54 protein-coding genes and 1 pseudogene are annotated in these 56,358 nt (G+C 61.4%); 20 read left to right on the top strand and 35 right to left on the bottom strand.

Annotated features, from left to right (window positions below; all coding sequences use genetic code 11):
* Window positions 1–209 precede the first annotated feature (209 nt).
* From ACIPL0_RS15775 to ACIPL0_RS15760, 4 genes are all read left to right on the top strand, one after another.
* Entirely contained in the window at window positions 210–1,421 is a 1,212-nt protein-coding gene (locus ACIPL0_RS15775; RefSeq protein ID WP_400598463.1) for a nitrate/nitrite transporter, read from the top strand.
* Between the two features lie 18 nt (window positions 1,422–1,439).
* The gene (locus ACIPL0_RS15770; protein WP_400598461.1) at window positions 1,440–3,134 is read left to right on the top strand and encodes a protein kinase; all 1,695 of its coding nucleotides are present in this window, start codon (window positions 1,440–1,442) and stop codon (window positions 3,132–3,134) included.
* 163 nt (window positions 3,135–3,297) lie between these two features.
* Window positions 3,298–4,224 (top strand): extracellular solute-binding protein, encoded by a 927-nt coding sequence (locus ACIPL0_RS15765; protein ID WP_400598459.1) that lies wholly within the window; start codon window positions 3,298–3,300, stop codon window positions 4,222–4,224.
* Between the two features lie 8 nt (window positions 4,225–4,232).
* On the top strand, window positions 4,233–4,994 hold the full coding sequence (locus ACIPL0_RS15760; RefSeq protein WP_400598457.1) for a molybdate ABC transporter permease subunit: 762 nt from the start codon (window positions 4,233–4,235) through the stop codon (window positions 4,992–4,994).
* 94 nt (window positions 4,995–5,088) lie between these two features.
* Here ACIPL0_RS15760 and ACIPL0_RS15755 read toward each other — a convergent pair whose 3' ends face one another.
* The 8 genes from ACIPL0_RS15755 to ppsA all read right to left on the bottom strand — a co-directional run bounded on the left by ACIPL0_RS15755 (window position 5,089) and on the right by ppsA (window position 13,309).
* Window positions 5,089–6,123 carry an OmpA family protein gene (locus ACIPL0_RS15755; RefSeq protein WP_400598456.1) on the bottom strand — a complete coding sequence of 345 codons (1,035 nt, stop codon included), beginning with the start codon at window positions 6,121–6,123 and terminating at the stop codon, window positions 5,089–5,091.
* Between the two features lie 106 nt (window positions 6,124–6,229).
* Window positions 6,230–6,820 carry an RNA polymerase sigma factor SigX gene (gene sigX, locus ACIPL0_RS15750; RefSeq protein ID WP_400598454.1) on the bottom strand — a complete coding sequence of 197 codons (591 nt, stop codon included), beginning with the start codon at window positions 6,818–6,820 and terminating at the stop codon, window positions 6,230–6,232.
* 86 nt (window positions 6,821–6,906) lie between these two features.
* Window positions 6,907–7,731: a mechanosensitive ion channel domain-containing protein gene (locus ACIPL0_RS15745; RefSeq protein ID WP_400598452.1), complete on the bottom strand. Its 825-nt coding sequence runs from the start codon at window positions 7,729–7,731 to the stop codon at window positions 6,907–6,909.
* A 2-nt stretch (window positions 7,732–7,733) separates the two neighbouring features.
* Window positions 7,734–7,982, bottom strand: a complete 249-nt coding sequence (locus ACIPL0_RS15740) for a CrfX protein (RefSeq protein ID WP_400598450.1) — start codon at window positions 7,980–7,982, stop codon at window positions 7,734–7,736.
* A 77-nt stretch (window positions 7,983–8,059) separates the two neighbouring features.
* Complete coding sequence (locus tag ACIPL0_RS15735) at window positions 8,060–9,055, bottom strand: zinc transporter ZntB (protein WP_400598449.1); 996 nt, start codon at window positions 9,053–9,055, stop codon at window positions 8,060–8,062.
* Window positions 9,056–9,077: 22 nt separating this feature from the next.
* On the bottom strand, window positions 9,078–9,566 hold the full coding sequence (rraA, locus tag ACIPL0_RS15730; RefSeq protein WP_400598447.1) for a ribonuclease E activity regulator RraA: 489 nt from the start codon (window positions 9,564–9,566) through the stop codon (window positions 9,078–9,080).
* Between the two features lie 215 nt (window positions 9,567–9,781).
* Window positions 9,782–10,774, bottom strand: coding sequence for an alpha/beta fold hydrolase (locus ACIPL0_RS15725; RefSeq protein ID WP_400598445.1), 993 nt, complete (start codon window positions 10,772–10,774; stop codon window positions 9,782–9,784).
* Between the two features lie 159 nt (window positions 10,775–10,933).
* Window positions 10,934–13,309, bottom strand: coding sequence for a phosphoenolpyruvate synthase (gene ppsA, locus ACIPL0_RS15720; protein WP_400598444.1), 2,376 nt, complete (start codon window positions 13,307–13,309; stop codon window positions 10,934–10,936).
* Between ppsA and ACIPL0_RS15715 the strand changes: the two genes are divergently transcribed.
* Complete coding sequence (locus ACIPL0_RS15715; protein ID WP_400598442.1) at window positions 13,256–13,450, top strand: hypothetical protein; 195 nt, start codon at window positions 13,256–13,258, stop codon at window positions 13,448–13,450. The genes ppsA and ACIPL0_RS15715 overlap by 54 nt on opposite strands.
* 39 nt (window positions 13,451–13,489) lie before the next feature.
* Window positions 13,490–14,308 (top strand): pyruvate, water dikinase regulatory protein, encoded by an 819-nt coding sequence (locus ACIPL0_RS15710; RefSeq protein ID WP_400598440.1) that lies wholly within the window; start codon window positions 13,490–13,492, stop codon window positions 14,306–14,308.
* Window positions 14,309–14,493: 185 nt separating this feature from the next.
* Here ACIPL0_RS15710 and prpF read toward each other — a convergent pair whose 3' ends face one another.
* The 5 genes from prpF to ACIPL0_RS15685 all read right to left on the bottom strand — a co-directional run bounded on the left by prpF (window position 14,494) and on the right by ACIPL0_RS15685 (window position 21,533).
* Window positions 14,494–15,684 carry a 2-methylaconitate cis-trans isomerase PrpF gene (gene prpF / locus ACIPL0_RS15705; protein WP_400598438.1) on the bottom strand — a complete coding sequence of 397 codons (1,191 nt, stop codon included), beginning with the start codon at window positions 15,682–15,684 and terminating at the stop codon, window positions 14,494–14,496.
* A gap of 138 nt (window positions 15,685–15,822) precedes the next feature.
* A complete protein-coding gene (acnD, locus tag ACIPL0_RS15700; protein ID WP_400598436.1) occupies window positions 15,823–18,417 on the bottom strand; it encodes a Fe/S-dependent 2-methylisocitrate dehydratase AcnD in 2,595 nt (864 codons plus the stop codon).
* Window positions 18,418–18,620: 203 nt separating this feature from the next.
* Window positions 18,621–19,748: a 2-methylcitrate synthase gene (gene prpC / locus ACIPL0_RS15695; protein WP_400598434.1), complete on the bottom strand. Its 1,128-nt coding sequence runs from the start codon at window positions 19,746–19,748 to the stop codon at window positions 18,621–18,623.
* A gap of 190 nt (window positions 19,749–19,938) precedes the next feature.
* Window positions 19,939–20,829, bottom strand: a complete 891-nt coding sequence (gene prpB / locus ACIPL0_RS15690; protein WP_400598433.1) for a methylisocitrate lyase — start codon at window positions 20,827–20,829, stop codon at window positions 19,939–19,941.
* Window positions 20,826–21,533 (bottom strand): GntR family transcriptional regulator, encoded by a 708-nt coding sequence (locus tag ACIPL0_RS15685; protein WP_400598431.1) that lies wholly within the window; start codon window positions 21,531–21,533, stop codon window positions 20,826–20,828. Before ACIPL0_RS15685 ends, prpB begins: the two co-directional genes overlap by 4 nt.
* A 298-nt stretch (window positions 21,534–21,831) precedes the next feature.
* Between ACIPL0_RS15685 and ACIPL0_RS15680 the strand changes: the two genes are divergently transcribed.
* From ACIPL0_RS15680 to pabB, 4 genes are all read left to right on the top strand, one after another.
* On the top strand, window positions 21,832–22,380 hold the full coding sequence (locus ACIPL0_RS15680; RefSeq protein ID WP_400598430.1) for an ATP-dependent zinc protease: 549 nt from the start codon (window positions 21,832–21,834) through the stop codon (window positions 22,378–22,380).
* A gap of 4 nt (window positions 22,381–22,384) precedes the next feature.
* Entirely contained in the window at window positions 22,385–23,935 is a 1,551-nt protein-coding gene (locus ACIPL0_RS15675; protein WP_400598428.1) for an inactive transglutaminase family protein, read from the top strand.
* A complete protein-coding gene (locus ACIPL0_RS15670; RefSeq protein WP_400598483.1) occupies window positions 23,935–24,903 on the top strand; it encodes an alpha-L-glutamate ligase-like protein in 969 nt (322 codons plus the stop codon). The genes ACIPL0_RS15675 and ACIPL0_RS15670 overlap by 1 nt, the downstream gene beginning before the upstream one ends.
* A 288-nt stretch (window positions 24,904–25,191) precedes the next feature.
* Window positions 25,192–26,535, top strand: coding sequence for an aminodeoxychorismate synthase component I (gene pabB, locus ACIPL0_RS15665; protein ID WP_400598482.1), 1,344 nt, complete (start codon window positions 25,192–25,194; stop codon window positions 26,533–26,535).
* Window positions 26,536–26,692: 157 nt separating this feature from the next.
* On the opposite strand, the pseudogene thrH reads toward pabB, so the two are convergent.
* A pseudogene (thrH, locus tag ACIPL0_RS15660) lies at window positions 26,693–27,313 on the bottom strand (bifunctional phosphoserine phosphatase/homoserine phosphotransferase ThrH).
* Between the two features lie 170 nt (window positions 27,314–27,483).
* Between thrH and ACIPL0_RS15655 the strand changes: the two are divergent.
* Window positions 27,484–28,218: a phosphoadenylyl-sulfate reductase gene (locus ACIPL0_RS15655; protein ID WP_400731550.1), complete on the top strand. Its 735-nt coding sequence runs from the start codon at window positions 27,484–27,486 to the stop codon at window positions 28,216–28,218.
* Between the two features lie 114 nt (window positions 28,219–28,332).
* Here ACIPL0_RS15655 and cysB read toward each other — a convergent pair whose 3' ends face one another.
* The 5 genes from cysB to ACIPL0_RS15630 form a co-directional block, all read right to left on the bottom strand.
* Window positions 28,333–29,307 carry an HTH-type transcriptional regulator CysB gene (gene cysB / locus ACIPL0_RS15650; protein ID WP_062382408.1) on the bottom strand — a complete coding sequence of 325 codons (975 nt, stop codon included), beginning with the start codon at window positions 29,305–29,307 and terminating at the stop codon, window positions 28,333–28,335.
* Between the two features lie 151 nt (window positions 29,308–29,458).
* Window positions 29,459–29,953, bottom strand: coding sequence for a universal stress protein (locus ACIPL0_RS15645; protein ID WP_400598424.1), 495 nt, complete (start codon window positions 29,951–29,953; stop codon window positions 29,459–29,461).
* 96 nt (window positions 29,954–30,049) lie between these two features.
* Entirely contained in the window at window positions 30,050–30,970 is a 921-nt protein-coding gene (locus ACIPL0_RS15640) for a 5'-nucleotidase (RefSeq protein ID WP_400598422.1), read from the bottom strand.
* 143 nt (window positions 30,971–31,113) lie between these two features.
* Window positions 31,114–32,070, bottom strand: coding sequence for a putative 2-dehydropantoate 2-reductase (locus ACIPL0_RS15635; protein ID WP_400598421.1), 957 nt, complete (start codon window positions 32,068–32,070; stop codon window positions 31,114–31,116).
* 11 nt (window positions 32,071–32,081) lie between these two features.
* A complete protein-coding gene (locus tag ACIPL0_RS15630; protein ID WP_400598420.1) occupies window positions 32,082–32,417 on the bottom strand; it encodes a thioredoxin in 336 nt (111 codons plus the stop codon).
* 255 nt (window positions 32,418–32,672) lie between these two features.
* Here ACIPL0_RS15630 and ACIPL0_RS15625 point away from each other — a divergent pair, with 255 nt between their 5' ends.
* Window positions 32,673–33,746, top strand: a complete 1,074-nt coding sequence (locus ACIPL0_RS15625; RefSeq protein ID WP_400598418.1) for a 3-deoxy-7-phosphoheptulonate synthase — start codon at window positions 32,673–32,675, stop codon at window positions 33,744–33,746.
* A gap of 79 nt (window positions 33,747–33,825) precedes the next feature.
* Here ACIPL0_RS15625 and ACIPL0_RS15620 read toward each other — a convergent pair whose 3' ends face one another.
* The gene (locus ACIPL0_RS15620; RefSeq protein WP_400598415.1) at window positions 33,826–34,107 is read right to left on the bottom strand and encodes a GNAT family N-acetyltransferase; all 282 of its coding nucleotides are present in this window, start codon (window positions 34,105–34,107) and stop codon (window positions 33,826–33,828) included.
* Between the two features lie 670 nt (window positions 34,108–34,777).
* Here ACIPL0_RS15620 and oprI point away from each other — a divergent pair.
* On the top strand, window positions 34,778–35,029 hold the full coding sequence (gene oprI / locus ACIPL0_RS15615; protein WP_025113130.1) for an outer membrane lipoprotei OprI: 252 nt from the start codon (window positions 34,778–34,780) through the stop codon (window positions 35,027–35,029).
* A 151-nt stretch (window positions 35,030–35,180) separates the two neighbouring features.
* Here the strand turns inward: oprI and ACIPL0_RS15610 are convergent, their stop codons facing one another.
* The 3 genes from ACIPL0_RS15610 to ACIPL0_RS15600 form a co-directional block, all read right to left on the bottom strand.
* Window positions 35,181–36,152 (bottom strand): L,D-transpeptidase family protein, encoded by a 972-nt coding sequence (locus ACIPL0_RS15610; RefSeq protein ID WP_400598413.1) that lies wholly within the window; start codon window positions 36,150–36,152, stop codon window positions 35,181–35,183.
* 84 nt (window positions 36,153–36,236) lie between these two features.
* Entirely contained in the window at window positions 36,237–36,533 is a 297-nt protein-coding gene (locus ACIPL0_RS15605; RefSeq protein ID WP_400598412.1) for a hypothetical protein, read from the bottom strand.
* Between the two features lie 85 nt (window positions 36,534–36,618).
* Window positions 36,619–37,224, bottom strand: coding sequence for an arylesterase (locus ACIPL0_RS15600; RefSeq protein WP_400598410.1), 606 nt, complete (start codon window positions 37,222–37,224; stop codon window positions 36,619–36,621).
* A 10-nt stretch (window positions 37,225–37,234) separates the two neighbouring features.
* Here ACIPL0_RS15600 and ACIPL0_RS15595 point away from each other — a divergent pair, with 10 nt between their 5' ends.
* From ACIPL0_RS15595 to greB, 3 genes are all read left to right on the top strand, one after another.
* Window positions 37,235–37,918, top strand: coding sequence for an ABC transporter ATP-binding protein (locus tag ACIPL0_RS15595; RefSeq protein WP_400598408.1), 684 nt, complete (start codon window positions 37,235–37,237; stop codon window positions 37,916–37,918).
* Window positions 37,918–40,431, top strand: coding sequence for an ABC transporter permease (locus ACIPL0_RS15590; protein ID WP_400598406.1), 2,514 nt, complete (start codon window positions 37,918–37,920; stop codon window positions 40,429–40,431). The genes ACIPL0_RS15595 and ACIPL0_RS15590 overlap by 1 nt, the downstream gene beginning before the upstream one ends.
* Window positions 40,432–40,516: 85 nt before the next feature.
* On the top strand, window positions 40,517–41,005 hold the full coding sequence (gene greB, locus ACIPL0_RS15585; protein WP_400598404.1) for a transcription elongation factor GreB: 489 nt from the start codon (window positions 40,517–40,519) through the stop codon (window positions 41,003–41,005).
* A gap of 87 nt (window positions 41,006–41,092) precedes the next feature.
* Here greB and ACIPL0_RS15580 read toward each other — a convergent pair whose 3' ends face one another.
* The 10 genes from ACIPL0_RS15580 to ACIPL0_RS15535 all read right to left on the bottom strand — a co-directional run bounded on the left by ACIPL0_RS15580 (window position 41,093) and on the right by ACIPL0_RS15535 (window position 50,131).
* Window positions 41,093–41,869 (bottom strand): transporter substrate-binding domain-containing protein, encoded by a 777-nt coding sequence (locus ACIPL0_RS15580; protein ID WP_400598402.1) that lies wholly within the window; start codon window positions 41,867–41,869, stop codon window positions 41,093–41,095.
* A 31-nt stretch (window positions 41,870–41,900) separates the two neighbouring features.
* Window positions 41,901–43,076, bottom strand: coding sequence for a M20 aminoacylase family protein (locus tag ACIPL0_RS15575; protein WP_400598400.1), 1,176 nt, complete (start codon window positions 43,074–43,076; stop codon window positions 41,901–41,903).
* Between the two features lie 69 nt (window positions 43,077–43,145).
* Complete coding sequence (locus ACIPL0_RS15570; protein ID WP_400598398.1) at window positions 43,146–43,913, bottom strand: ABC transporter ATP-binding protein; 768 nt, start codon at window positions 43,911–43,913, stop codon at window positions 43,146–43,148.
* A gap of 11 nt (window positions 43,914–43,924) precedes the next feature.
* Window positions 43,925–44,638 carry an ABC transporter permease gene (locus ACIPL0_RS15565; protein ID WP_400598480.1) on the bottom strand — a complete coding sequence of 238 codons (714 nt, stop codon included), beginning with the start codon at window positions 44,636–44,638 and terminating at the stop codon, window positions 43,925–43,927.
* 2 nt (window positions 44,639–44,640) lie between these two features.
* Window positions 44,641–45,330 (bottom strand): ABC transporter permease, encoded by a 690-nt coding sequence (locus ACIPL0_RS15560; RefSeq protein ID WP_400598396.1) that lies wholly within the window; start codon window positions 45,328–45,330, stop codon window positions 44,641–44,643.
* 92 nt (window positions 45,331–45,422) lie between these two features.
* Window positions 45,423–46,193 carry an ABC transporter substrate-binding protein gene (locus ACIPL0_RS15555; RefSeq protein WP_400598394.1) on the bottom strand — a complete coding sequence of 257 codons (771 nt, stop codon included), beginning with the start codon at window positions 46,191–46,193 and terminating at the stop codon, window positions 45,423–45,425.
* Between the two features lie 88 nt (window positions 46,194–46,281).
* Complete coding sequence (hutH, locus tag ACIPL0_RS15550) at window positions 46,282–47,850, bottom strand: histidine ammonia-lyase (protein ID WP_400598392.1); 1,569 nt, start codon at window positions 47,848–47,850, stop codon at window positions 46,282–46,284.
* Window positions 47,851–47,920: 70 nt separating this feature from the next.
* On the bottom strand, window positions 47,921–48,736 hold the full coding sequence (locus tag ACIPL0_RS15545) for a phytanoyl-CoA dioxygenase family protein (protein ID WP_400598478.1): 816 nt from the start codon (window positions 48,734–48,736) through the stop codon (window positions 47,921–47,923).
* A 122-nt stretch (window positions 48,737–48,858) separates the two neighbouring features.
* Window positions 48,859–49,707, bottom strand: a complete 849-nt coding sequence (gene fghA / locus ACIPL0_RS15540; RefSeq protein WP_400598390.1) for an S-formylglutathione hydrolase — start codon at window positions 49,705–49,707, stop codon at window positions 48,859–48,861.
* A gap of 40 nt (window positions 49,708–49,747) precedes the next feature.
* A complete protein-coding gene (locus ACIPL0_RS15535; protein ID WP_400598388.1) occupies window positions 49,748–50,131 on the bottom strand; it encodes a VOC family protein in 384 nt (127 codons plus the stop codon).
* A gap of 225 nt (window positions 50,132–50,356) precedes the next feature.
* Here ACIPL0_RS15535 and ACIPL0_RS15530 point away from each other — a divergent pair, with 225 nt between their 5' ends.
* Window positions 50,357–51,253 (top strand): LysR substrate-binding domain-containing protein, encoded by an 897-nt coding sequence (locus tag ACIPL0_RS15530; RefSeq protein WP_400598386.1) that lies wholly within the window; start codon window positions 50,357–50,359, stop codon window positions 51,251–51,253.
* A gap of 30 nt (window positions 51,254–51,283) precedes the next feature.
* Here ACIPL0_RS15530 and ACIPL0_RS15525 read toward each other — a convergent pair whose 3' ends face one another.
* The gene (locus ACIPL0_RS15525; RefSeq protein ID WP_400598384.1) at window positions 51,284–52,378 is read right to left on the bottom strand and encodes an alkene reductase; all 1,095 of its coding nucleotides are present in this window, start codon (window positions 52,376–52,378) and stop codon (window positions 51,284–51,286) included.
* A 393-nt stretch (window positions 52,379–52,771) separates the two neighbouring features.
* On the opposite strand from ACIPL0_RS15525, the gene yghU reads away from it, so the two are divergent.
* Window positions 52,772–53,641, top strand: coding sequence for a glutathione-dependent disulfide-bond oxidoreductase (gene yghU, locus ACIPL0_RS15520; RefSeq protein ID WP_400598382.1), 870 nt, complete (start codon window positions 52,772–52,774; stop codon window positions 53,639–53,641).
* 35 nt (window positions 53,642–53,676) lie between these two features.
* Complete coding sequence (gene gstA, locus ACIPL0_RS15515) at window positions 53,677–54,288, top strand: glutathione transferase GstA (protein ID WP_400598380.1); 612 nt, start codon at window positions 53,677–53,679, stop codon at window positions 54,286–54,288.
* Between the two features lie 62 nt (window positions 54,289–54,350).
* Here the strand turns inward: gstA and ACIPL0_RS15510 are convergent, their stop codons facing one another.
* The gene (locus tag ACIPL0_RS15510; RefSeq protein WP_400598379.1) at window positions 54,351–55,262 is read right to left on the bottom strand and encodes a LysR family transcriptional regulator; all 912 of its coding nucleotides are present in this window, start codon (window positions 55,260–55,262) and stop codon (window positions 54,351–54,353) included.
* Between the two features lie 184 nt (window positions 55,263–55,446).
* On the opposite strand from ACIPL0_RS15510, the gene ACIPL0_RS15505 reads away from it, so the two are divergent.
* The gene (locus tag ACIPL0_RS15505; RefSeq protein ID WP_400598378.1) at window positions 55,447–56,319 is read left to right on the top strand and encodes a LysR family transcriptional regulator; all 873 of its coding nucleotides are present in this window, start codon (window positions 55,447–55,449) and stop codon (window positions 56,317–56,319) included.
* Window positions 56,320–56,358: the final 39 nt, after the last annotated feature.

Genomic DNA, 56,358 nt, shown 5'->3' with positions numbered 1-56,358 from the left:
TAGCCAACGGCGGTTGCCTCCACACACGACAAAGACGTCGCACACCCCTTCGCCAACGCGGAACGGGTTGCGACGTTTTTTGCGTTTTGGCCCCCAGAAAACGGGCCGGGTGGAGCGCCGCCATGGTGCTTCACCTGCAAGACCTGACCCGTGACGGTGCAAGCAAGCAACAACGCACCGACAATGATTTCCTGCAGATGAGGTGTGAGATGAATACAAGTTTCTGGAAAGCCGGCCACAAACCCACGCTGTTTGCAGCATTCCTCTATTTCGACCTGAGCTTCATGGTCTGGTACCTGCTGGGCCCGCTCGCCGTGCAGATCGCCGCCGACCTGCACCTGACCACCCAGCAGCGCGGCCTGATGGTCGCCACACCGATTCTGGCCGGCGCGTTCCTGCGCTTCCTGATGGGCATGCTGGCCGACCAACTGTCGCCAAAGACCGCCGGCATCATCGGCCAGGTCATTGTCATCGTTGCACTGTTCTGCGCCTGGCAACTGGGCATCCACAGCTATGAGCAAGCCCTGCTGCTGGGTGTGTTCCTCGGCATGGCCGGCGCGTCGTTCGCCGTCGCTTTGCCGCTGGCCTCGCAATGGTATCCACCACAGCACCAGGGCAAGGCCATGGGCATCGCCGGGGCCGGCAACTCGGGCACCGTATTCGCCGCGCTGATCGCACCGGTGCTGGCCGCCAGTTTTGGCTGGAGCAACGTGTTCGGTTTTGCCGTAGCGCCGCTGGTACTGACCCTGATCGCCTTCTCGCTGATGGCGCGCAACGCTCCGGAACGGCCAAAAGCCAAATCCATGGCCGACTATTTCAAGGCCTTGGGCGACCGTGACAGCTGGTGGTTCATGTTCTTCTACAGCGTCACCTTCGGCGGCTTCATCGGCCTGGCCAGCGCCCTGCCCGGCTATTTCAACGACCAATACGGCCTGAGCCCGGTGACCGCCGGCTACTACACCGCCGCCTGCGTGTTCGGTGGCAGCCTGATGCGCCCACTGGGCGGCGCGCTGGCCGACCGTTTCGGCGGTATTCGCACGCTGTCGGGGATGTACGCCGTGGCCGCCATCTGCATCGCGGCCGTGGGTTTCAACCTGCCCAGCTCGTGGGCGGCACTGGCGCTGTTCGTCGCCGCGATGCTCGGTCTGGGTGCCGGTAACGGCGCGGTGTTCCAGTTGGTGCCGCAGCGTTTCCGCAAGGAAATCGGCGTGATGACCGGCCTGATCGGCATGGCCGGCGGCGTTGGCGGCTTCCTGTTGGCAGCCGGCCTGGGCGCGATCAAGCAGAACACTGGTGACTACCAATTGGGCCTGTGGCTGTTCGCCCTGCTGGGCGTGCTGGCCTGGTTCGGCCTGATGAACGTCAAACGTCGCTGGAGAACCACCTGGGGTTCCGCCGCCGTCACCGCTGCGCGCGTCTGATTGCTGCAAGTCCTGCCCATGAATCAGCCTTTGACGTTGCCAGCCCCACCGGCCACCGGCCTGCAGTTGCGTTGCGCGGAATACAGCGCCAGCGGCCCGCGCGCCGAGAATCAGGATGCTCTGCGCATGGTCACCCCGGCGCCGGCCCTGGCGGCCAGCAAAGGCTATCTCTTCGCGCTGGCCGACGGCGTCAGCCAGTGCATCGATGGCGGTCTGGCCTCGCGCTCAACCTTGCAGGCGCTGGCGCTGGACTACTACTCGACGCCAGAAACCTGGGGAGTGGCGCAGGCGCTGGACCGTCTGTTGCTGGCGCAGAACCGCTGGCTGCAAGCCAATGGCCTGCTCACCACCCTGAGCGCGCTGGTCCTGCGCGGGCGACGCTTTACCCTCGCCCACGTCGGCGACTGCCGGGCCTATCGCTGGTTCGACGGCGAACTGCAACGAATCAGCGAGGATCATGTCTGGGAACAGCCGGACATGCAGCATGTGCTCAAGCGAGCACTGGGGCTGGATCAGTATGTGGTCATGGATTATCTGGACGGCGAGCTGCGCGAGGGCGAACGCCTGTTGCTGGTCAGCGATGGCGTCTGGTCGGTGCTGGACGACAGCCGCATCCGTTCGATTCTCAACGAACAGCATGATCTGGACGCTGCGGTGCGCACGCTGGTGCAATCGGCGCATCTGGCCGATGGTCAGGACAATGCCAGCGCGCTGCTGATCGAGATCGAGCAACTGGGCAGCGACACCCTGGGCGACACCCTGTTTCAGTTGCAGCAGTGGCCGCTGCCACCCGCGCTGAAGGTCGGTCAGCGCTTCGAGGGCTGGCAGGTCGAGGCGCGACTGGGCGATTCCCGGCAGTCCCTGCTGTACCGCGTTCGCGATGCCCAGCAGCACCGCTGGTTGCTGAAAACCCTGCCGCAAAGCCGTTCGGATGAACAAGGTGCAGGCCAGGCCTTGTTGCTGGAGGAGTGGTTTCTGCGCCGGGTCGCCGGGCGCTTCTTCCCCGAGCTGCATCCGCTCGGCGACCGGCAGCACCTGTATTACGTGATGCGCGAATACCCCGGACGCACCCTGGCGCAGGTTTTCGAGCAACAGGGCCCGCAGGAACTGGCGCAGTGGCTCAAACTTGCCCGGAGCCTGATCGGCGCCATCGGTTTGCTGCATCGGCGCAACATCGTTCACCGCGACATCAAACCGGAAAACCTGCTGATCGACGATGACGACGAGCTGCGCGTGCTGGATTTCGGCCTGGCGTTCTGCCCAGGTCTGTCAGCCAGCCTGCCCGGCGACGTACCGGGCACCCCGAGTTTCATTGCGCCTGAAGCATTCGCGGGTGCAGAGCCTGCGCCCGCGCTGGATCTGTATGCGGCCAGCGTCACCCTGTATTACTTGCTGACCGGTCACTACCCGTATGGCGAAATCGAAGCGTTTCAGCATCGCCGCTTCACCACGCCAGTGCCGGTCAGCCGCTATCGGCCGGATGTACCTGAGTGGCTGGAACGGCATCTCGATCAAGCCCTGCAAGCTGCACCGGAAAAGCGCTTTGAAACCGCCGAGCAATGGCTGTTGCAGCTTGAACGGGGTGAATTGGCGACGCTGGACACCCGCCCTCGGCCGTTGCTGGAGCGCGAGCCGCTGAAGGTCTGGCGCGGCCTTGCCCTGCTGTCGCTGCTGCTGAATCTGCTGCTGTTGATCTGGCTGATGAGGCACTGAACCGCAGAGCATCTTGTCGCGGCAATAGCGCGTAACGGACAACCTTGCGCGACCAGCTCCCAACAGGCCATCCAGGCGCCATAAACGCCAGATTTCCCGACGATCACTCGGCTACCATCGCGCGCTGTATAGCTTTTCACATATCGCGATAAGGGGTATTGCCGTGATCAGACACAAATTGGCTGTGGCCATGGGTAGCCTGCTGTTGGCCGCTTCGACATCAAGCTTTGCGGCGGATGATTTCCGCGTGGCTTACGCCGGTTCCATGGGCGTTGTCATGGACAAGTTCATCGGCCCGGCATTCGCCGACCGCCAGCATGTCAATTATCAGGGCCAGGGCGAAGGCGCTTATGGCCTCGCACGCCTGCTGGCATCGGGCAAAGCCACTGCGGACGTGTTCGTTTCGGTGACGCCCGGCCCGATCGAGATTCTGCAGAAAGCCGGTCTGGTGGATGACGCCGTCCCGGTGGCCAGCACCCGCATGGTGATTGCCTACAACCCGAAAAGCCCGTTTGCCGCCGCCCTCGCCGCCAGCAACAAGGACGGCGCCGGTACGCCGTGGTGGCAGGTGCTCAAACAGCCTGGACTGAAATTCGGGCGCACTGATGCCCGCGTCGATCCCCAGGGTCAGAACATCATTTTCAGTCTGATGCTCGCCGAGAAGTACTATCGTCAGCCCGGCCTGAGTCAGGCAGTGCTCGGCGACACACAGAATCCGCAGCAGGTTTACGGCGAAGGTGGCCTGCTTAGCCGCCTGCAAGCCGGCCAGCTTGACGCCGCATCGGGTTATGAGAGCGCGACGCTGTCGGCAAAACTGCCCTACGTCGCGCTGCCCGACGAGATCAACCTGAGCAATCCGGCCTTCGCCAAAAGCTGGTACGACACCGTCAGCCTCGACCTGACCGGCAGCAACGGCCAGCCACAGCACCTGACCCCGCAGCCACTGGTGTTCTACGCCGCCGTGCTGAAAAACGCCGCCAATGGCGCGCGCGGCCAGGCTTTTGTCGACTTCCTGCGCTCGTCCGACGGCCAGGCGCTGTTCAGTCAGAACGGCTACGGCCAGCCCAAGGGTGAAACCCTGCATCGATGAGCAGGCACATGCCGATGTCGCGTGGCGTCGTCTGGTTCGGCCTGCCTGCGGGCCTGTTGTTGGCACTGCCCTTTCTCACCCTGATCGGGCAGACCGCATGGGGCGAGCTTCATCTGGCCTATGGGGACTGGCAGGCCGTCGGCACGTCGCTGGGTTTGACCTGCATCTCGATGCTGCTGATGGTGCTGCTCGGCACGCCGCTGGCCTTCTGGCTGGCGCGTAGCCGCTCGAAATGGCGAAGTGTGGTGCAGGGACTGGTGTTGATGGCGTTGCTGACGCCACCACTGGCGATGGGGATTTTGCTGGTGTCGGCGTTCGGCCCGTACAGCACGCTGGGCACGTTTTTGGGGCATCTGGGTGTGGTGCTGTCCAACAATGCCATGGCGTTCGTGCTGGCTCAGTTGTATGGCGGTCTGGCGTATTTCGTCCTCACGGCCACAGCTGCTTTCGCCGCCGTACCGCGCCATCTGGAAGAAGCCGCGCGCAGTCTCGGTTGCTCACCCTGGCAGGGTTTTCATCGTGTCACGTTGCCCGTTGCACAGCGGTCTCTGGCGACAGGACTGGCAATCGCCTGGGGCCGGGTGATCGGCGAATTCGGCATTGTCATGGTGTTCGCCTACTTCCCTCAGGGCATTCCCGTGAAACTGTTCGTCAATCTGCAGAATGACGGTGTAGACGCCGTGTACGCTTTGATGTGGTTGCTGTTACTGGTGACGCTGCCGTTCCCGATAGCGTGTCTGACACGGTATAATGGCCAGGCGAAATATTAAATCGCTATCAATTAAACAATGATCGAACCTTTATCGTTGGCGCAGAAAAAGAAAAACCCGGCCGGAGCCGGGTTTTTCGTAGAGCGTGGGCTAATTACTTGGCCTGGGCTTCTACTTGAGCTTCTACGCGACGGTTAACAGCGCGGCCAGCTTCGGTGGCGTTGTCAGCAACCGGACGGGTTTCGCCGTAGCCAACCGAGTTCACGCGGTTAGCACCAACACCGTACTGGTTGACCAGAACCTGTTTAACGGCGTTAGCACGACGCTCGGACAGTTTCTGGTTGTAAGCGTCAGGACCGACGGAGTCAGTGTGACCTTCAACAGTGGTGGTGGTTTGTGGGTACTGCTTCATGAAGTCAGCCAGGTTCTTGATGTCACCGTAGCTGTTTGGCTTGACGACCGACTTGTCGAAGTCGAACTTGACGTCCAGCTCAACACGTACGACTTCAGCAACAGCTGGGCAGCCGTTGGCGTCGACGGTAACGTTCGCTGGGGTGTCAGGGCACTTGTCGACGTTGTCGCAAACGCCGTCGTTGTCGCTGTCGGAGCAGACTTCTGCAACAGGAGCAGGAGCCGCTTCAACTTTCTTGGAGCCGCCACCGAAGTTCACACCGATACCAACGCTTGGTGCCCACTCGGTGTCACCCTGGTCGATGTTGTACTGAGCTTCAACGCCAGCACGGGCGTAGAAGTTGTCGGTGAAGTACAGTTTTGCACCGCCGCCGATGTTGGCGAAGGTGGAGCGGTCACGACCACCACGGCCGTTCTGGCCGATGCTCTGGTCGGAGAAACCAGCCGAAACGTACGGACGCAGCATGTCGCCCGGGTTGTTGAAGTGGTACAGAGCGTCCAGAGCAGTGTTCGCGCCCTTGATGTTCCGGCCATCGTCGCTACGGACGTTGTGCACTTCGTCATAACCCAGACGCAATTCAACGTCGTCGGTCAGGAAGTAGCCAACAGAACCGCCGAACAGGTTGCCGTTATTTTTGAAATTACGAGCGCTGTCGAACTGTTCTTTCTTGGCGAAGCCTTCGATTTCGACTGCGCCTTGGCCTTGTGCCAGCGCGCCGAACGAAGTTGCGGCAACAATAGTACCAATGGCCAAGCCCAAGGTGTTTTTCAGTTTCATCCGTTAAATCCCCATCTGGTGATTGTGAAGCGGTCCCGATTTCCCGGGACAACTCATCGGCAAGTCTATCAGAACTTGCCTGCCCGTTAGAGATATTTGCCCCGAGTTAAGTTTCGGTAACGCCTGCAAATTTCTCGCGTAGTTTATCAAGTGCCCTTTTGTATCGCATTTTCGTGGCACTCAGGCCCATGTGCATTATGTCTGCGATCTCTTGAAATTCCAGCTCTGCGACAAATCGAAGCACCAGGATTTCACGGTCAATCGGGTTCACATGCACGAGCCAGCGATCGAGTCCGCCCTTCTCTTCGGTCTTCGGCGCCTTCTCTTCCGACGCCTCCTCGAGGGGGTCCAGACTCAGCGCATCCATCAATCGACGTTTGCGCCGCTCCTTCCTGTACTGCGTGATGCACTCGTTGTAGGTGATGCTGTAGAGCCAGGTCTTGAACTTCGATTTGCCCTCGAAATTCTTCAATCCATACAACACCTTAAGCATCACCTCCTGACAGACATCATCCGCATCGCGATCGTTCCCTAAATAGCGCGCGCAGACGTTAAAAAGTGTCCGCTGGTAGCGCCGCATCAGCTCCTCGTACGCCCGGGTCACGTGAAACAGCTCGGCGTGCGAGCGCGCAACCAGCTCCTCATCAGTGAGCTCGCGGGGGTCGTAACGCAGTGAGTGCGATTGGGCTTTATTCAAAACAGGTCGTGCCGACAGTCGAGTAAATGGCCGCCGCCCGGGGTGTCCCGGATTTTGCGGCGGCATACATTAGCAGATTTGCCGGTTCAGCGGCTGCTTACGCGTTGTTCGAGGAGGACGCGGTTGGACAGCGACACCAACTCTCCCTCATCGGTCAGCAGCGTGGTCTTCACCGTGCCAATCTCTTCGATCAGGCCTTCGACCTCTCCAATACGCACTTGTTGCCCTACCTGATACAGCTCCCGCACATAAATTCCGGCCAGGATCTGCCCTGCGATTTCGCGGCTTCCCAGGCCCATGGCCAGCGCAACGGCCAGACCAACGGTAATCAATCCAATCACGATGACATGGTTCAGCAGGTCGGTTTTCACCTCGAGCTGGCTGATTGCCACCGAAATACTGATGATAATGACCAGCCACTGGGCAATCCGCCCAAGGCCCGCCGAGTAATCCAGGCCTACGCCTTCAGCCGCGCCACGCACGATGCCGTTGACCAGTTGCGCCAGCAGCACACCTACCAGCAGCACCAGCGCTGCGCCGAACACCTTCGGCAGGTACAGCGCCAGCATGTCCAGCGTCGCCGAGACCCGCTCAAGGCCGAGGGATTCTGCCGCCGAAACCAGGAAAATCAACAGCACAAACCAATACACGATCTTTCCGATCAGCGTCGAAATCGGCACTTGAATGCCTGCACGACCGATCAGTTTTGTCAGTCCGGTGCCGCCCATCAGGCGATCCAGACCCAGTTTTGCCAGCAATTTGGACAGCAGGGTGTCGAGCAGCTTGGCGACGACAAAACCCAACAGAACAACCACCAGAGCGCCGAACAGGTTCGGGATGAAGTTCGCGACTTTGGTCCACAACGCAGTCATTGCGGTGACCAGACTCTGTGTCCAGAGATCCAATTCCATATTCAATCAGCCTTGTCTGAAATACCGCCAGGTGTCGTCTTGCGACGGGAAACCGGTGAAACGTGAGCCGAGCCGTTGTTCACGGCGATCATCATTGCCTGCATGCAACGCCCGAGCAGGCTGAACAGGTCCCCTGCTCCGACCTGACGGTTGGCGGTCTTCAACACGCGCCCCAAAACCGCATTGTCATCCCGGCTGGAGGACGACGAATTGAGCATGTCGCGCAGTGATTCTTCGAACGGGTCGTGCATAGGCACCTCACGTGATGTCACTGACAGACGCAGGGCGTTTTCTACAAGTCACAAAACGCATGGGCCTTTTTTTCCCGTTACATCCAGCGCAGGCGCTTGAACAACCAGATTTGCCCCACCGCGACGACCACCATCAGGCCACATGCCAGCATGAATCCGTGGGTATTGTCCGACCCCGGAATTCCGCCAACGTTGATCCCCAGCAAGCCGGTGATGAAACTCATCGGCAGAAAAATGCCGGTGATGATACCGAAGCGGTACATCGTCCGGTTCATCCGCTCGTTAAGGCGCCTGTCTTCGGCCTCAAGCACCAGCCCCACGCGCTCGCGAGTCAATTCCAGCTCTTCGAGGTAACGGGTCAGACTGTTGTTCAACTCGTTCCAGTAGTCGGCATCGTCTTCAACGAACCAGGGCATTTTGCTGCGGGTCAGCTGCGCGTAGATTTCCCGCTGCGGCGCCAGAAAACGCCGCAACCCGGCCGCCCTTCGACGGATGTGCACCATGTTGCCGTGCTCGGGCATATACCGTTCGTCGGCATCTATACGCTCTTCCATGTCGTCGACCAGTTCGGTCAGCTCGCTGACCACTGCCTGCACCTTGTCGGTGAGCAACTGAGCGAGATACAAAAGCAGCTCCGAGGCGGTTTTCGGCCCTTTGCCATCGCCGAACAGCTCGATCAGCTCATCCGTGGCGCGCAGCGAGCGCAGACGCAGGGAAATCACCTGCTGGGCAGCAGTAAAGATGCGCACCGAGACCATGTCTTCCGGCTCGGCGCCCGGGTTGAGGTTGACCCCGCGCAAAAACAGCAGCAATTGTTCGTCCGGCAGCGGCAACAGCCGCGGCCGGGTGTTTTCTTCAAGCAGCAGATCGCAGACAAACTCATTGAGCCCGCTGGCTGTACGCAGCCAGGTCTGGGTCTGCGGATGGCTACGATCCCAGTGCAGCCATACGCTTTCGTGGGGCTCCAGTTGCAGGCTATCCAGTTCGGTTCGAGCTATTGAACGCGCCCCGCCTTTACCGTCCAGTACCAGGGCATGTACCAGCCCCCACTGCGCGTTTGTATCCTCGACCATTCGCTGTCCTGTCATGCACCGGTCAGTCCGGCATTCTCAAAGGGCTTGGCGACACGATGATGCCGTTGTTGTCGGCATACACATACTCACCGGGGCGGAAAGTCACGCCGCCGAAGCTGACCACCACGTTCAGATCCCCCAGACCGCGTTTTTCGGTCTTCAGCGGGTGGCTGGCCAAAGCCTGCACACCGAGGTCGGTCTGCGCCAGCACGTCGACATCGCGCACACAGCCGTAAATCACCATGCCTTCCCAGCCATTCTTCGCAGCCTTCTCGGCCAGCATGTCGCCAAGCAAGGCGCATCGCAGCGAACCACCGCCATCGACCACCAGCACCTTGCCCTTGCCGTTCTGGTCGGCCTGCTCACGCACCAGCGAGTTGTCCTCAAAGCACTTGAGGGTGACGATTTCTCCGCCAAAGGAGTCGCGACCGCCAAAATTGCTGAACATCGGCTCGACTACGCGGACCAGTTCCGGGTAGGCATCGCACAAATCCGGGGTGATGTAGTGCATGGTTAACTCCTGTCAGTGAGAGCTTCGTCGAAGGATAGACCTGTTTGAACAGATCCCGGGGCTCGCACGTCTGACCGCGCCAACGCCCACATTGCTTCCTTATATAGGACAAAACCCTGACCGACGAGTCGCGCACGCTGGCTGCATCGGCGGATCGATGTGGCGCGTAGCTTAGCCCCAAGCGCCCGACATAGGAATGCCCGGAAGGCTCTGAATCAAGGAGTTGTGACCATGTTCAGCGTTGATTCAGCATTTACCCCGGCGATCCGCCCATTCAGCCAGTCGGCTACCCGCGGCCAGACCTGCGCCTGGGCCGCCTTGCTGACAAGCATCTGCACATGGCCGAAATCTTCGCTGAACCCCGTCTCGCGACCCAGGCAGAGAAATGCCTTGTCCTCGGAACCGAACTGTTCGAACAACTCGCGACAGGCCCATTCGGGGTCCTGATGATCGCCCTTGGCCGTCACGCACCAGACCGGCACCTGAACATGGCGCAGGCCCGACCACCAGTCGTCCTTCTTGTCGCCGAACCGGCCAAACAGGCCGTGCCAGCGCATGCTTTCCAGAATCACCCCCATCGGCTCGTCTTCCGGGCCACGCTTGAAACGCGGGCCGGAGACATGCTCGAAGCGCTTAAGCAGCAGGCGCGAACTCCACTGCAGCGGCGGCACTTTCAACGGCCAGTAGGTGCGGGTGATCTGGCTGCCGAACAGCGCGGCCGAGGCCACCTGCTCCACGCCCATGTAGTGCCCGCCCAACGCTGCGGCGAGTGTCGTACCGCCGAGGGAATGACCGATCCAGTGCGGCGTCTGCCCGCTCTGCTCGCTGACGAATGCGGCAATTGCCGGCAAGTCATAGCGGGCATAGTCCGCGACGCGGTTGTGCCGATAGGCCTCGTTGCGGGCCGACAGCCCATGGCCGCGCATCTCCGGGATCCACACATCGAAACCGGCACGGGCCAGATAGGCGCCCAGACCGATGCCTTTAGGCGAATACCAGAAACGTCGGTTGGAAAAACTGCCATGCAGCAGGATCACCGGAACGCCCCGGTCATCGGGCGCGTCCACCCGCCCCAGACGGGTCAGCGCCAGCTCGACGGTGAAATCGAGGCTGTTGCCGGGTTTGAGGCGGTAGACATCCTCGATCAGATCGCCGCGTCGCTCGGCACTGATCAAGGCCACGGGAAATAGAAGACTGCTGCTCTGCATATCGCTCTTGCTTGACTCTGAAATGGCGCGCACCCGGCGCGACACGCACTGTCGCACCGGACGCTGAAAATGGCCCATGAAAAAGGGCGGACTCGTCAAGGCCGCCCCTCTCAAGGAAACCGGCCCGCATCGACGGGCCAGCATCTTACTCGATTTACATCAGTTTGGAGCGTCCTGCTCGGACAGGAAGAACCAGGTCTCCAGTACCGAGTCAGGGTTCAGCGACACGCTTTCAATGCCCTGCTCCATCAGCCAGCGCGCCAGATCCGGGTGGTCCGACGGGCCCTGGCCGCAGATGCCGATGTACTTGCCGGCCTTGTTACAGGCCTGGATGGCGTTGGACAGCAGCTTCTTGACCGCCGGGTTACGCTCGTCGAACAAGTGCGCGATGATCCCGGAGTCGCGGTCCAGGCCCAGGGTCAGCTGGGTCAGGTCGTTGGAGCCGATGGAGAAACCGTCGAAGAATTCGAGGAATTCGTCAGCCATCAGGGCGTTCGATGGCAGTTCGCACATCATGATCACGCGCAGGCCGTTGCTGCCACGGGCCAGGCCGTTTTCGGCGAGCAGATCGACCACCTGACTGGCTTCGCCCAGGGTGCGCACGAACGGCACCATGATCTCGACGTTGGTCAGGCCCATCTCGTTGCGCACGCGCTTGAGGGCACGGCATTCCAGTTCGAAGCAGTCGCGGAAGTTTTCGCTGATGTAACGCGAAGCACCGCGGAAGCCCAGCATCGGGTTTTCTTCTTCCGGCTCGTACAGCTTGCCGCCGATCAGGTTGGCGTATTCGTTGGACTTGAAGTCCGACAGACGCACGATGACCTTTTTCGGGTAGAAGGCCGCAGCCAGGGTGCTGATGCCCTCGACCAGTTTTTCGACGTAGAAGCCGACCGGGTCGTTGTAACCGGCGATGCGCTTGTCGACGCTTTCCTTGATGTCCAGTGGCAGGTTCGGGTAGTTCAGCAGCGCTTTCGGGTGTACGCCGATCATGCGGTTGATGATGAACTCCAGACGCGCCAGGCCGATACCGGCGTTGGGCAGCTGGGCAAAATCGAAGGCACGGTCCGGGTTGCCGACGTTCATCATGATCTTGAACGGCAGCTCCGGCATGGCGTCGACCGAGTTCTGCTTGATGTCGAAGCCCAGTTCGCCTTCAAAGATGTAACCGGTGTCGCCTTCGGCGCAGGACACGGTGACGCCCTGACCGTCCTTCAGCAGTTCGGTGGCGTTGCCGCAACCGACCACGGCCGGAATGCCCAGCTCACGAGCGATGATCGCCGCGTGGCAGGTACGGCCGCCACGGTTGGTGACGATGGCGCTGGCGCGCTTCATCACCGGTTCCCAGTCCGGGTCGGTCATGTCGGAGACCAACACGTCGCCGGCCTGGACCTTGTCCATCTCCGAGACGTCCTTGATGATCCGCACCTTGCCGGCGCCGATGCGCTGGCCGATGGCGCGGCCTTCGGCGAGAACGTTGCCCTTTTCTTTGAGCAGGTAGCGTTCCATGACGTTGGCCGAGCTGCGGCTCTTCACGGTTTCAGGACGCGCCTGAACGATGTACAGCTTGCCGTCGTCACCGTCCTTGGCCCACTCGATGTCCATCGGGCACTGGTAGTGCTTCTCGATGATCATCGCCTGGCGGGCCAGGTTGCTGACTTCTTCGTCGCTCAAGCAGAAACGCGCGCGCTCGGCGGCATCGACGTCGACGGTCTTGACCGAACGACCGGCCTTGGCCTCGTCGCCGTAGATCATCTTGATTGCCTTGCTGCCCAGATTACGGCGCAAGATCGCCGGGCGACCGGCTTCGAGGGTGTGCTTGTGGACGTAGAATTCGTCCGGGTTCACCGCGCCCTGCACGACGGTTTCGCCCAGGCCGTAGGCGCCGGTGATGAACACCACGTCACGGAAACCGGATTCGGTGTCCAGGGTGAACATCACGCCGGCGGTACCGGTTTCGGAGCGGACCATGCGCTGCACGCCGGCAGACAGGGCCACCAGCTTGTGGTCGAAGCCCTGATGCACGCGGTAGGAAATGGCGCGGTCGTTGAACAGCGAAGCGAACACTTCTTTCGCCGCGCGGATCACGTTGTCGACACCACGGATATTGAGGAAGGTTTCCTGCTGGCCGGCAAACGACGCGTCAGGCAGGTCTTCTGCGGTGGCGGAAGAACGCACGGCCACGGCGATGTCCGGATTGCCCGCCGACAGTGCGGCGAAGGCCGTGCGGATTTCGGCGTTGAGCCGCTCGGGGAACTCGGCCTCCATGATCCACTGACGAATCTGCGCGCCGGTCTTGGCCAGCGCGTTGACGTCGTCGACGTCCAGGGCATCGAGTGCCTTGTGAATCTGATCGTTCAGGCCACTCTGCTCAAGAAAATCACGATAGGCCTGAGCTGTAGTGGCGAAGCCACCGGGGACGGATACACCTGCGCCCGCCAGATTGCTGATCATCTCGCCGAGGGATGCGTTCTTGCCCCCCACATGCTCAACATCATGTTTGCCGAGCTTATCGAGGGAAACTACGTACTCTACCAAGGTGATCTCTCCACTAACCGATTTGTTGTTGGGAAAAGCATGGGGGCTGAATCCTTGGGATTGCAATTCAGCGCCCTGGTGGTCCGGATTCTGAAAATAGGCAAGAATGCCGCCAGTCATGGCGTGCAAGCGCGCCTATGATATCCAAGAATCGTCAACAGCTTAAGGCCCAGGGCACAAATGAAACGATCCGCTTTCTTCATCTCCGACGGCACCGGCATCACCGCCGAGACCCTCGGCCAAAGCCTGTTGGCGCAGTTTGAAAACATTACGTTCAACAAGTTCACCAGGCCGTACATCGACAGCGTCGAGAAAGCCCGCGCCATGGTCCAGCAAATCAACAAGGCCGCGGAGAAGGACGAAGCCCGTCCGATCATCTTCGACACCATCGTCAATCAGGACATTCGCGAGATCCTGGCGACGTCCGACGGCTTCATGATCGACATCTTTTCGACCTTCCTGGCCCCGCTGGAGCAGGAGCTTAGTTCACACTCTTCCTACTCGGTGGGCAAATCCCACTCCATCGGCCACAACTCCAATTACATGGAGCGGATCGAGGCAGTGAACTTCGCCCTGGACAACGACGACGGCGCCCGAACGCACTATTACGATAAGGCCGACATCATATTGGTGGGTGTTTCGCGCTGTGGGAAGACCCCTACCTGTCTATACATGGCCATGCAATTCGGCATTCGCGCCGCCAACTATCCGCTGACCGAAGACGACATGGAACGCCTGCAACTGCCGCCTGTGCTGAAACAACACCGCGCCAAGCTGTTCGGCCTGACCATCGACCCGGACCGACTGACCGCCATTCGTCACGAGCGCAAGCCCAACAGCCGTTATTCGAGTTTCGCCCAGTGCGAATTCGAAGTGCGCGAAGTGGAAAACCTGTTCCGTCGCGAGAACATTCCAAATATTAATTCCACGCACTTCTCGGTGGAGGAAATCTCCGCGAAAGTGTTGGTGGAAAAAGGGGTCGAGCGGCGGTTCAAATAGCGACGATATGTCGCAGGACTCAAGCATCAGGCAGAAGCTCCGCCTGATCGCAGATCGATTGTGGGAGCGAATTCATTCGCGAGAGGCCAGTACATCCACTGAAGATGCATTGGCCGTACTACCGCATCGCGAATGAATTCGCTCCCACAGATTGTCCAGCGCCTGACAGTAAAGCCGATCATTGCTCAGAACACGTCGCCCGGCACCCGCACCCAGCCTTCCATCAAGATCCGCGCGCTGCGGCTCATGATGGCTTTCTTGACCGACCACTCGCCGCCCACCACCTCAGCCTCCGCGCCGACCCGCAAGGTGCCGGACGGATGGCCGAAACGCACGGCGCTGCGCTCGCCACCGCCCGCCGCCAGGTTGACCAGCGTGCCGGGAATCGCCGCCGCCGTGCCAATGGCCACCGCCGCCGTGCCCATCATGGCGTGGTGCAGCTTGCCCATGGACATGGCGCGAACCAGCAGATCGACATCGCCCGCCCCCACCGATTTGCCGCTGGACGACACATACGCTTTCGGTGCCGAAACAAAGGCCACCTTCGGTGTGTGCTGACGCTTCGCAGCCTCGTCGACATGGGCGATCAGGCCCATGCGCACGGCGCCGTAGGCACGAATGGTCTCGAAGCGCTTCAAGGCCGCCGGATCGCTGTTGATGGCGTCCTGCAACTCGGTGCCGGTGTAACCGATGTCTTCAGCGTTGACGAAAATAGTCGGGATGCCGGCGTTGATCAGGGTCGCCTTGAACGTGCCGATGCCGGGCACCTCCAGTTCGTCCACCAGATTGCCGGTAGGAAACATCGAACCACCGGCGCCCTCTTCTTCCGCCGCCGGATCGATGAATTCCAGCTGCACTTCGGCGGCCGGAAAGGTCACGCCGTCCAGCTCGAAATCGCCGGTTTCCTGCACCACCCCGTCGGTGATGGGCACATGGGCGATGATGGTCTTGCCGATATTCGCCTGCCAGATGCGCACCACGGCCATACCGTTGTGCGGAATGCGCCCGGCGTCCACCAGGCCATTGCTGATCGCGAAAGGCCCGACAGCCGCCGACAGGTTGCCGCAGTTACCGCTCCAGTCGACGAAAGGCGCGTCGATGGACACCTGCCCGAACAGATAGTCGACGTCGTGATCGGCCTTGCTGCTTTTCGACAGAATCACGGTCTTGCTGGTGCTGGAGGTGGCGCCCCCCATGCCGTCGATTTGCTTGGCATAGGGATCGGGGCTGCCAATTACCCGCAACAGCAAGGCGTCACGGGCCGCTCCCGGCACCTGAGCCGCTTCGGGCAAATCCTGCAGACGGAAGAACACGCCCTTGCTGGTGCCTCCACGCATGTAGGTGGCGGGGATCTTGATCTGCGCTGTATGAGCCATGAGATTGCTTTCCTTTAACGGTAGAGTTTCCAGGTCGCCTCCATGCGACACGTTTACCTGTAGCCGTCCGGCTCGTCGGCAGTGACGTCCTCTGGAACGCTGCCGCCGGCAAGCCGGACTGCTACGCAAGAGCCATGGTCAGACCACGGCGGCCGATTCGAGGAAGTCCTGCGCGAATCGCTGCAGCACCCCGCCCGCTTCGTAGATCGACACTTCTTCACCGGTATCCAGACGGCAAGTGACCGGCACTTCCACACGTTCGCCGTTCTTGCGCAGGATCACCAGGGTCAGGGTCGCCCGTGGCGTGCGCTCACCGATCACGTCGAAGGTTTCACTGCCGTCGATGCCCAGGGTGTTGCGGTCGGTGCCCGGCTTGAACTCCAGCGGCAATACACCCATGCCCACCAGATTGGTGCGGTGAATGCGCTCGAAACCTTCGGCGACGATGGCTTCAACGCCGGCGAGACGCACGCCCTTGGCCGCCCAGTCGCGGGACGAGCCCTGACCGTAGTCGGCACCGGCGATGATGATCAGCGGCTGCTTGCGTTCCATGTAGGTCTCGATGGCTTCCCACATCCGCGTGACCTTGCCCTCCGGCTCGATCCGCGCCAGCGAACCCTGTTTGACCTTGCCGTTTTCCTGGACCATTTCGTTGAACAGTTTCGGGTTGGCGAAGGTCGCCCGCTGTGCGGTCAGGTGGTCGCCGCGGTGGGTCGCGTAGGAGTTGAAGTCTTCTTCCGGCAGGCCCATTTTCGCCAGGTACTCGCCAGCAGCACTGTCGAGCATGATGGCGTTGGACGGCGACAGGTGATCGGTGGTGATGTTGTCCGGCAGCACCGCCAGCGCGCGCATGCCCTGCAGAGTGCGCTCGCCGGCCAGTGCGCCTTCCCAGTACGGCGGTCGGCGAATGTAGGTGCTCATCGGGCGCCAGTCGTACAGCGGATCGACTTTCGGGCCGGTGTCGTCCTGCACAGCGAACATCGGGATGTAGACCTGACGGAACTGCTCCGGCTTGACCGACTGTTTAACCACCGCGTCGATTTCCTCGTCGCTCGGCCAGATGTCTTTCAGGCGGATTTCCTTGCCGTCGGCAGCAACGCCCAGCACGTCCTTCTCAATGTCGAAACGGATGGTCCCGGCAATCGCATAAGCCACCACCAGCGGCGGCGAAGCGAGAAACGCCTGCTTGGCGTACGGATGAATACGCCCGTCGAAGTTGCGGTTGCCGGACAACACGGCGGTCGCGTACAGGTCGCGGTCGATGATTTCCTGCTGAATCATCGGGTCCAGCGCGCCGGACATGCCGTTGCAGGTGGTGCAAGCGAACGCCACCACACCAAAGCCCAGCTGCTCCAGCTCGGATTTGAGCCCGGCCTCTTCCAGATACAACGCCACGGTTTTCGAGCCCGGCGCCAGCGAGGATTTCACCCACGGCTTGCGGGTCAGCCCGACCTTGTTGGCGTTGCGCGCCAGCAGCCCTGCGGCAATGACGTTGCGCGGGTTGCTGGTGTTGGTGCAACTGGTGATGGCGGCGATGATCACTGCGCCGTCCGGCATCTGCCCTGGCGTTTCCTGCCAGGCGCCGGCAATACCCTTGGCCGCCAGATCGGCAGTGGCCACGCGGGCGTGGGGGTTGGACGGCCCGGCCATGTTACGGCCTACGCTGGACAGGTCGAAGTTCAATACCCGCTCGTACTCGGCACTGACCAGGCTGTCAGCCCACAAGCCGGCTTCTTTGGCGTAGGTTTCCACCAGTTTGACCTGCTGGTCGTCGCGTCCGGTCAAAGTCAGGTAATCGATGGTCTGCTGATCAATGGCGAACATCGCTGCCGTGGCGCCGTATTCCGGGGCCATGTTGGAAATGGTCGCGCGGTCGCCCAGGGTCAGCGCCCGCGCGCCTTCACCGTAGAATTCCAGGTACGCACCGACGACTTTCTGCTTGCGCAGGTATTCAGTCAGCGCCAGCACCACGTCGGTGGCGGTGATGCCCGGTTGCGGGCGCCCACTCAGCTCGACGCCGATGATGTCCGGCAGGCGCATCCACGACGCGCGGCCGAGCATGACGTTTTCCGCCTCCAGGCCGCCGACGCCGATGGCGATCACGCCCAGCGCATCGACATGGGGCGTGTGGCTGTCGGTGCCGACCAGCGTATCCGGGTAGGCCACGCCGTTCTGCGCCTGGATCACCGGCGACATCCGCTCCAGGTTGATCTGGTGCATGATGCCGTTGCCCGGCGGGATCACTTCGACGTTCTTGAACGCCTGTTTGGTCCAGTTGATGAAGTGGAAACGGTCTTCGTTGCGGCGGTCTTCGATGACGCGGTTCTTGTTGAACGCATCGGGATCGAAGCCGCCGCATTCGACGGCCAGCGAGTGGTCGACGATCAGTTGCACCGGCACCACCGGATTGACCTGCGCCGGGTCGCCGCCCATGTCGGCGATGGCGTCGCGCAGACCGGCCAGGTCGACCAGTGCGGTCTGGCCGAGAATGTCGTGGCAGACCACGCGGGCCGGAAACCACGGAAAGTCCAGATCGCGCTTGCGCTCGATCAACTGGCTCAGCGAAGCCTTGAGGGTGGCCGGATCGCAGCGGCGCACCAGGTTTTCTGCCAGCACGCGCGAGGTGTACGGCAGAGTGGCGTAGGCACCGGCCTTGATCGCTTCGACGGCCGCACGGGCATCGAAGTAATCCAGCGCGGTGCCGGGCAATGGTTTGCGATGTTCACTGTTCATCATCGGGACTCGGTCACGGTAGTTTCAAAGGGTGGGGCCTGATTCGGCACCCGAACGGAACACCGTCCACTTATAGGAGTGAGCTTGCTCGCGATCGCGATCTTTCAGTCGATGTCATTGGCGCCTGCAAAAGCGCCATCGCGAGCAAGCTCACTCCTACGGGGATCCGGGGTCATTCAGATCCGGTTCAGGCATCCCACCATTCAGCGTTGTTCGATTGGCACGAACTTGCGCTGTTCGACGCCGATGTATTCGGCGCTCGGGCGGATGATGCGGTTGTTGGCACGTTGCTCGAACACATGGGACGCCCAGCCGGTCAGGCGCGAGCAGACGAAGATCGGCGTGAACAGCTTGGTCGGAATGCCCATGAAGTGGTACGCCGAGGCATGGTAGAAGTCGGCGTTGGGGAACAGCTTCTTCTGCTCCCACATGGTCTTGTCGATGGCTTCGGAGACCGGGAACAGCACCTTGTCACCCACTTCGTCGGCGAGCTTTTTCGACCAGCCCTTGATCACCTCGTTGCGCGGGTCGTTGTCCTTATAGATCGCGTGACCGAAGCCCATGATCTTGTCCTTGCGTTCGAGCATCGCCAGGGTGCCCTTGACCGCGTCCTCGGCCGACGAAAACCTCTCGATCATCTCCATCGCCGCCTCGTTGGCGCCGCCGTGCAGCGGGCCGCGCAGGCTGCCGATGGCGGCGGTGATGCAGGAGAACAGGTCGGACAGGGTCGACGCACAGACCCGCGCGGTGAAGGTCGAGGCGTTGAATTCGTGCTCTGCGTAGAGAATCAGCGAAACGTCCATGACCTTGCGGTGCAGTTCGCTCGGGGTCTTGTCCAGCAAGAGCTTGAGGAAATGACCACCGATGGACACTTCGTCGGTCACGCAATCGATGCGCTTGCCGTCGTGGCTGTAGCGGTACCAATAGCACATGATCGCCGGGAACGCGGCGAGCAGCCGGTCGGTGGAATCGCGCTGCTGGTCGAAACTGGTTTCCGGTTCCAGGTTGCCGAGCATCGAGCAGCCAGTGCGCATCACATCCATCGGATGGGCGTCGGCGGGAATGCGTTCGAGCACTTCTTTCAGCGCTTGCGGCAAATCGCGCAGGCCCTGGAGTTTTTTCAGGTAGGCGTCCAGCTGCGCCTGGGTCGGCAGCTCGCCGTACAGCAGCAGGTAGGCCACTTCTTCAAAGCGGGCGTCGGCGGCCAGCTCGCGTACGTCATAGCCGCGGTAGGTCAGACCGGCACCGGCCTGGCCCACGGTCGACAGAGCAGTCTGTCCGGCAACCTGACCACGCAGGCCGGCGCCACTCAATACTTTTCCTTCAGCCATTGCTCTCTCCAATCTTGAAATTTTTAGGGAATCGGCAATTCAACTTCTGCCACGCCTTACGGTCGGGCGCGAACACGTTCTTTGTAGGAGTGAGCTTGCTCGCGATAGCGGTTGGCCCGCCGACAGCCGTGCTGCATGTCACTCAGTCATCGCGAGCAAGCTCACTCCTACAGGTGCGGTCAGAGGTGCGTTACGATTTCTTCTGCGCAAACAGCGCATCCAGTTTCTGTTCGAAAGCGTGGTAATCGATGCGTTCATACAACTCCATGCGGGTCTGCATGGTGTCGACAACGTGCTTTTGCGTGCCGTCGCGACGAATCGCGGTGTAGACGTTCTCGGCCGCCTTGTTCATGGCACGGAACGCCGACAGCGGATACAGCACCAGCGACACGTCGGCAGACGCCAGCTCTTCGGTGGTGAACAGCGGCGTGGCGCCGAATTCGGTGATGTTGGCCAGGATCGGCGCCTTCACCCGCGAGGCGAACAGCTTGTACATCTCAAGCTCGGTGATGGCTTCCGGGAAGACCATGTCAGCGCCCGCTTCGATGCAGGCAGCGGCGCGATCCAGTGCCGATTCCAGCCCTTCGACCGCCAGCGCGTCGGTGCGCGCCATGATCACGAAGCTGTCGTCGGTGCGCGCATCCACTGCCGCCTTGATGCGGTCGACCATTTCCTGCTGCGAGACGATTTCCTTGCCCGGACGGTGGCCGCAACGCTTGGCGCCGACCTGATCCTCGATGTGCATGGCCGCAGCACCGAACTTGATCATCGACTTGACCGTGCGCGCCACGTTGAACGCCGACGCGCCGAAACCGGTGTCGACATCCACCAGCAGCGGCAGATCGCAGACATCGGTGATGCGACGCACGTCGGTCAGTACATCATCCAGACCGGTGATACCCAGATCAGGCAGCCCCAGCGAACCTGCGGCAACACCGCCACCGGACAGATAAATCGCCTTGAAACCGGCACGCTGGGCCAGCAGTGCGTGATTGGCGTTGATGGCACCGACCACTTGCAACGGATGCTCGCTGGCAACGGCGTCGCGGAAGCGCTGGCCGGCAGTCGTTCTTGAAGTCATTGTTCACCTCGGGCAGTAGCAGCTTGATAGTGCTGTTCGATATTGCGTTTCGACGCGCCGATATGGCGACGCATCAACAGTTCAGCCAGTTCGCCATCACGGTCGGCGATGGCGTCGAGAATGCGGTGGTGCTCGCTGAAGGCCTGACGTGGCCGGTTCGGCGTAGTGGAAAACTGGATGCGGTACATGCGCACCAGTTGATACAGCTCGCCGCAGAGCATCTGGGTCAGGGTGCTGTTGCGCGCGCCCTGAATGATCCGGTAGTGAAAGTCGAAATCGCCTTCCTGCTGGTAATAGCCGACGCCGGCCTGGAATGCGCTGTCGCGTTCGTGGGTGTCGAGCACCCGGCGCAACTCGTCGATCTCTTCGACCGTCATGCGCTCGGCGGCCAGCCGGCAGGCCATACCCTCCAGCGACTCGCGGATTTCGTAGAGTTCCACCAGCTCGGCGTGGCTCAGCGACACGACCCGCGCGCCGACGTGGGGGACGCGAACCAGCAGGCGCTGGCCTTCCAGACGATGGATCGCCTCACGCAGCGGCCCGCGGCTGATGCCGTAGGTGCGCGCCAGTTCCGGCTCGGAAATCTTGCTGCCGGGGGCGATCTCGCCCTTGACGATTGCCGCCTGAATGCGTCGGAAAACGTTCTCCGACAGGGTTTCCGAATCCACTGCGGATGTAGCCGTCGGCTCTAGGGCATCCAACATTGTCGACACCTTGTCTGTTAATGCGGCTAAAGCTAGCCTCATGACAGCTTTTCGTCAAAGACATTTTATGGATTGTCGACAATCGTCTAATAACCGGCTGACATGACCCATGCCTCGCACAAACGCCCGCACCGCGCGCTTCGCTGGCGCCATAAAACCTTCATGCTAGAATGCCGACCGCATCCGTCTGCCACCGCAGACAAGCCAGGGACGTCCGTAGCGACCATGGTTCAGCGCCTGTCCAGACCGGAGCTCACGGCATGACAGCTCCCCGTTCCCCTTCATCGCGCCAGGACCTATGAGCCGCCATCCCCTTCTCTTTCTTTTATGTCTCTACCTCCCCGGCCTGCTCCTCAGCGACCCGGTGCGCGCCGCCGCCAAGACCGTCTACGGCCTCAACGAATATGCCGCGCTGACCGACATCGACCTGCAGGTCGCCGCCAAACTGGACACCGGCGCCAAGACCGCCTCCCTCAGCGCCCGTGACATCAAGCGTTTCAAGCGCGACGGCGAATCCTGGGTGCGCTTCTATCTGGCCATCGACGATGCCCACGAACACCCTATCGAACGCCCCCTGTCGCGGGTCAGCAAGATCAAGCGCCGCGCCGGTGACGTCGACCCTGACGACGAGAAGAAGTACACCTCGCGCCCGGTAATCAGTCTGGCGGTGTGCATGGGCAACGTGGCTCGCACCATAGAAGTGAACTTGACCGACCGAAGTGCATTCCAATACCCGCTTTTGATTGGCTCCGAAGCGCTCAAGCGCTTCGATGCGCTGGTCGATCCAAGCCTTAAATACGCAGCGGGCAAACCCGCCTGCGTCATAGATGCTCAACCCGCAGAGTAACGACATGCGCTCTCTTACCCTCCATCTGAAAATCCTGATCGCGGCCCTGGTCACCCTGGGCATTGCGATCACGGCCTATCAGATACTGGTACTCGGCATTCCGGTGACCGAAGACGAAACCGACGACCTGTGGAACATCGACGCCAAGGTCGAGTTCGTCGCCAACCCGAAAGACTCGGTCAAGGTGCAGATGTACGTGCCGCCCCTGTCGCGGGATTACATCAGCCTCAACGAGAGTTTCATTTCCAATAACTATGGCGTGAACGTCAACCGCGCCGACGGCAACCGCAAGGTGACCTGGTCGGCCCGTCGCGCCAACGGCAACCAGACCCTTTACTACCGGCTGGTGCTGACCAAGCGCTACGGCGGCGAAAAAGCCAAGGTCAAGGGCCCGATCTTCCGCGACAGCATCGCCGTCGAAGGCCCGGAAAAGATCGCCGCCGATGCCCTGCTCGCGCCGATCCGGCAACACTCTGCCGACGTCGAAACCTTCGTCAGCGAAGCCATCAAACGTGTCAACAATCAGGCTGACGACAACGTCAAACTGCTGCTGGCCGGCGACAACTCGATCGCGAACAAGGCACGCATCACCGAAATCCTGCTGTCCATCGCCCACGTGCCGGTGGAAAAGGTCCACACCATCCGCCTGGTCGCCGATCAGCCGCAGACGCCCGAGCTGTGGCTGCGCAGCTTCAACGGCAAGGACTGGCTGTATTTCAACCCGGAAACCGGCGAGGCCGGCCTGCCCCAGGACCGCCTGCTGTGGTGGATCGGTGACGACAACCTGATCACCGTCGAGGGCGGCAAGAAAGCCAGCGTGACCTTCAGCCTGAACAACAGCGAGATGAACGCCATCCGCCTGGCCAAGCTGACCGACGAAAGCACCGACGCCGACTTCCTCGAATACTCGCTGTACGGCCTGCCGCTGCAAACCCAGCAGACCTTCATGATCATGGTGATGATCCCGATCGGCGTGCTGGTGATCCTGATCCTGCGCAACCTGATCGGCCTGCAGACCCTCGGTACCTTCACCCCGGTGCTGATCGCCCTGGCGTTCCGCGAAACCCAGCTGGGCTTCGGCATCGTGCTGTTCACCATCATCACTGCCCTGGGCCTGTCGCTGCGCTCCTACCTGGAGCATCTCAAGCTGCAGATGCTGCCGCGCCTGTCGGTGGTGTTGACCTTCGTCGTGGTGCTGATCGCCGCCATCAGCCTGCTCAGCCACAAGCTGGGGCTGGAGCGCGGGTTGTCGGTGGCGCTGTTCCCGATGGTGATCCTGACCATGACCATCGAACGCCTGTCGATCACCTGGGAAGAGCGCGGCGGCAGCCATGCCATGAAAGTCGCCATCGGCACGCTGTTCGCGGCCTCCCTGGCGCACATCATCATGACCGTGCCGGAGTTCATCTACTTCGTCTTCACGTTCCCGGCGATCCTGCTGATCCTGGTCGGCTTCATGCTCGCCATGGGCCGTTATCGCGGCTACCGCCTGACAGAACTGGTGCGCTTCAAGGCCTTCCTCAAGGAAGACGCCGAACGGGAAAGCGCCAAATGATCGGTTGGTGGAAAACCTGGAAGGCCCTGGAAGCCAAGGGGATCATGGGCATCAACCGGCGTAACGCCGACTACGTGCTCAAGTACAACAAGCGCAGCCTCTACCCCATCGTCGATGACAAGATCATCACCAAGGAACGAGCCATTGCCGCCGGCATTCATGTCCCGGAGATGTACGGGATCATCTCCACCGAGAAGGAAATCGAAAAACTCGACGAGATCATCGGCGAGCGCAGCGACTTCGTCATCAAGCCGGCCCAGGGCGCCGGCGGCGACGGCATCCTGGTGATCGCCGACCGTTTCGAGGGGCGCTTTCGCACGATTTCCGGGCGCATCATCAGCCACGACGAGATCGAGCACCAGATTTCCAGCATCCTCACCGGCCTGTATTCCCTGGGCGGCCATCGCGACCGCGCACTGATCGAGTACCGCGTCACCCCCGACCCGATCTTCAAGAGCATCAGCTACGAAGGCGTACCGGACATCCGCGTCATCGTGCTGATGGGCTACCCGGTAATGGCCATGCTACGCCTGCCGACCCGTCAGTCCGGCGGCAAGGCCAACCTGCACCAGGGCGCCATCGGTGTTGGCGTCGATCTGGCGACCGGCCTGACCCTGCGCGGTACCTGGCTGAACAACATCATCAGCAAGCACCCGGACACCACCAATGCGGTGGACGGCGTGCAGTTGCCGAATTGGGACGGCTTCATGAGGCTCGCAGCCGAGTGCTACGAGCTGTGCGGCCTGGGCTATATCGGCGTGGACATGGTGCTGGACCAGGACCGAGGCCCGCTGATCCTCGAACTCAACGCCCGCCCCGGTCTGAACATCCAGATCGCCAACGACTGCGGCCTGACCCATCGCACCGTGGCGGTGGAACAACATCTGGAAGAGCTGGCCGCCGAAGGGCGTCACGAAACCCCGGAAGAACGGGTGAAATTCGTGCAGGGATTGTTTGGGCATGTCTGAAACAGCCCCACGCGCTGTCCGGCGGTAAACCGAACGCCTTCAGACAACCCAAACCCTGTGGGAGGGAGCCCCGCTCGTGAAGACGTCAGTTCAGACGATGCTGCAGTGATTGGAATGACGCTTTCGCGAGCAGGGCTCCCTCCCACAGATTCCGCAGAGACCATACCCACGGGTAACCAGAACGATATCAACGGATCGTCACCCGCTAGCCCAACCCCGACATCCCCCTAGGCCTCCACCCGCCACAGGACTACAATCGCCGTCCGCACCATGATCGACAAACCTCGCATGCCAACCTGTTCGCTGCACCCTCTCGCCTACCACGTAGACCCGACCGAATACTTTTCGCGCATTCGCCACGCGCCCGGTGCCGTGCTGCTGGACAGCGGCCGACCGCAAGCAGACCGTGGCCGTTTCGACATTCTCAGCGCCTGGCCGCTGGACACATTCACGCCGGACTCCGACGAAAACGGCGCCGCATTCCTGCAACGCCTGCGCGACGCCCTGAACAGCCTGGGCAACGCGCAACTGCCGGATAACAGCCCGCTGCCGTTCGCTGGCGGTGTGATCGGCTATCTGGCCTATGACTTCGGTCGCCTGCTGGAGCCGTTGCCCAGCGCCGCCATCGACGATCTGCATCTGCCTGATGCGCGGCTGGGTCTGTACGCCTGGGCGCTGATCACCGATCACCTGCAAGGCAGCTGCCAACTGATGTTTCACCCGGCCCTGGCCGATGACGAACGTCAACGTTTGATTGCGCTGTTCGAGCAGCCCATTGCTGCCGACGCCGTCGCGTTCCATCTGACCGCGCCTTTCGCCCCGGACATCAACGCCGAACGCTATCAGCAGGCCATCGAACGCATTCACGACTACATCCAGGCCGGTGACTGCTATCAGGTGAACTTCGCCCAGCGCTTCCGCGGCGAGTACAGCGGCGATCCGTGGGCGGCCTATCAGGCTCTGCGCATCGCCTGCCCGACGCCGTTCGCCGGTTTCATCAGCCTGCCCGACAACGACGCCGTGCTGAGCCTGTCGCCGGAGCGCTTCGTCAAGGTCAGCCAGCGCCAGGTGGAAACCCGCCCGATCAAGGGCACCCGGCCACGGGGCAAGGATGTCGAAGAAGATGCCGCGTTCGCCGACGAACTGCTGGCAAGCAAGAAGGACCGTGCGGAAAACCTGATGATCGTCGACCTGCTGCGCAACGATCTGGGGCGCACCTGTCGCATCGGTTCAGTCAGGGTGCCGGAGCTGTTCAGCCTGGAAAGCTACCCCAACGTACACCATCTGGTCAGCGTCGTGACCGGCGAGCTGGCCGGGGACAAGGATGCGCTGGACCTGATCGGCGGCAGCTTCCCTGGCGGCTCGATCACCGGCGCGCCGAAAATCCGCTCGATGCAGATCATCGACGAACTGGAGCCCACCCGCCGGGCGCTGTATTGCGGCTCATTGCTGTATCTGGACGTGCGCGGAGAAATGGACAGCTCCATCGCCATCCGCAGCCTGCTGGCCAAAAACGGAAGTATCGCCTGCTGGGGTGGCGGCGGCATCGTCGCCGATTCGCAGTGGCAGGCCGAGTATCAGGAAACCTTCACCAAGGTGCAGGTGCTGATGCGGACGCTGGAGGCGTTGTAACACCTTGTAGGAGTGAGCTTGCTCGCGATGGCGCTGGATCGTTGCCTGCGCATTGCCTGCCGTGACGCTATCGCGAGCAAGCTCACTCCTACATGGAACACGCTATGTCGGGAGGCAAGCCAATTCGCCAGCAAGCCGGCTCCTACAGAGTGGGCCCTCAATCCATCGGCAGTGATCGATTCGACGCCTTGATGAATTCCCGTTTCAGATCCTCGAAGGTATGCACCGCCGGAAACTGCGGGAATTCGCGGATCACGTTGTCCGGTGCATGGAACAGAATCCCCGCGTCGGCCTCACCCAGCATGCTGGTGTCGTTGTACGAGTCGCCGGCAGCGATGACTCGGTAATACAGACTCTTGAACGCCAGCACCGATTGGCGCTTGGGGTCTTTCTGGCGCAACTGATAGTCGACCACGCGCCCGACATTGTCGGTGATCAACCGGTGGCAAAGCAGAGTCGGAAAGCCGAGCTAGCGCATCAACGGCTGGGAAAACTCGTAGAAGGTGTCCGACAGGATCACCACCTGAAAACGCTCGCGCAGCCAGCCGACGAACTCGACCGCGCCGTCCAGCGGCTTGAGCGTGCCGATCACTTCCTGAATGTCGGCCAGCTTCAAGCCATGCTCGTCGAGAATGCGCAAACGCTGGCGCATCAGTACGTCGTAGTCCGCAATGTCGCGGGTGGTGGCCCGCAGCGAATGGATACCGGTTTTCTCCGCAAACGCGATCCAGATTTCCGGGACCAGCACACCTTCCAGATCAAGACAGGCAATTTCCACAGATCACTCCTTGAACACTTCTGCCGGGCGACGTTGCCGCAGACAGCACTCTAGCCAGTGCCCCGGGACTTGCGCAAACGCAGGTTTCAGGCAAATCGCCGAAGGTTTTTGTTACCATCTGCGCCATTACGAGCGCCTAAGCGCCATTCTTTTGATTAGGAAGCCGCCTGATGAGCCACCCTTTCGACGTCGACGAGATCGCCGCGACCTACGCCAACAAGTCCGCCCAGGACATTCTCAAGTTCGCTTTCCAGCATTTCGGCGACGAACTGTGGATTTCCTTCAGCGGCGCCGAAGACGTCGTGCTGGTCGACATGGCCTGGAAGATCAACAAGAACGTCAAGGTGTTCAGCCTCGACACCGGTCGCCTGCACCCGGAGACCTATCGCTTCATCGACCAGGTGCGCGAGCAGTACAAGATCTCCATTGATATCGTTTCGCCAGATCGCGACAAGCTTGAACCGTTCGTCAAGGAAAAGGGCCTGTTCAGTTTCTACAAGGACGGTCATGGCGAATGCTGCGGCGTGCGCAAGATCGAGCCGCTGCGCCGCAAGCTGAGCGACGTTCGCGCCTGGGCCACCGGCCAACGCCGCGACCAGAGCCCGAACACCCGCAACAATGTTGCCGTAGTGGAAATCGACGGCGCGTTCTCGACCCCGGAACGCCCCCTGTACAAGTTCAACCCGCTGGCACAGATGAGCAGCGCCGACGTGTGGAACTACATCCGCATGCTCGAACTGCCATACAACAGCCTGCACGAACGAGGCTTCATCAGCATCGGCTGCGAACCCTGCACCCGCCCAGTTCTGCCGAACCAGCACGAGCGTGAAGGCCGCTGGTGGTGGGAAGAAGCCACGCAGAAAGAATGCGGGCTGCATGCGGGGAATTTGATCGGTAAAGCCTGACGCAGCTTTGTAGGAGTGAGCTTGCTCGCGATGCGTCAGATCCGGCACTGCATCAGTGGCTGATACACCGCAATCGCGAGCAAGCTCACTCCTACAATTTCAAAATGCCTGGACTCAATGCTCTGGCAGCACCACGCCGTCGAACAGCTCTTCGAGCTCCTGCTTGTTGTGGCACTGAATGGCCTTGGCCATCACGTCGCGGGTCAGGTGCGGGGCGAATTTCTCGATGAAATCGCACATGAAGCCACGCAGGAAGGTGCCGCGACGGAAGCCGATCTTGGTGATGCTGGCTTCAAACAGCTCGCTGGCGTCGAGCACCACCAGATCGCTATCCAGCTTCGGGTCCACCGCCATCTTGGCGACGATGCCCACACCCAGGCCGAGGCGTACATAGGTCTTGATCACGTCGGCGTCGGCCGCGGTAAACACCACTTTCGGTGTCAGGCCGCGATGGCTGAAGGCCTCGTCGAGCTTGGAACGGCCGGTAAAACCGAACACATAAGTGACGATCGGGTATTCGGCGAGAATTTCCAGGGTCAGCTTCGGCAGCTTGGTCAGCGGATGGCCCTGCGGCACCACCACGCAGCGGTTCCACGTGTAGCACGGCATCATCACCAAGTCGCCGAACAACTCCAGCGCTTCGGTGGCGATGGCGAAATCGACGGTGCCGTCAGCGGCCATTTCGGCGATCTGCATCGGCGAACCCTGGTGCATGTGCAGGGCTACGTCCGGGTATTGCTTGATGAAGTTGCTGATCACCGGCGGCAACGCATAGCGGGCCTGGGTGTGGGTGGTGGCAATCGACAGGGTGCCTTTCTTCTCGTTGGAAAATTCCTGAGCGATCTGCTTGATGCTTTCGACCTTGCGCAGGATTTCGCCTGCCGTGGTAATGATGCGCTCCCCCGCCGGCGTCACACGGGTCAGGTGCTTGCCGCTGCGCGCAAAGACCTCGACCCCCAGTTCGTCTTCCAGCAGGCGGATCTGCTTGCTGATCCCCGGCTGCGAGGTGTACAGACTCTGCGCCGTGGCCGAAACGTTGAGGTCGTGGTGCGCCACTTCCCAGATGTAGCGCAATTGTTGAAGCTTCATATATATCCCTCAAAGCCGGAAGACGCCACGGGCATCAGCGACGGTATATAACTGGATTAATGGTCAGAAGACAAAGCTAGAACTTTTTATCACTTTTATTCTGTAATGGCACGCTGCTTTTAACGCCCCCTGCCGTTTTCCCGGTTTACGTTCAGCGAACAGCGCGGTTTTGCAGCATCGGCACCATGTACACCGGCACTTCGGACAGCTGCAGCACCCGCGCTGCGGTGCGTCCGATCGGGGTATCCCCGACGGTGCCGTGGCTGTGACTGCCGACCACCAACAGATCGACCTCAAGCCGGCCGGCCTGTTCGAGTATCACGTTGGAAGGATCGCCCTGAACCACCCGTACGCTGCGGATCAGCTCAAGGTCCCGATTGTCTTCCCCCAACTCGTCGCGAAAACTGGTGAGTACCTGCGATTCGATACCTTCGATCACCGTGTTGATACCCTCGCTATGCAGCTCCCGAAGCACGTCCTCATCCAGGTAACTCTGCAGCAGCGATTCGGCAAACAGCCCCATGGGTTCGACCACGTGAATCACATGAAGCTCGGCATTGAAGGTCCTGGCCAGCGCCAGCGCATGCTGCAACACGTAGGGCGCGTAAAGTCCGAGGTCGGTGGCATAAAGCATCGAGCGAATCATGGGACCTCCGGGCAGCCACGACGGGTGCAGACACGATTGAGAGTAGCAGCGCGCCGGAAAATCAGGCGGCCCGCTACAGCTTTTCGGTCTAAAGGTTCACTGTTTTAGCTCGTTGCTGATGCCATGGGGGACATGGCCGGTCGCCACGACTTCGCGGGCTTTTTCGCAGTGACCGGGTTGATCGTCGAAAAACACGTCGGCGGCAAAGGCTTCCAGAAAGGCCGATTTTTCCAGACCGCCGAGAAACAGCGACTCGTCCAGGCGGATGTCCCACTCGCGCAGCGTGCGAATGACCCGCTCATGGGCCGGTGCCGAGCGAGCGGTGACCAGCGCCGTGCGGATCGGACAGGATTCTTCGGCAAACTCGCGCTGCAACAGGTTCAGCGCCGCCAGAAAAGGCTTGAACGGCCCACCTGGCAAGGGCTGACGAGCCGCCTCGCGCTCGCTGGCCTGAAACGCCGCCAGACCGCCGCTCTGGTAAATGCGCTCCGATTCGTCGGAAAACAGCACCGCATCACCGTCGAAGGCAATCCGTAACTCGGCACTGGCCGCACGCCGGGCGCCGCCGGAAAGAATGGTGGCGGCGGCGAAACCCGCGTCCAGAGCGCTGCGCACGTCCTCGGCATGGGTGGAAAGGAACAGATGGCTGCCAAAGGCCGCCAGATAAGGAAACGGGCTGCGTCCACCGACAAACGCCGCCCGCGAAATATCCAGCCCGTAATGCTGGATCGAATTGAACACGCGCAACCCCGTGTCGGCACTGTTGCGCGAAACCAGAACCACCTCGACCCGCGACTGACTGAGGCTGCCGTTGAGGCTGAGCAGTTTTTCCACCAACTGAAACGCATCGCCTGGCTGCAGCACTTCGTCTTCGTGGTCGATCTGGTATTGGCGGTACGCCGCCACCCCGTCGGCCATGTAGATCTCGTGGCTTTCCCGCAAATCGAACAGCGCCCGCGAGGAAATGGCCAGCACCAGCTTGTTGCTCGCGGTTTTCAGGGTCAGATCATTGGCCATGGGTGCTCTCCTTGAGACGGGAAGAATGCGTGAAACCTTGTGGGAGCGAATTCATTCGCGATGCGTTGTGCCGGTCACGGCAAACTCTGCGGATGTTCCGGCGCCTCGCGAACGAATTCGCTCCCACAAATAGCAAAACGCTTTCAGCGATTGTTGCGGTCGATGAATGCCAGGGCGTGATAGAGCGCACGGATCTTCGGCATATCGCAACCAGCCGCCAATGCGGCCGCCAGCGGTCTGGCGTAAATGGCCTCCAGCTCCAGCGGGCGCTTTTCAAGAAAGTCGTGGTACATGCTCGGCCTGTAATCCGGCATGTGCCCGGTGACCTTGAAAAGCTGCTCGGCATAACCCTCCGGCAATTCATGGCCGCACGCCTCGGCGCCCTGCACCACTTCGGCCATCAGCCCCTGAATCAGTTCGCGGCTGTCCTCGTCTGCCATCAGTGGCGTGGTACTGGCATTGAGCAACACCGAAAGGCCGTTGTAGGGCACGTTCCACACCAGTTTCTGCCAACGCGCCTTGTCCAGATTGTCCATGGCCACCGATTCGATCCCGGCAGCGTGGAACAGTGCCGCGCCCTGCTCGACAATCTGCAGGCTAGCCGCAGCGTCAACAGCTGGGCCGCTGTGATAGCCGATGTTGACCGCACCGAATGCCTGGTGGGTGACCTGTCCGGGGCCGGTGCGGTGCACGCAGATAAAGCACAGACCACCCAGCAGATGCAGCGAGTCCGGCAGCAAGGCGCGCAGTTCGTCTTCCACCGCGAGACCGTTCTGCAACAGCAGCACTTTGGCATCGGCTGCAGCCGCTTCGATGATGGCCGGCGCAAGGTCGCCGTTGCTGGTGGTCTTGGCGCCGACCAGCAGCCAGTCGCAGGGCGGCATGTCGGCCGCCGAGGAATAAGCCTGAACATTGTCCAGGGTCAGCAGACCATGGACCTGACTGTCGATACGCAGGCCGTTCTGCGACACCGCGCTGAACTCGCTGCGCAGCAAAAAATGCACGTCATAGCCGGCGCGCGCCAGCATCAGTCCATAAAAGCCGCCGATGGCACCGGTGCCGATGATGCCGATCCGGGGTTTGTGGCTGGTTTCGCTCATGGAGACTCCACTCAAGGTAATTCGTCTGGGGGCAGACCGAGGGCCTGATCGAGGCCAGCGGTGATGGCATCGACCGTCAGTTTGCTGCGCAGGCCGCCGTAGAACTCGCCGTCGCGCACGACAAACAGCGCAGGCAGGTGAAACACGCCATAACGCTGCACCGCTCCGCCGTTTTCTTCGGCATCGATCCAGCACAGGCGTTCGACCGGCAGCGGCTGTCCCGGCAAGTGATGTCGCGCCCAGCGACAACTGGAGCAGCCGACGCTGGTGAAAATCAGCAGCGAAGTGCCCGGCAGTGCCAGCAGTTGTCGGTCGATATCGAAATCGCTCAGTTGCAGTTGATCCACGTCTCTCCCCTCTCGCCTGGCTGCACACTATATCGCCGCCACCGGCGTGATTGACACCTCCGGCACCCTGTCCGCCAGCCCGCAAACGAGAAATCGCCCGCCAATGCCCCGCCGGTTGGACGAAAGCGGTGTTTACCCATTGTCGAACCCCCGGCTAACGCGCTAAGGTTCGGCTCCCCCGCTGCGCTCAATCTTGCTCGGCTCCGCCGCTCGGGGACATTGGCGGCCAGCATCCGTGACCTGATGAGTAACACGATGGCCGATTTACCGATTGACGACCTCAACGTTGCCTCCAATGACACGCTGATCACCCCTGATCAGCTCAAGCGCGAAATTCCGCTCACTGCCGCCGCTCAGGCGACCGTCAGCAAGGGCCGCGAAGTCATCCGCAACATTCTCGATGGCAAGGACCACCGCCTGTTCGTGGTGATCGGGCCGTGCTCGATCCACGACATCAAGGCTGCCCACGAGTACGCCGACCGCCTCAAGGCGCTGGCTGCGGAAGTTTCCGACACCCTGTATCTGGTCATGCGCGTCTATTTCGAGAAACCACGGACCACCGTGGGCTGGAAAGGCCTGATCAACGACCCGTACCTGGACGACTCGTTCAAGATCCAGGATGGCCTGCACATCGGTCGCCAGCTGCTGCTGGACCTGGCTGAAAAAGGCCTGCCGACCGCCACCGAAGCACTGGACCCGATCTCTCCGCAATACCTGCAGGATCTGATCAGTTGGTCGGCCATCGGCGCGCGCACCACCGAATCCCAGACTCACCGCGAAATGGCTTCCGGCCTGTCTTCGGCTGTCGGCTTCAAGAACGGCACCGACGGCGGCCTGACCGTTGCCATCAACGCGCTGCAGTCGGTGTCCAACCCGCACCGCTTCCTCGGTATCAACCAGGAAGGCGGCGTGTCCATCGTCACCACCAAGGGCAACGCCTACGGTCACGTGGTGCTGCGCGGTGGCAACGGCAAACCGAACTATGACTCGGTGAGCGTTGCTCTGTGCGAGCAGGCGCTGGCCAAGGCGAAGATCAAGCCGAACATCATGGTCGACTGCAGCCACGCCAACTCCAACAAGGACCCGGCGCTGCAACCGCTGGTGATGGAGAACGTCGCCAACCAGATCCTGGAAGGCAACGAATCGATCATCGGTCTGATGGTGGAAAGCCATTTGAACTGGGGTTGCCAGGCCATTCCGAAGGATCTCGCCGACCTGCAGTACGGTGTTTCCATCACCGACGCCTGCATCGACTGGGACGCCACGGAGAAGACCCTGCGCAGCATGCACGCGAAACTGAAAGACGTGCTGCCCAAGCGCAAGCGTTGATCCCGCGCAGAAACGACAACGCCGAGCATCTGCTCGGCGTTTTTCATGGTGACGCGGTATGGCTACGGCATGAAGCGGGTCAGATCTTGGCGGCCTGACGCTGATTGCGCTCCATGTAGCGCTCTACATAAGAGCATGACGGAATGACGGTGTAACCCATGCTGTCGGCGTAATCGAGAGCCACTTCGGTCAGGGCCGCAGCAATGCCTCGCCCCCGCAGCGCATTGGGTACGAACGTACGATAGATATCCAGGGTCTGTTTCCCCAGATCCATGTACGTCAGATAAGCACGGTGACCGTCGATGTGAATCTCGAACTGGTGACCGGTCTTGTCATGGTGGATGGACAACGCCTCGCTCATCACTACTCCTCGCGGGTCTTGGATTTTGACCCTTACCTTACCGATGTTTTTCCGGCGAAGGAACCTCTACAGGCTTTAATGACAAAGGCTTCATCCTCGCCACGTTGTTCATCGGGCCTGTCTACGCCACCCCGTGCCTGATTTGGACACCGAGAAAAGCCTGGCTGTTCTCCAACAAATGAGCACCTGCAAATAGTAGGCGCCATTGCCGAATCTGCTCAAGCAAATCAACCGTAAAATGCGCTGCCGCACATCTGACCGGTCGGCCGGAATCGCCGGGAATGCCTGTTGAGACGTCGCCGTGCCAACCGAGTCACTTTGTGCGCAAGCAGACAAGCGCTCGCAACAATCATCGTCTATACAGAAAAGGCTGAAACACGCGGCAGAATCGCTTCACCATGGATTCGACGACAGACCGCCAGGCAGTGTGCAAAGGCCACCCCTGACCCGCGCACCGGCCCTGCCGATGAACGTATTTGTCTGACCGCGCTAGGTTTTTTCAGACAAAAAACGTGAGGATTCGCACGGAAGGCTTTCAAAGCAAAGAATTTTGTGCGGTTCTTGCGCTTAGTCCGTTTACTTACTACAAACAATGGGTACTATGTACGCCGGTCATTTTCTCATTTTCGAGAGATGATTAACTTGAAAGAAGTCCTTTAAGGGGAACACGATGAACAACGTTCTGAAATTCTCTGCTCTGGCCCTGGCCGCCGTTCTGGCTACCGGTTGCAGCAGCGCATCCAAAGAAACCGAAGCTCGTCTGACTGCTACTGAAGACGCAGCTGCTCGTGCACAAGCTCGTGCTGACGAAGCCTACCGCAAGGCTGATGAAGCTCTGGCTGCTGCTCAGAAAGCTCAGCAAACTGCCGACGAAGCCAACGAGCGCGCTCTGCGCATGCTGGACAAGGCAAGCCGCAAGTAATAATCCCTCGGGATTGTTGCTAAGCCGATCCGTCTTCGGGTCGGCTTTTTTATTGCCCGCGTGATGCCACCGGCAAACGTCAGGCAATAAAAAACCCGTCCACCCCACCCCGCTTTCGGCAGGGCACGGTGGACGGGTCTGGACGCAGCGCTTACTGCATCGTGGTAATCGGCGCGTCAGTCACTGCCGGCGCATTCGCGTTCGGCACCGCGATCTCGACAGGCAGACCGTCTTCGGCAGCCACCACGTCACGCACCTCATCCCAATTGACCCGCAGGCTGTTGGCCAGATCCTGACGCTTGAGCAGCGCGTTGATCACCGCGGTGTGCTTGTCGACCACCGAAGGGTTGCCGTTGTCGTCCAGCGGTGTGTGGGCTTCCAGGTAGACCTTGCCGCCACTGATACCGAACTTGTACGGCTCGTTCATGATCCGCACGCTGGTCCCGACCGGCACCATGCCTGCCATTTCCAGCACGTTGTTGTTGTACATGCGGAAGCAGCCGTGGCTGGTGCGCATGCCGATGCCGAACTTCTTGTTCGAACCGTGGATCAGGTAACCCGGCAGGCCGAGACCGAACTTGAACGGACCCAGCGGGTTGTCCGGACCGGCCGGCACCACGGCAGGCAGGATGTCGCCATCGGCGGCGTGTTCGGCGCGCACCGACGCCGGCGGCGTCCAGGTCGGGTTTGGCGTCTTGGCGGTGATCTTGGTGGTCGACACTGGCGAACCCCAGCCTTCACGGCCGATACCCAGCGGGAACGTGTACACCACGTTCTTGCCTTTCGGGTAGTAGTACAGACGGTACTCGGCGAGGTTGATGACGATGCCCTCACGCGGGCCCGGCGGCAGGATGAAACGGGTCGGCAGCACTACCTGAGTGCCGGCGCCCGGCAACCAGGCATCGACACCCGGGTTGGCGGCGATCATTTCCAGATAGCCCAGATCGTACTTGGTGCCCAGGTCGGCGAAGGTGTCTTCGTACTTGGCGGTGATGGTCTGCACCTGACCGATGATGTCTTCGCCAGGAGGCGGCAACGGGAACTCCAGAGCGGAGACAGGGCCGGCCGCACACAGTGCAGCAAGCGACAGACAGCGGGCAACGGCTGGAATGCGCGACAACATCCGGGGAATCCTTGGGTAAACGGTAGGCTTGAATGAGCGCGATTGTACACGCCCCCCGCCACGTTCGGGAGTGGGAGCGACGGCTTACAGCCCGGCGTCGATTTCCGGCCAGATCGGATGCATGCCCCGGCGCTGGGCATCGATGATCGCCCGGCACAGCGGACACAGGCGCTCGTCCTGGTAAATCGCCTGCTCGACCCCGGACCAGCGCGGTTGCGCCGGCAGCAAGGTGCCGCACAGCGTGCGGTCGGCGGAACCGGCCAGCTCCAGTTGCCGGGCCACCAGATGCACACGCACTTCCTGGCAGGCGAACAGGTCGAGCTGCTCATCGGGCTCGATCAGTTGATAGGCATACAAGGACCAGGCGGGACGGCGCGACATCGGGGGCTCCAGACAGGGGGCGCAACATTAGCCGAAAGCCCCCGTCCAGAAAAGGTCTGAAAGCCTTTAAATTCGCGGTTTTGAACTAAAGAAGCGGTTTGAGTTGCGGCCACACGTTATCGAGCAATCGTGGCTGGGCATTGGCCGCTGGATGCAGACCGTCGGCCTGAGTCAATTCCGGGACGCCGCCCACCCCCTCAAGCATGAACGGCACCAGCGCCACCTGCTTTTCGGAGGCCAGTTCGCCGTACACCTGCTTGAACGCCTCGGTGTAGCGCGCGCCGTAGTTGGGCGGAATCTGCATGCCGAGCAGCAGCACCTTGGCGCCGGCGGCGCGGGAGCTGTCGATCATCGATGCAAGATTTTGTTTCAATTGTGCCGGAGGCTGCCCACGCAGGCCGTCGTTGCCGCCCAGTTCGAGGATTACCAGGTCCGGCTTGTGCTCTGCAAGCAGCGCCGGCAGCCGCGCCTGGCCACCTGCACTGGTGTCGCCGCTGACCGAGGCATTGACCACTTTGTCCTTGTAGCCCTGCTCGGCCAAGCGTTGTTCCAGCAGGCTGACCCAGCCCACGCGGGTATCCAGGCCAAAAGCCGCGCTGATACTATCGCCAACGATCAGCACCGTGCCTGCCATGGCTCCTTGAGACAACAGCAGCAACCCCAGGCCAGCACTTAAAAACCACGCACGCATCGGATTCTCCATGAGCGAAAGTATTCTCAGTGCCCGGAACCTCAGCAAAGTGGTCCCCAGCACCAAAGGTGACCTGACCATCCTGCACGAACTCTCGCTGGAACTGAACAAGGGCGACACCCTGGCCATCGTCGGCGCATCGGGTTCGGGCAAGTCCACCCTGCTCGGCCTGCTGGCCGGTCTGGACCTGCCCAGCGCCGGTTCCGTGGTGCTCTCCGGGCGCAACCTCGGCGAGCTGGATGAAGACCAGCGCGCCCGGGTACGCGCCGAGCATGTCGGCTTCGTGTTCCAGTCCTTCCAGTTGCTCGACAGCCTCAACGCCCTGGAAAACGTCATGCTGCCCATGGAGCTGGAAGGCCGCAAGGACGCCCGCGAACGTGCCCGGCACTTGCTGGAACGGGTCGGTCTGGGCCAGCGCCTGACCCACACGCCACGCCAGCTGTCCGGCGGCGAGCAGCAGCGGGTCGCCATCGCCCGCGCCTTTGCCGCGGACCCCGACGTGCTGTTCGCCGACGAACCCACCGGCAACCTCGACAGCCACACCGGCGAGCGCATCAGCGATCTGCTGTTCGAGCTGAACCAGGAACGCAATACCACGCTGGTGCTGGTCACCCACGATGAACGCCTGGCCCATCGCTGCCGGCGCCTGATCCGTCTTGAAGGTGGCCGCACGGTCGCCCCTCTGGAGCCTTGATGGCACGCTTGCCGTTTGTTCGTCTGCTCAGCCTCGCCGCCCGCCAACTGCTGCGCGACGCCCGCGCCGGTGAGCTGCGGGTGCTGTTCTTCGCGCTGGTGGTCGCCGTGGCCGCCAGCACCGCCATCGGCTATTTCGGTTCGCGCCTGAACAGCGCCATGCTGCTGCGCGCCACCGAGTTTCTCGGCGCCGATCTGATCCTCAGCGGCTCGACTCCGGCTACTCCGGCGCAGATCGAAGCCGGTACCGCGCAAGGGCTCGACCATTCGCAGATCGTGATTTTTTCCAGCGTGGTCGCCACCGACAACGGCATTCAACTGGCCAGCGTCAAGGCGGTGGACGCGGCCTACCCGTTGCGCGGCGAGCTGAAAAGCGCCGACGCCCCGTATCAGCCCGAGGTCAGCGGCGGCGAGCCACAACCCGGCGAGGCCTGGGCCGAGGCGCGGGTGCTGGTGGCGCTCAACCTGAAGGTCGGTGACAGCATCGACGTCGGTTCCACCAGCCTGAAACTGACCCGCGTGCTGACCTACGAGCCCGACCGCGCTGGCAACTTCTACAGCCTGACGCCACGGGTGATGATCAACATGGCCGATCTGGCGGCGACCAAGGTGGTGCAACCGGGCAGCCGGGTCAGCTTCCGTGACTTGTGGCGCGGCACGCCGGAGCAACTGGCAGCCTATCGCAAGGCCGTAGAGCCGGGTCTTGCCGCCAACCAGAAAATCGACGACGCCCGCGACGGCAACCAGCAGATTGGCGGCGCCTTGGGCAAAGCCGAGCGTTACCTGAACATGGCCAGTCTGGTCGCCGTGCTGCTGGCCGGTGTGGCGGTGGCGCTGTCGGCCGCGCGTTTTGCCGTGCGCCGCTTCGACGCCAGTGCGCTGCTGCGTTGTCTGGGCTTGTCGCGCAACGAAGCGCTGCTGCTGTTCGGCCTGCAACTGGCAATGCTCGGTCTTGTCGCAAGCGTGGCCGGCGCCCTGCTCGGCTGGCTGGCGCAACTGGGGTTGTTCCATCTGCTGGAAAATCTGCTGCCGGCCGAAGTGCCGCCGGGTGGCTGGCTGCCAGCGCTGGCCGGCATCGGCACCGGGCTGGTCGCCCTCGCCGGTTTCGCCTTGCCGCCGCTGGCCGCACTGGGCCGCGTACCGCCATTGCGGGTATTACGCCGGGACATGCTGCCGATTCCGGCGAGCACCTGGCTGGTCTACGGCGCTGCGCTGCTGGCGCTGGGGCTGATCATGTGGCGCCTGAGCCTAGACCTGCTGCTGACCTTCGCCCTGCTCGGTGGTGGCCTGATCGCCGCGCTGATCCTCGGCGGCATTCTCTTGCTGGCGCTGAAAAGCCTGCGTCGCCTGCTGGCCGGTGCCTCACTGCCATGGCGGTTGGGTCTGGGGCAACTGCTGCGCCATCCGATGGCCGCCGCCGGACAATCCCTGGCCTTCGGCCTGATCCTGCTGTCCATGGGGCTGATCGCGTTGCTACGCGGCGAGCTGCTCGACACCTGGCAAAACCAGTTGCCCAAGGACGCGCCGAACTATTTCGCGCTGAATATCCTGCCCACCGAGCGTGACCATTTCGCCGAGCGCATGAGTCAGCTGTCGACCCACCGCGCGCCGCTGTACCCGATGATTCCGGGGCGCCTGATGACCATCAACGGCGAGGCGGTCAGCCATTTCGTGACCAAGGACTCGCGCGGTGAAAACGCCACACAGCGCGACCTCAACCTGACCTGGGCCGCCGACCTGCCGGAAGGCAACAGCATCACCGAGGGCCAGTGGTGGAACAGCGATCAACCGCCAGCGGCCGATGCCGTGCCGGGTGTGTCGGTGGAAACCAAGCTGGCGAAAAGCCTGAACATGAAGCTCGGCGACACGCTCGGCTTCGTCATCAACGGACAGCAGAAAGAGGTCAAGGTCACCAGCCTGCGCGACATCAACTGGGACACCTTCCAGCCCAACTTCTTCATGATCTTCCAGCCCGGCACGTTGCAGGACGTGCCGACGACTTACCTGACCAGCTTCTATCTGGCGCCGGGCAACGACCAGCAAATCGTCGAGCTGTCGCGGGCCTTCCCGGCAGTGACCATCCTGCAGGTCGAAGCGCTGCTGGAACAACTGCGCAGCATCCTCGATCAAGTCACCCTGGCGGTGCAGTACGTGCTGCTGTTCGTGCTGGCGGCGGGACTGGCGGTGCTGTTCTCCGGCCTGCAGGCGACCCTCGACGAGCGCATCCGCCAGGGCGCGCTGCTGCGCGCACTGGGCGCCAATCGCACCTTGCTGGTGAAGGCCCGGCGCATCGAGTTCGGTCTGCTCGGCGCGGTCAGCGGCGTGCTGGCGGCACTGGGCTGCGAGCTGGTGAGTTTCGTCCTGTACCGTTTCGCCTTCAGCCTGCAATGGCAGCCCCATCCGTGGTTGCTGGTGCTGCCGCTGATCGGCGCCCTGCTGGTCGGCGGCGCCGGGGTGTTCGGCACTCGCCGTGCGCTGAACGCCAGCCCGCTGCGGGTGCTGCGCGAAGGCTGATGGCCGAGACTCGGTGGCTGAGGGTTGACCGGGGCCATGTCGACGGCAAAGATGTGCCGTCGAACATGGACCATCGAGAAGCCCTTTGAGCACCAATATCTGTACCCGCGAAGGCCACACCGCGCTCAAGCAGGAGCTTGATCACCTGTGGCGCGTCTACCGCCCGGAAATCACCCAAAAAGTCGCCTGGGCGGCCTCGCTGGGTGATCGCAGCGAAAACGCCGATTACCAGTACAACAAAAAGCTGCTGCGCGAGATCGACCGCCGCGTGCGTTACCTGCGCAAGCGCCTGGAAGACATGCGCGTGGTCGACTATGCGCCGGAACAGGAAGGCCGGGTGTTCTTCGGCGCCTGGGTCGAGATCGAGAACGAAGACGGCGAAACCAAACGCTTCCGCATCGTCGGCTATGACGAAATCTATGGACGCATGGATTACATCTCTATCGACTCGCCGATGGCCCGCGCGCTGCTGAAAAAGGAAGTCGGCGACGAGGTGGTGGTGCACACCCCCACCGGCGAAGCGGTCTGGTACGTGGACAGCATCGTCTACGAAAAACCGCTCACCGCAGGCTGATCCCCTGACCGACAGCTGCTTCGGATTCAGGGTATCCGACAGGAAACCCTGAGACCCTCGCCGCCCCTTGCCACACCGTACAGCGCATCAATCGCCGTAAATGTCGTAGCTGAAGTATTTGCCGGCGATCTTGTCGTACTCGCCCGACTGTCGCACCGCCACGATGGACGCGTTGATCTTCTGCACCAGATCGTCCTCCCCCTTGCGCACGCCGATGGCGACGCCGTCGCCGATGATGCTCTTGTCGGTGATGGGCGCTCCCGCGAACCCGTAGCCCTCTCCGCGCGGCGTCTGCAGAAAGCCGATGTCACCTTGAACCGCCGCCTGAAAGGACGCTTGCAGGCGTCCGGTGATCAAGTCCTGAAAGATCTGATCCTGCGTCTGGTAGGACTGGATACGCGCACCTTTCGGCCCCCATGCGCTTTTCGCATAAGCTTCCTGAAGCGAACCCTGGATCACCCCGACCGACTTGCCCTTGAGCGAGTCGTCGCCGGGCAGAATGCCTGAATCGGACTTGGCGATCAGCGCCGACGGCGCCACGTAGATCTTGTTGGTGAAGTCCACCTGCTGACGGCGCACAGGCGTGGCACTGAACGCCGAGAGGATGGCGTCGAACTTCTTGGCCTTCAGCGCCGGGATCATGGAGTCGAAGTTCTGTTCGACCCACACGCACTTGACCTGCAGGTTTGCGCAGATCGCCTCGCCGAGATCGATGTCGAACCCGTTCAGCGAACCGTCCGGCATCTTCTTCTCGAACGGCGGATAACTGGGATCGACACCGAACTTCAGCGTGGGCTCGGCCTGAACGCCGAAGGCTACGAAGAGGGACGCCAGGGTGAGTGCTGATGCAATGGTCTTGTTCATGTCGGAGCCTCGCTCAACGGTGGTCAGTGGTTCACGCGCTTTTCTTCAGATACGACTCGGCCAGGCGGACCCAGAACTCGGCGCCGCGCATGAGGATGTCGTCGTTAAAGTCATACCGGGGATCGTGGATCATGCAGCCGCCCTCGCCGTCGCCATTGCCCAGAATCAGGTAACAGCCTGGGCGCTCACGCATGAACCAGGCGAAGTCTTCACTGGCATTGAAGGGCGGGATGTTTTCCAGCACCTCGTCGCTGCCCAGCCAGTCCCTCGCCACCCCTGCGGCGAATTCGGTGGCGGCGGGATCGTTCATCAGCACGGGATAGTCCGCGCTGTATTTGATTTCTGCCGAAGCGCCATAGCTGGCCGCCTGCATCTCGATCACCCGGGTGATGTCGATTTCCAGCCGGTCGCGCACCTGCTTGTTCAACGCTCGCACCGAAATGAGCATGTGCGCGCTGTCGGGAATCACGTTGGAGGCCTTGCCGGCGTGGATAGAGCCGACAGTGATCACACTCATTTCCTGCGGGGACACGGTTCTGGACACCAGGGTCTGCAAGGCCATGATGATGCTCGCGCACACCACGATCGGGTCGACCGCCAGATGCGGCATTGCGCCATGGCCGCCCTTGCCGCGAATGGTCACATCGACCTGATCGGCCGAGGCCATGAATGCCCCGGCACGAAAGCCGAAGGTGCCGGTCTTGTAGCCGGGCATGTTGTGCAGGGCAAACAGTGCATCACAGGGAAACTGGTCGAGCACGCCTTCTCTGATCATCTGCCGCGCCCCGGCCAGGCCCTCTTCGGCGGGCTGAAAGATCAGGGTCAGGGTGCCGTCGAAGTCACTGCGCTTCGCCAGGGCATAGGCCGCCCCCAGCAGCATCGCCGTATGGCCGTCGTGGCCGCAGGCATGCATCTTTCCGTCGAACTGACTGCGATACGGAAGCTGGGTGTGCTCATGGATCGGCAAGGCGTCCATGTCGGCACGCAACCCGATCTTGCGTATACCGCTGCCGCGTTTGAGCACCGCGACGACGCCGGTTCTGGCGATGCCCCGGGTCACGTCGTAGCCCCATGTGCCCAGGCGCTCGGCCACCAGATCGCTGGTCAGATACTCTTCGTAGCCCAGCTCCGGCCGGGAGTGAATCAAGTGGCGGATTTGCCGGATTTCATCCTGTACTTCAAGCAACTCGGGTATGACTGACAACATGGCTGTGCTCCCGCCGGGCTGACACTGGAAAACAAAAGGCTGAACAGAGGACAAGACTGTCTTCCACGGTTATTTCAGGCGCCCCGACAAGAACTGGCCCAGACGCTCACTGCGCGGCCGGGTCAACACCTCGGCCGGGTTGCCCTCTTCTTCCACCAGCCCCTTGTGCAGGAACATGACGTGGTTGGAGACATGGCGCGCGAAGCCCATTTCATGGGTGACCACGACCATGGTCCGGCCTTCTTCGGCCAGCGCCTGCATGACTTTCAGCACCTCCCCCACCAGCTCCGGGTCGAGGGCGGACGTCGGCTCGTCGAAGAGCATCACCTCCGGTTCCATGGCCAGGGCGCGAGCAATCGCGACCCGTTGCTGCTGGCCGCCCGACATGTGCGACGGGTACTTCTTTTCGACGTTTGCCGGCAGCCCGACTTTTTCCAGGTATTTGCGCGCCCGTTCCTCGGCCTCCCTGCGACCCAGGCCCAACGCCTGGATCGGCGCTTCGATGACGTTTTCCAGCACCGTCATGTGCTGCCAGAGGTTGAAGTGCTGAAACACCATCGCCAGCCGGGTTCGCACCCGTTGTAGTTGTCTGGGGTCGGCCACGATCATCGACCCTGAAAGCCCCTGCCGGGTCTTGATCTGCTCGCCGCTCACGGTGATTTTCCCGGCGCAGGGTTGTTCGAGAAAATTGATGCAGCGCAGGAAGGTGCTTTTGCCCGAACCGCTGGAGCCGATGATGCTGATGACATCGCCGGCCTTTGCATTCAGCGAGACGCCTTTGAGCACCTCGTGGGGGCCGTATTTCTTGTGCAGGTTTTCTACGCTCAGCTTGTACATCGTGCACTCCATCAATGTGTTTGCGGCTTCAGAAACGCCAGCCAGCGCGACTCACCCCTGCGGAACAGCCAGACCAGGCCGAACACCATCACGGCATAGAGCACCGCTGCGACACCGAAGGCTTCGAAGGTGGCGTAGGTTTCGGCATTGACGTCCCGCGCGACTTTCAGCAGGTCGGGAACGGTGGCGGTGAACGCCAGGGTCGTGGAGTGCAGCATGAGGATGACTTCATTGCTGTAGGCCGGCAGCGCGCGTCTCAGCGCAGAAGGCAGGATCACCCGTTTGTAGACCTTGAACGACGACAGACCGTACGCCCGCGCCGCCTCGATTTCGCCATAGGGCGTGGCGCGGATGGCCCCGGCGAAAATTTCGGTGGTGTAGGCACAGGTGTTCAAGGCGAACGCCAGCAACGTGCAGTTGAAACCCTCGCGGAAGAACGCATCCAGCAGCGGTTGATCGCGCACGTAGTGCAAGCTGTAGACGCCGGTGTAGAGCACCAGCAGCTGGATATACAGCGGCGTGCCTCTGAAGACATAGGTGTAGAACCACACGGGTCCGCGAATGAACGGATTCTTCGCCACCCGCGCCACCGACATCGGAATCGCCAGCAGGAAACCGATGGCGATGGTGGCAACCAGCAGCCACAGGGTCATGGCCACCCCGGACAGTTGATAGCCGTCCGACCACAGGTACGCTTTCCAGTATTGGGCGATGAACTCAGGCATGTTCATAGGTCCACCTTCCTTACACCTGCCGAATAGTGGACCTGCAGCCAGACCAGCGCGCCGTTGGACACGGTGGTGATCGCCAGATAGATGAGGCCACCGACCAGACTGAAGTAAAACAACTGCATCGAGCTTTTACCGGCGTCCTGGGTCACCTTGACGATGTCGGTCAGGCCGATGATGGAGACCAGTGCGGTCGCCTTGACGACCACCTGCCAGTTATTGCCGATGCCCGGCAAGGCGTAGCGCATCATTTGCGGGAACATGATTCTGCGAAACGCTTGCGTCGGCGTCAGGCCGTAGGCAATGGCCGCTTCATGTTGCCCGGCATGCACCGACTGATAGGCCCCTCGAAAGGTCTCGGTGAAGTAGGCCCCGTAGATGAAACCCAGGGTGATCACCCCGGCCAGAAAAGGGTTGATGTCGATCTGCTTGAAACCGAGTGCCTCGGTGATGTTGTTCAGGCCCATTTGCAGGCTGTAGAACAGCAACAGCATGATCACCAGATCAGGCACGCTGCGAATCAGCGTGGTGTAGGCCGTCGCTGCATTGCGCAGCAACCGGTTGTTTGACAGCTTGGCAGATGCGCCGATCAGCCCCAGCACGACTGAAAACAGCATGGACAGCAACGCCAGCTTGATCGTCGACAGTGTCCCGTCGAGGATCATCGACCCGAACCCTTCCAGAAACATGGCTCTCGTTCCTCTATGAAATGATCGTGCGCGACGGGCGTCCGTTGAACAGCGGACACCCATCACGGAATTCGGCAGAAAAGACCGCGAACTCAGTTGTAGATGTCGAACGAGAAATACTGGTCGGCCAGCTGTTTGTAGGTGCCATTTGCATGCAGCGCCTTGAGCGCGCCATTGAGGGCGGCCTCAAGCTCGTCGTCGCCCTTCCTCAAACCGATGGCGATGCCTTCGCCGAGGATCTTGTCGTCTTTGACTTCCGTTCTGGAGAAGGTGTAGCCCTCGCCCCTGGGGGTCTGGATGAAACCGATGTCCGCGACGGGCGCATCGGTAAGCGTGGCATCCAGGCGGCCGGACATCAGGTCCTGATAGACCAGATCCTGGGTCTGATAGGAGCGGATCACCACACCACTGGGTGCCCATGCCGATTTCATGTAGGCCTCTTGCGTGGTGCCTTGCGTCACGCCCACACGCTTGCCCTTGAGCGACTCGACCGTGGCGTCGAGGTCGCTGCCCTTCTTGACGATGAGTTTGGTCGGCGAGTTGTAAAGGCGATCGGAGAAATCGATCTGTTCCTTGCGTTTGTCGTTGATCGACAACGCAGACATGATTCCGTCGAATTTTTTCGCCCGCAATGCCGGAATGATGCTGTCGAACGACGTCTCGACCCATACGCATCTGGCCTTGAGCTGGGCGCAGATCGCGTTGCCCAGATCGATATCGAAACCCACGAGGCTGCCATCTGGCGCCTTGGACTCGAAGGGTGCGAATGTCGGGTCCACGCCGAACCTGATTTCGGTCAGATCCCTTGCCATGGCCCCGGACGAAACGACAGCGAATACCGTAGCTAACACAATCTTTTTCATATTTTTATCCTGCATAGCTAATCAATGGGTTTACGGGCAGTGCGTGTTGTCGGGCGCTGGCACTCAATCCGGTGCCATTGGCGCCTGCTCATCTCTGGTGATGTTCCTCGCGAAGGGCCGGTTGGCGGAGACTGGGCAGCAGGTTCGCCGGTATCAGCGTGTTCAGCACGCCACTGGCAATCAGGCCGCTGGCGACTTCGATGTCCGGCGAGAAGAAGCGGTCCTTGTCATAGAAAGACACCTGCGCTCTGAGCATGCTGCGGGCCTGTTCTAGGGTTGCCGAGGTCTTGAGACCGTCGCGCAGATCCAGCCCCTGACACGCCGCCAGCCACTCGACCGCAATCACGCCACGGGTGTTCTCGGCCATTTCCCACAAGCGTTTGCCGGCGGCCGGCGCCATGGACACATGGTCTTCCTGGTTGGCGGAGGTTGGCAGGCTGTCCACCGAATGAGGATGGGCCAGCGCCTTGTTTTCACTGGCCAGCGCCGCTGCGGTGACCTGGGCGATCATGAACCCGGAGTTGACGCCGCCGTTGCCCACCAGAAACGGCGGCAATCGGGACATGTGGCTGTCCATCATCAGCGCGATACGGCGCTCGCTGAGCGCGCCGATTTCAGCAATCGCCAGGGCAATGTTGTCCGCTGCCATCGCGACCGGTTCGGCATGAAAGTTACCGCCGGAAATGACATCGCCTTCAGCCGCGAACACCAGCGGGTTGTCGGAGACTGCGTTCGCTTCTGCCGCGAGGACGTCCGACGCCTGGCGCAGCTGGGTCAGGCAAGCGCCCATGACCTGGGGCTGGCAGCGCAGCGAGTACGGGTCCTGAACCTTGCCACAGGTGGCGTGGGACACACTGACTTCGCTGCTTTCGCCAAGTACGTCGCGGTAAGACGCCGCCACGTCGATCTGACCGCGCTGACCGCGAGCGGCGTGAATACGGGCATCGAACGGCGCTCGCGAACCGAGGCTCGCCTCCACTGTCAGGCTGCCGCACACGACCGCTGCGGCCAATGTATCCTCGGCTTCGAACAGCCCTCTGAGGGCGTAGGCAGTGGACACCTGCGTGCCATTCAATAGGGCCAGCCCTTCCTTTGCCGCGAGGGTAATCGGCGTGGCGCCAACGATGCTCAACGCCTCGACCGCGTCGATCCACTGACCGTTGTAGCGGGCCTTGCCTTCGCCCAGCAGCACCAGCGACATGTGCGCCAGCGGCGCGAGGTCACCCGACGCCCCCACCGAGCCTTTCAGCGGGATGTGCGGATAGACCTCGGCGTTCACCAACGCGATCAACAGATCGACCACAGACTGTCTGATGCCGGAGAAGCCACGGCTCAGGCTGTTGATCTTCAGCACCATGATCAGCCGCACCAGCGCGTCGGGCAGCGCCTCGCCGATGCCTGCGGCGTGGGACAACACCAGGGAGCGTTGCAGCAGTTCAAGGTCGGCCGTGGCGATGCGGGTCGATGCCAGCAGGCCGAAGCCGGTGTTGATGCCGTAGGCGGTCCGGCCTTCGTCGATGATCTGATTGACGCAACGGACACTGGCGTCGATGGCCGCGTGTGCGCTTGCGTCCAGGTTCAGTCGTGTCGGCGCGCCATATACGGCTCGCAATTGAGCGAGGGTCAGGGTGCCAGGGTTGAGAAGCAGCTCATTCATTTCAACGTACTCATCATGGGGCGAGGCGCAAGCAGGCTTCGCCCGGTCAATTGCAGCTTTCAGGGCTGGATCAGGGTTTGGACCAGAGCAGCGGGAAGCGCTGGTGTTCCATCCTGGCGCCTGCCGCGAGCTCGGCTTCGAGCCCCGGAAAGTCGGGAGAGGTCTTCCACTGCCGAGGCGCGTGGGTGATGTCATCACCGAGAAAGCGGACCGAGAAGGCACGCCGGCGCCGGTTGCCGCCGACCCCACCGGAGGCATGCAACGTGAGCATGTGAAAGAACACGACGTCGCCCGGATTGAGCTCCCAGCCCAGAATGTTCCAGGCGCTGCGATCCGCTTCGATATCCGGCAGGTCGCTCAAGGTGCCCTCGGGAAACCATTGCGCCTGGCTATCCATGAAGCTGCGGGGCATCAACCACGGTCCCAGATGCGAGCCGGCGACGAACTCCAGGGTCGACTCGCGGGCCACCGGATCGATCGGCATCCACATGCTGCAGTTCTGACGACCATCGACGTTGTAGTAGGGCTGATCCTGGTGCCACGGCGTGCGCTGACGTGTGCTCGCTTCCTTGACCAGCAAGTGATCGTGATACAGCCGGGCGGTGTCACTGCCCATCAGTTGCGCAGCCACCTGCCCTACCCGGCTTTCGAAGATGAAAGTCTTGTAGGCGCCGATGTCTTGCCAGTTGCAGAAGTCTTCGAAGAACTTGCCCGGATCGTCCGGACGACTGGCGACCTTGGCCCGCGGGCTGGGGTGTTTGAGGTTGTGTTCGATCCCCGTTTCCAGCAGCGCGACTTCTTCGGGAGAAAACAACTGACGAACGCATACGGCCCCGTCGCGTTGAAACGCCTCCACTGTTCCGGCAGGCAGTTTGAATGCTGACACTTTTTCCATCGCGCACCTCTAAGTCTGAACACTGCTTATTAAATGATTGTTCACTGTTCGTTCGCTGCCGTGCTGCTGTCCCACAGGCACAATTGAAACGCGGGCAAACGTCTTCGTTCGATTCAAACCGCTTGACTCACCAGCCGCTGGTGGTGATACCGAAGATGCTCTTCGATAAAAGAGGCGATGAAATAATGGCTATGGTCATAGCCCTGACGAACTCTGATATCGAGATCGCAACGGCTGCCGCTCATCGCGTCCAGTAACGTGCCCGGTTTGAGTTCCGTATCGAGGTATTCATCGTCGCTGCCAAAGTCGATGAGGATCGATAACGGTGAGGAACAGCCGGCCAGAAGCGCGGACGCATCCCAGGACAACCAGGCTTGCCGGTCGGTCCCCAAGTACCCGGAAAAAGCCCGTATTCCCCAGGCCGAACCGGCGGGATGGCAGACAGGTTCGAACGCCGAGATCGACTGATACTTCTGCGGGTTTCTCAGCGCACAGACCAACGCCCCATGTCCCCCCACCGAGTGCCCGGAAATGCCGCACCGACCCGATGTCGGAAAATGGCGGTCGATCAATTCGGGCAGTTCATTCACCACGTAGTCATACATGCGGTAATGATCGGCCCAGGGCGCTTCGGTGGCGTCGACATAGAACCCGGCGCCTTGCCCGAAGGCCCATTCATCGGCAGGCGAATCAGGCACTTCGCTGCCGCGGGGGCTGGTATCCGGCGCCACGATGATCAGGCCCAGTTCCGCGGCGACACGCAGCGCTCCCGCCTTTTGAACGAAGGTGTCTTCGTTGCCGGTCAGCCCCGCCAGCCAGTAAACCACCGGAAGTCGCCGGCTTTCCTCAGCCTGCGCTGGAAGAAACACGGCAAATGTCATCTCGCACGCCGTGCTGCGGGAGGCATGCCGGTACTTGTTCAACTGCCCGCCAAAGGCTTTGTTGCCGGAAATCAGTTCCATGAGCGTCTCTCGTGCTGGGGACGGTGCTGCACGTCGAGAATCAGACGGGCTTGAAGCAGTAGGCGGCGAGCTTGTTGCCGTCCAGGTCACGGGCATAGGCGGCGTAGGCATGCGGCGCCCAGCCACGCGGGCCCGGCGCGCCTTCGCAGATACCGCCTGCAGCGAGGGCAGCCTTGTGAAAGGCATCGATCGACGCGCGATCCGGGGCTTCAAAGCTGACAGTCACGCCATTGCCGACGCTGGCAGGCGCGCCATTGGCAGGCTTGAGCACAAAAAAGGAAGGTGCGGCGTCACCCCAGATCGAACCGTTGTTGTCCAGATCGGCAATCCGCTTCAGGTTCAACTTGCCCAGCACGTCGTCATAGAACGCGCGGGCTTTGTTCAAATCATTGGTACCGACACTTACGTGTGTATAAATGGCCATGTCCGCTTCTCTTGTAATTGTTATATCAGTGGCAATGTTGCGTTCGCCAAAAGTGCGTCCATGCCGGCATTGGAAACATTTCCGTTATTGAGCCGTTATGTTGTTTTTCAGGGTTTACTTACCACTTCCCGGTGAAGAAGCGCCCTGCCGATAACGTGAGCGGAGTATTGCTTTTTGCCGACAATAGGAAAAGAATATATTTCCTATTCTTGAGTATAAAATAAATTGATAGGGTTCTCGTTCAGACAGCTGGAGTACTTCGTGGCGGTTGCCGAACACGGGAGTATCAGTGCAGCGGCCAGGGCCCGGCACGTCTCCCAGCCATCGGTTTCCATCGCCATCTCGCAACTTGAAGAAACCCTCAATGACCGGTTGTTCCGCCGCCAGGTCAGCCGAGGGCTGGAGTTGACGCCCGCCGGCACCCGCTTGCTCAGCCAGGCGCGGGACATTTTGAGCATGGCGGCGGCCATGAGCGTGCAGGCCGACTCCCAACCTCAAGTGCTGCGCGGGAATCTGTCACTGATCTGCTTTCAGGACCTGGGCCCGTATTACGCGCCACGGTTGCTGTCGGGGTTTCGCAAGGCCCATCCCGAAGTGGAAGTCACTCTTTTCGAAACCGATCTGGCGGGCGTGCACCGCAGCATCAGCGCAGGTAAGGCGGAGCTGGCGCTGACGTACGATCTGGGCCTGGACTCGCAGCTGCCCAGGCAGGTGCTGGCAGAACTGAGACCGTACGCCTTGCTGTCCACGGATCACCGGCTGGCCAGCCGCGATGCGGTCTCGCTGCACGACCTCGCCCGGGAATGCCTGATTCTTGAAGACATCGCCCAGACCCGGGAGTATTTCCTGTCGCTGTTCTGGGCCCATGACCTGCAACCGCGCAGCCAGCAATACACCCAGACCTTTGAAATGCAGCGCGGCCTGGTGGCCCACGGCTACGGCGTGGCGCTGTCATGCACGCGACCTGCGGGTGACCACTGTTATGACGGCACCGCCCTGACCTGCCTGCCGGTGATAGAAGACGTGGCCCCCCAGCGGGTGGTGCTGGCCCAGTCGCGCGCCATGCACCCCTCACCCGTCGCGGAAGCGTTCGTCAGCTGGGTTGCCCAGGCCTGGCAATGACGACGTCGGCAGCGCCGCAGACACTCGTTGCTACGCCAGCGCGGCCGGATGGCCCGTCAGCGTCGGATAGTCGGTATAGCCTTCGGCGTCCTGGCTGTAATAGGTGTCCATATGGTCCTTGTTCAGCGGCGCACCGGTTTTCAGACGCTCGACCAGATCGGGGTTGGCCAGAAATGGCCGTCCGAAACTGATGGCGTCGGCAAGCCCGCTGTCGAGGTCGGCTTCGGCGCGTACCCGGTCATAGTCGCTGTTGAGCAGGATCGGCCCCTTGAAGTATTCGCGAATCAGAGGCGACAAGCGCGGCACGTCCGTCGCGCCGAACGTGCCGTCGGGACCCGGTTCACGCAACTCCAGAAAGGCGATGCCGATATCGTTCAGCATCCGGGCAGCGGCGCTGAACAACGGAGCGGGATCACTGTCGTCAACGCCGTAACTCTCGCCATTGGGAGACAGGCGAACGGCGGTGCGATCGGCGCCAACCGCTTCAGCCACCGCGCGCGTGACCTGCTCCAGCAGGCGTATGCGGTTTGTAACGCTGCCACCGTACTCGTCGGTGCGCCGGTTGGTCAGGTCGCGCAGAAACTGATCGATCAACTGACCATTGGCAGCGTGAATCTGCACACCGTCGAAACCGGCCGCAATGGCGTTGCGCGCCGCCGTCACATAGTCGGAGATGAGCGCCGGAATGTCTTCGACGGCCAGCGGCTTCGCGACTTCAAACGGCTTTTTGCCGTCATAGGTATGGGCCTCACCGGGCATTGCCGTGGCGCTGGACGAGACGGGATGCGAACCGGTGACGGCCGAGTGCGCCATGCGCCCCATGTGCCAGAGCTGCGCGATGATCAGACCGCCCTTTTCGTGGACGGCACGGGTGACCGGCTTCCAGGCCTGGACCTGCTGGTCGGACCACAGGCCGGGTGCATAAGGCCAGCCCACGGCCTGCCGCGAGATACCGGTAGCCTCGCCGATGATCAGCCCGGCGGACGCGCGCTGTGCGTAGTACTCGGCCATGATCGGCGTCGGCACATGTTCGCGCGTGCTACGGGCGCGGGTCAGCGGCGCCATGACGATGCGATTGGCGGCTCGCAGAGCGCCCAGGGAAAGAGGGTCGAAAAGTGTTGGCATGGGAAGTCCTGAATGGTGTCGCTGAGAAGTCGGAACTTGAACCACCGCACACTTGATGAGTGTAAAAGTGTGCAGGGCGCAATGCGGTTGTATTCATCAGTGCCGATTCAAACTAGCAACTTCAGAACAAGGCTTATAGCGCCACTTCGCGAATTCAATATTCAGGAGACCGAATAATATTGCACTTCTGCCGACCACAAAATTAACACCACTGACCATGGCATTGGCAGTGAATTCACATTGTTCAACAGGCTGAACAGTCAATTCGCGGCAAGCCCGTATATACGTATTTTGCGACTCGATAAAGTTTCGCCATTCCGCGCTTTCATGCAGAACGGCCCCTGACTTCATTGTTCAGAGACCCCGCAAACCGGGACTTTATGGAGTACCCCCATGACAGACAACGCCCTTGATAACCAACCCGCCGGCTATGTACCCGATAAGGTCTGGCAAGCGAAAACCGTATACGGCGGACAATTCGCCAGCATCAACCGCCCTGATTCCGGCGCCAGATTCGAACAGCCATTACCGGTGGGCAAGCACCCACTGCAGTTGTATTCCCAAGGCACACCCAACGGCCAAAAGGTGACGATTCTGCTGGAAGAGTTATTGGCGCTGGGTTATGCCGACGCCGAGTACGATGCGTGGCTGATCGACATTTTCAAGGGCGATCAGTTTGGCAGCGGCTTCGTCGAGATCAATCCCAATTCGAAGATTCCGGCGCTGGTGGATCACTCGACCGACCCGGCCATTACGGTGTTTGAAAGCGGTTCCATTCTTGTCTATCTGGCCGAACGCTTCGGCGCCTTTCTGCCAGCCGAGCCGCGAGCACGGACGCAGACGTTCAACTGGCTGATGTGGCAGATGGGCTCGGCGCCCTTCGTCGGCGGCGGCCTCGGCCATTTCTACGCCTATGCGCCGATCAAGATCGAATACGCCATCGACCGCTACGCCATGGAAACCAAGCGTCAGTTGCATGTGCTGGATACGCACCTGGCGTCCCACGAATACCTGGCGGGCGATCAGTACAGCATCGCCGACATGGCGGTCTGGCCATGGCATCCGGGCAGCCTGTTCGGGGTCTACGGCACCCACGAATTCCTCGCGGTCGAGCAATACACGCACCTGCTGCGCTGGTACCACGCCATCGCCGCACGCCCAGCCGTTGCGCGCGGCCGCATCGTCAATCGCACCTCCGGCGAACCGGGCACGTTTCTGCGCGAGCGTCACGATGCGGCCGATTTCGCACCGTTCATCTTCTAGTCGATATTTCGTTCACGTCAAAAACCGAGGTAACCATGAAGCTGTATTTCTCTCCGGGCTCCTGTGGCCTGTCTCCGCAAATCGCGCTGCGCGAGGCCGGGCTGGATTTCGAACTGGTCAAGGTCGACTTTGCCACCAAGCAAACGACTGAAGGCGACTACTACGCCGTGACGTCCAAGGGCTTCGTGCCGGCGTTGCAACTGGACGACGGCGACGTCATCACCGAAGGCGCGGTGATCCTGCAATGGATCGCCGATCACCGCCCCGAGCGTCAGCTGTTACCGGCGCCGGGCACCCGCCAGCGCTACAAGGCCATGGAGTGGCTGAACTACATCGCCACCGATCTGCACAAGGGCATGGCCGTGATGTTTTCGTCGTTCGTGGACGCCGCCTCCAAGGCCCGCTTCGCCGAAGGCAATCTGGCGAAGGTGTTCGCCAATGTCGACGCGCATCTCTCGACCAACGACTATGTGCTGGGCGAGCAGTTCTGCCTGGCCGATGCCTATCTGTACAACGTGCTGACCTGGCCTGCCCGGGTGAACATCGACATCTCGACCTATGCCGCCATCCAGCGTTTTCTGGCCCGCATGGAAGCGCGTCCCGCCGTGCGTGCGGCCCGGGCTGCAGAAGGTCTCGTGAGCGCCTGATCCGCCGGCGCCGGGGGCCTTGAATCTTCACCTGCGCCTTGCGCTGCGACCGCCCAGGGTGCTCAGCGCAAGGTGCCGGTGTTGGCGAACAGCTCGGCGACCCAGTCGACGAACACCCGCACCTTGGTCGAGAGATGACGATTCTCCGGGTACACCGCATAAACGGGCAGCGGCTCGTTGACCCAGTCCTCCAGCACCGGCACCAGACGCCCGTCCCGCACCCAGGGCGTCATCAGAAAACTGGCCATTTGCACGATCCCTAGCCCGGACAGGCCCGCCGCGGTATAGGCATAACTGTCGCTCAAGGCGATATGGCTGGTCAGCCCGACCTGAACGCGCTCCTCTTCCTGGGTGAAGTACCAGTCGAACATCTTGCCGGTGCGTGCGGAGAAGTAATTCACGCAATGGTGATCGACCAGATCGTTGGGGTGTAACGGGCGCCCATGGCGCTCAAGGTAAGCCGGCGATGCACAGGTAGCGTAGCGCATCGTGCCAACGCTGCGCGCGATCAGCCGTGAATCGGCCAACTGGCGGCCGCCGCGGATGGCGCAATCCACCCCCTCTTCCAGCAAGTCCACCGGACGGTCGCTGCAACCCAGCTCCAGGCGGATGTCCGGATAACGCGCGAAAAAATCCGCCAGCGCGGGAATGATCACTTCGCTGGCAAGCCCGGTAGGCGCATCGACCCGCAGGCGTCCCGACGGACTTTGGCGGTGGCGGGAGACGGATTCTTCGGCGTCGCGCACATCCGCGAGAATGCGCAGGCAGCGCTCGTAGAACGCGGCACCGTCGGCGGTGACGCTGACGTGTCGGGTCGTACGGTTGAGCAGCTTCACCGACAGCGATGCTTCCAGTGACTGTATGAGGGTGGTCACCGTGGCCTTGGGCAGCTTCAGGTTTTCCGCTGCGCGGGTGAAGCCGCCGGTGTCCACGACCTGAACGAAGACGTCCATCGCCAGCAATTTGTTGATCACGGTGCGTTCTCCTTCCCCTGCTGGACATCGCAGCACCACGAGTCTATCGCCGCCCCTTCGACAGCGGCGTTTCAGCCGCTGAAACTCACCCTTGCAGGCGCGGCGGGTACTGGAGGGCTCATCACGCAGATAGCATCGAGTCCGTCACAACGTAGGGATGCCCCCCGTGGATCGATTTCGAGCGATGGAGATTTTTCTGTGTGTGGTCGAAGCAGGCAGCTTTGCGGCGGCCGCACGGCGCGAGGGGATATCACCCTCCAGCGTGACGCGGGCCATCGCCACCCTCGAAGACCGGGTGGGCCAGGCGCTTTTCCTGCGCAACACCCGCCGCATGACCCTGAGCGATTCCGGCATTGCCTACCTTGCCGATTGCCGACAGATCCTGACGGACCTGAAAGAAGCGGAAGCCTTGGCGGCGGGCACGTTTGCAACACCCTCCGGGCACCTGACCGTCAGCGCGCCCGCACGATTCGGTGAAACGTTCATCGCGCCGCTGGCCGATCAATATCTGGATCAGTTTCCCGACACCACGATCACCTTTCTGTTTACCGACCGCACTATCGATTTTCTGGGTGAACACATCGACATCGCGGTAAAACCTGGAAGGCTGCAGTCCGAACACGACGACATGGTCAGGATTGGCCAGGTCAGGCAGGTCGTCTGTACCTCGCCCCGCTATTTGAAAAAACACGGCCGCCCCAGCCACCCGGAACAGCTGTGCAGCCACGACACCATCACTTCGATCACCAGCATGTTCAGCCCCGACTGGCAATTTCAACGCAACGACCGGTCACTGACGATCACACCCTGTTCACGCCTGACCGTCACCTCGGACGAGGCGGCGCTCGCGCTGGTGCGCAGGGGCTGGGGCATTACCCGCGCGCCCAGCTATCAAGTGGCCCGGGACATCGAAGAAGGACATCTGGAGCTGCTGTTGACCGACTATGAACAGCCGCCGCTGCCGGTCTATGTGGCGTTTCGGGAACGCGTCAAAGCGTCGGTCAAGGTTCGGTGTTTCTTTGATTATCTGATCAGGAACATACGGCTGACGGCCTGAAACCGCTCCGCCGGCAAGCCAGGCGGCTACGGGGGCCCA

The sequence above is a fragment of the Pseudomonas sp. NPDC090208 genome (assembly GCF_044746785.1).
GTDB lineage: Bacteria > Pseudomonadota > Gammaproteobacteria > Pseudomonadales > Pseudomonadaceae > Aquipseudomonas.
This window is presented reverse-complemented; position numbering and strand designations above follow the sequence as displayed.

Bases quoted from the DNA above. Each gene is read 5' to 3' on its own strand.
- ACIPL0_RS15775 (WP_400598463.1), top strand. From the start codon at position 210: ATGAATACAAGTTTCTGGAAAGCCGGCCACAAACCCACGCTGTTTGCA.
- ACIPL0_RS15770 (WP_400598461.1), top strand. From the start codon at position 1,440: ATGAATCAGCCTTTGACGTTGCCAGCCCCACCGGCCACCGGCCTGCAG.
- ACIPL0_RS15760 (WP_400598457.1), top strand. From the start codon at position 4,233: ATGCCGATGTCGCGTGGCGTCGTCTGGTTCGGCCTGCCTGCGGGCCTG.
- ACIPL0_RS15755 (WP_400598456.1), bottom strand. From the start codon at position 6,123: ATGAAACTGAAAAACACCTTGGGCTTGGCCATTGGTACTATTGTTGCC.
- ACIPL0_RS15745 (WP_400598452.1), bottom strand. From the start codon at position 7,731: ATGGAATTGGATCTCTGGACACAGAGTCTGGTCACCGCAATGACTGCG.
- ACIPL0_RS15740 (WP_400598450.1), bottom strand. From the start codon at position 7,982: ATGCACGACCCGTTCGAAGAATCACTGCGCGACATGCTCAATTCGTCG.
- ACIPL0_RS15735 (WP_400598449.1), bottom strand. From the start codon at position 9,055: ATGGTCGAGGATACAAACGCGCAGTGGGGGCTGGTACATGCCCTGGTA.
- rraA (WP_400598447.1), bottom strand. From the start codon at position 9,566: ATGCACTACATCACCCCGGATTTGTGCGATGCCTACCCGGAACTGGTC.
- ACIPL0_RS15725 (WP_400598445.1), bottom strand. From the start codon at position 10,774: ATGCAGAGCAGCAGTCTTCTATTTCCCGTGGCCTTGATCAGTGCCGAG.
- ACIPL0_RS15715 (WP_400598442.1), top strand. From the start codon at position 13,256: ATGCTCAACATCATGTTTGCCGAGCTTATCGAGGGAAACTACGTACTC.
- ACIPL0_RS15710 (WP_400598440.1), top strand. From the start codon at position 13,490: ATGAAACGATCCGCTTTCTTCATCTCCGACGGCACCGGCATCACCGCC.
- prpF (WP_400598438.1), bottom strand. From the start codon at position 15,684: ATGGCTCATACAGCGCAGATCAAGATCCCCGCCACCTACATGCGTGGA.
- acnD (WP_400598436.1), bottom strand. From the start codon at position 18,417: ATGAACAGTGAACATCGCAAACCATTGCCCGGCACCGCGCTGGATTAC.
- prpC (WP_400598434.1), bottom strand. From the start codon at position 19,748: ATGGCTGAAGGAAAAGTATTGAGTGGCGCCGGCCTGCGTGGTCAGGTT.
- prpB (WP_400598433.1), bottom strand. From the start codon at position 20,829: ATGACTTCAAGAACGACTGCCGGCCAGCGCTTCCGCGACGCCGTTGCC.
- ACIPL0_RS15685 (WP_400598431.1), bottom strand. From the start codon at position 21,533: ATGTTGGATGCCCTAGAGCCGACGGCTACATCCGCAGTGGATTCGGAA.
- ACIPL0_RS15680 (WP_400598430.1), top strand. From the start codon at position 21,832: ATGAGCCGCCATCCCCTTCTCTTTCTTTTATGTCTCTACCTCCCCGGC.
- ACIPL0_RS15675 (WP_400598428.1), top strand. From the start codon at position 22,385: ATGCGCTCTCTTACCCTCCATCTGAAAATCCTGATCGCGGCCCTGGTC.
- pabB (WP_400598482.1), top strand. From the start codon at position 25,192: ATGCCAACCTGTTCGCTGCACCCTCTCGCCTACCACGTAGACCCGACC.
- ACIPL0_RS15655 (WP_400731550.1), top strand. From the start codon at position 27,484: ATGAGCCACCCTTTCGACGTCGACGAGATCGCCGCGACCTACGCCAAC.
- cysB (WP_062382408.1), bottom strand. From the start codon at position 29,307: ATGAAGCTTCAACAATTGCGCTACATCTGGGAAGTGGCGCACCACGAC.
- ACIPL0_RS15645 (WP_400598424.1), bottom strand. From the start codon at position 29,953: ATGATTCGCTCGATGCTTTATGCCACCGACCTCGGACTTTACGCGCCC.
- ACIPL0_RS15640 (WP_400598422.1), bottom strand. From the start codon at position 30,970: ATGGCCAATGATCTGACCCTGAAAACCGCGAGCAACAAGCTGGTGCTG.
- ACIPL0_RS15635 (WP_400598421.1), bottom strand. From the start codon at position 32,070: ATGAGCGAAACCAGCCACAAACCCCGGATCGGCATCATCGGCACCGGT.
- ACIPL0_RS15625 (WP_400598418.1), top strand. From the start codon at position 32,673: ATGGCCGATTTACCGATTGACGACCTCAACGTTGCCTCCAATGACACG.
- ACIPL0_RS15620 (WP_400598415.1), bottom strand. From the start codon at position 34,107: ATGAGCGAGGCGTTGTCCATCCACCATGACAAGACCGGTCACCAGTTC.
- oprI (WP_025113130.1), top strand. From the start codon at position 34,778: ATGAACAACGTTCTGAAATTCTCTGCTCTGGCCCTGGCCGCCGTTCTG.
- ACIPL0_RS15610 (WP_400598413.1), bottom strand. From the start codon at position 36,152: ATGTTGTCGCGCATTCCAGCCGTTGCCCGCTGTCTGTCGCTTGCTGCA.
- ACIPL0_RS15605 (WP_400598412.1), bottom strand. From the start codon at position 36,533: ATGTCGCGCCGTCCCGCCTGGTCCTTGTATGCCTATCAACTGATCGAG.
- ACIPL0_RS15600 (WP_400598410.1), bottom strand. From the start codon at position 37,224: ATGCGTGCGTGGTTTTTAAGTGCTGGCCTGGGGTTGCTGCTGTTGTCT.
- ACIPL0_RS15595 (WP_400598408.1), top strand. From the start codon at position 37,235: ATGAGCGAAAGTATTCTCAGTGCCCGGAACCTCAGCAAAGTGGTCCCC.
- ACIPL0_RS15590 (WP_400598406.1), top strand. From the start codon at position 37,918: ATGGCACGCTTGCCGTTTGTTCGTCTGCTCAGCCTCGCCGCCCGCCAA.
- ACIPL0_RS15580 (WP_400598402.1), bottom strand. From the start codon at position 41,869: ATGAACAAGACCATTGCATCAGCACTCACCCTGGCGTCCCTCTTCGTA.
- ACIPL0_RS15575 (WP_400598400.1), bottom strand. From the start codon at position 43,076: ATGTTGTCAGTCATACCCGAGTTGCTTGAAGTACAGGATGAAATCCGG.
- ACIPL0_RS15570 (WP_400598398.1), bottom strand. From the start codon at position 43,913: ATGTACAAGCTGAGCGTAGAAAACCTGCACAAGAAATACGGCCCCCAC.
- ACIPL0_RS15565 (WP_400598480.1), bottom strand. From the start codon at position 44,638: ATGCCTGAGTTCATCGCCCAATACTGGAAAGCGTACCTGTGGTCGGAC.
- ACIPL0_RS15560 (WP_400598396.1), bottom strand. From the start codon at position 45,330: ATGTTTCTGGAAGGGTTCGGGTCGATGATCCTCGACGGGACACTGTCG.
- ACIPL0_RS15555 (WP_400598394.1), bottom strand. From the start codon at position 46,193: ATGAAAAAGATTGTGTTAGCTACGGTATTCGCTGTCGTTTCGTCCGGG.
- hutH (WP_400598392.1), bottom strand. From the start codon at position 47,850: ATGAATGAGCTGCTTCTCAACCCTGGCACCCTGACCCTCGCTCAATTG.
- fghA (WP_400598390.1), bottom strand. From the start codon at position 49,707: ATGGAACTGATTTCCGGCAACAAAGCCTTTGGCGGGCAGTTGAACAAG.
- ACIPL0_RS15535 (WP_400598388.1), bottom strand. From the start codon at position 50,131: ATGGCCATTTATACACACGTAAGTGTCGGTACCAATGATTTGAACAAA.
- ACIPL0_RS15525 (WP_400598384.1), bottom strand. From the start codon at position 52,378: ATGCCAACACTTTTCGACCCTCTTTCCCTGGGCGCTCTGCGAGCCGCC.
- yghU (WP_400598382.1), top strand. From the start codon at position 52,772: ATGACAGACAACGCCCTTGATAACCAACCCGCCGGCTATGTACCCGAT.
- gstA (WP_400598380.1), top strand. From the start codon at position 53,677: ATGAAGCTGTATTTCTCTCCGGGCTCCTGTGGCCTGTCTCCGCAAATC.
- ACIPL0_RS15505 (WP_400598378.1), top strand. From the start codon at position 55,447: ATGGAGATTTTTCTGTGTGTGGTCGAAGCAGGCAGCTTTGCGGCGGCC.